The sequence below is a fragment of the Flavobacterium algicola genome (genome assembly GCF_022399565.1).
GTDB lineage: Bacteria > Bacteroidota > Bacteroidia > Flavobacteriales > Flavobacteriaceae > Flavobacterium > Flavobacterium algicola.
In genome coordinates this window covers 634,387-692,057 of sequence record NZ_JAJTUT010000001.1, presented here as the reverse complement: position 1 = coordinate 692,057, position 57,671 = coordinate 634,387, and the positions used below count along the sequence as shown (strand labels likewise).

48 protein-coding genes and 3 tRNA genes (2 of these 51 only partly in view) are annotated in these 57,671 nt (G+C 34.1%); 32 read left to right on the top strand and 19 right to left on the bottom strand.

What is annotated here, in order from left to right:
* A protein-coding gene (gene rsmG / locus LXH21_RS02970; RefSeq protein WP_239862635.1) for a 16S rRNA (guanine(527)-N(7))-methyltransferase RsmG crosses the window boundary here: on the top strand, nucleotides 1–521 show its 3' portion. Its footprint begins 109 nt before the window's first position; only the last 521 of its 630 coding nucleotides appear in the window; its start codon lies off the left edge, out of view; its stop codon occupies nucleotides 519–521.
* A 135-nt stretch (nucleotides 522–656) separates the two neighbouring features.
* Here the strand turns inward: rsmG and pruA are convergent, their stop codons facing one another.
* The 13 genes from pruA to LXH21_RS02905 all read right to left on the bottom strand — a co-directional run bounded on the left by pruA (nucleotide 657) and on the right by LXH21_RS02905 (nucleotide 18,955).
* On the bottom strand, nucleotides 657–2,285 hold the full coding sequence (pruA, locus tag LXH21_RS02965) for an L-glutamate gamma-semialdehyde dehydrogenase (RefSeq protein WP_239862633.1): 1,629 nt from the start codon (nucleotides 2,283–2,285) through the stop codon (nucleotides 657–659).
* A gap of 161 nt (nucleotides 2,286–2,446) precedes the next feature.
* Nucleotides 2,447–2,833, bottom strand: coding sequence for a Co2+/Mg2+ efflux protein ApaG (gene apaG, locus LXH21_RS02960; RefSeq protein WP_239862631.1), 387 nt, complete (start codon nucleotides 2,831–2,833; stop codon nucleotides 2,447–2,449).
* An 81-nt stretch (nucleotides 2,834–2,914) separates the two neighbouring features.
* A complete protein-coding gene (locus tag LXH21_RS02955; protein ID WP_239862630.1) occupies nucleotides 2,915–4,165 on the bottom strand; it encodes a type IX secretion system plug protein in 1,251 nt (416 codons plus the stop codon).
* Between the two features lie 177 nt (nucleotides 4,166–4,342).
* Nucleotides 4,343–7,249: a DEAD/DEAH box helicase gene (locus LXH21_RS02950; RefSeq protein ID WP_239862629.1), complete on the bottom strand. Its 2,907-nt coding sequence runs from the start codon at nucleotides 7,247–7,249 to the stop codon at nucleotides 4,343–4,345.
* Nucleotides 7,250–7,255: 6 nt separating this feature from the next.
* Entirely contained in the window at nucleotides 7,256–8,020 is a 765-nt protein-coding gene (locus LXH21_RS02945) for a class I SAM-dependent methyltransferase (RefSeq protein WP_239862627.1), read from the bottom strand.
* A gap of 49 nt (nucleotides 8,021–8,069) precedes the next feature.
* Entirely contained in the window at nucleotides 8,070–8,489 is a 420-nt protein-coding gene (locus tag LXH21_RS02940) for a GxxExxY protein (RefSeq protein ID WP_239862625.1), read from the bottom strand.
* A gap of 129 nt (nucleotides 8,490–8,618) precedes the next feature.
* Nucleotides 8,619–9,437, bottom strand: a complete 819-nt coding sequence (gene map / locus LXH21_RS02935) for a type I methionyl aminopeptidase (protein WP_239862622.1) — start codon at nucleotides 9,435–9,437, stop codon at nucleotides 8,619–8,621.
* Nucleotides 9,438–9,479: 42 nt separating this feature from the next.
* A complete protein-coding gene (locus LXH21_RS02930; protein WP_239862621.1) occupies nucleotides 9,480–10,889 on the bottom strand; it encodes a TolC family protein in 1,410 nt (469 codons plus the stop codon).
* Nucleotides 10,889–12,244, bottom strand: coding sequence for an HlyD family secretion protein (locus tag LXH21_RS02925; RefSeq protein ID WP_239862620.1), 1,356 nt, complete (start codon nucleotides 12,242–12,244; stop codon nucleotides 10,889–10,891). The genes LXH21_RS02930 and LXH21_RS02925 overlap by 1 nt, the downstream gene beginning before the upstream one ends.
* A 4-nt stretch (nucleotides 12,245–12,248) precedes the next feature.
* On the bottom strand, nucleotides 12,249–13,907 hold the full coding sequence (locus LXH21_RS02920) for a peptidase domain-containing ABC transporter (protein WP_239862618.1): 1,659 nt from the start codon (nucleotides 13,905–13,907) through the stop codon (nucleotides 12,249–12,251).
* A 6-nt stretch (nucleotides 13,908–13,913) separates the two neighbouring features.
* Nucleotides 13,914–14,588: a TetR/AcrR family transcriptional regulator gene (locus tag LXH21_RS02915; protein ID WP_239862616.1), complete on the bottom strand. Its 675-nt coding sequence runs from the start codon at nucleotides 14,586–14,588 to the stop codon at nucleotides 13,914–13,916.
* Nucleotides 14,589–14,746: 158 nt separating this feature from the next.
* Nucleotides 14,747–16,264 carry a 2,3-bisphosphoglycerate-independent phosphoglycerate mutase gene (gene gpmI, locus LXH21_RS02910; RefSeq protein WP_239862614.1) on the bottom strand — a complete coding sequence of 506 codons (1,518 nt, stop codon included), beginning with the start codon at nucleotides 16,262–16,264 and terminating at the stop codon, nucleotides 14,747–14,749.
* A 279-nt stretch (nucleotides 16,265–16,543) separates the two neighbouring features.
* Nucleotides 16,544–18,955 carry a DUF5916 domain-containing protein gene (locus LXH21_RS02905; protein WP_239862612.1) on the bottom strand — a complete coding sequence of 804 codons (2,412 nt, stop codon included), beginning with the start codon at nucleotides 18,953–18,955 and terminating at the stop codon, nucleotides 16,544–16,546.
* 188 nt (nucleotides 18,956–19,143) lie between these two features.
* Between LXH21_RS02905 and LXH21_RS02900 the strand changes: the two genes are divergently transcribed.
* The 3 genes from LXH21_RS02900 to LXH21_RS02890 all read left to right on the top strand — a co-directional run bounded on the left by LXH21_RS02900 (nucleotide 19,144) and on the right by LXH21_RS02890 (nucleotide 20,278).
* Complete coding sequence (locus LXH21_RS02900) at nucleotides 19,144–19,887, top strand: murein L,D-transpeptidase catalytic domain family protein (protein ID WP_239862610.1); 744 nt, start codon at nucleotides 19,144–19,146, stop codon at nucleotides 19,885–19,887.
* Between the two features lie 204 nt (nucleotides 19,888–20,091).
* A tRNA-Gly gene (locus LXH21_RS02895) sits at nucleotides 20,092–20,164 on the top strand.
* Nucleotides 20,165–20,205: 41 nt separating this feature from the next.
* Nucleotides 20,206–20,278: transfer RNA gene (locus LXH21_RS02890), tRNA-Gly, on the top strand.
* A 34-nt stretch (nucleotides 20,279–20,312) separates the two neighbouring features.
* On the opposite strand, the gene pepE is transcribed toward LXH21_RS02890, so the two are convergent.
* On the bottom strand, nucleotides 20,313–21,020 hold the full coding sequence (pepE, locus tag LXH21_RS02885; protein ID WP_239862609.1) for a dipeptidase PepE: 708 nt from the start codon (nucleotides 21,018–21,020) through the stop codon (nucleotides 20,313–20,315).
* A gap of 137 nt (nucleotides 21,021–21,157) precedes the next feature.
* On the opposite strand from pepE, the gene LXH21_RS02880 reads away from it, so the two are divergent.
* The 6 genes from LXH21_RS02880 (at nucleotide 21,158) to LXH21_RS02855 (ending at nucleotide 26,565) form a co-directional block, all read left to right on the top strand.
* Nucleotides 21,158–21,901: a hypothetical protein gene (locus tag LXH21_RS02880; protein ID WP_239862607.1), complete on the top strand. Its 744-nt coding sequence runs from the start codon at nucleotides 21,158–21,160 to the stop codon at nucleotides 21,899–21,901.
* A gap of 94 nt (nucleotides 21,902–21,995) precedes the next feature.
* Nucleotides 21,996–22,754: a hypothetical protein gene (locus LXH21_RS02875; protein ID WP_239862606.1), complete on the top strand. Its 759-nt coding sequence runs from the start codon at nucleotides 21,996–21,998 to the stop codon at nucleotides 22,752–22,754.
* Nucleotides 22,751–23,254 carry a DUF6702 family protein gene (locus LXH21_RS02870; RefSeq protein ID WP_317208776.1) on the top strand — a complete coding sequence of 168 codons (504 nt, stop codon included), beginning with the start codon at nucleotides 22,751–22,753 and terminating at the stop codon, nucleotides 23,252–23,254. Before LXH21_RS02875 ends, LXH21_RS02870 begins: the two co-directional genes overlap by 4 nt.
* A gap of 64 nt (nucleotides 23,255–23,318) precedes the next feature.
* Nucleotides 23,319–25,559, top strand: a complete 2,241-nt coding sequence (locus tag LXH21_RS02865) for a M1 family metallopeptidase (protein WP_239862602.1) — start codon at nucleotides 23,319–23,321, stop codon at nucleotides 25,557–25,559.
* A gap of 113 nt (nucleotides 25,560–25,672) precedes the next feature.
* A complete protein-coding gene (locus LXH21_RS02860; protein WP_239862600.1) occupies nucleotides 25,673–25,999 on the top strand; it encodes a Sec-independent protein translocase subunit TatA/TatB in 327 nt (108 codons plus the stop codon).
* The gene (locus tag LXH21_RS02855) at nucleotides 25,999–26,565 is read left to right on the top strand and encodes a phosphatase PAP2 family protein (protein ID WP_239862598.1); all 567 of its coding nucleotides are present in this window, start codon (nucleotides 25,999–26,001) and stop codon (nucleotides 26,563–26,565) included. Before LXH21_RS02860 ends, LXH21_RS02855 begins: the two co-directional genes overlap by 1 nt.
* A 164-nt stretch (nucleotides 26,566–26,729) precedes the next feature.
* On the opposite strand, the gene LXH21_RS02850 is transcribed toward LXH21_RS02855, so the two are convergent.
* On the bottom strand, nucleotides 26,730–27,371 hold the full coding sequence (locus tag LXH21_RS02850) for an O-methyltransferase (RefSeq protein ID WP_239862597.1): 642 nt from the start codon (nucleotides 27,369–27,371) through the stop codon (nucleotides 26,730–26,732).
* 296 nt (nucleotides 27,372–27,667) lie between these two features.
* Between LXH21_RS02850 and rlmN the strand changes: the two genes are divergently transcribed.
* The 3 genes from rlmN to dnaG all read left to right on the top strand — a co-directional run bounded on the left by rlmN (nucleotide 27,668) and on the right by dnaG (nucleotide 31,871).
* On the top strand, nucleotides 27,668–28,711 hold the full coding sequence (gene rlmN, locus LXH21_RS02845; RefSeq protein WP_239862595.1) for a 23S rRNA (adenine(2503)-C(2))-methyltransferase RlmN: 1,044 nt from the start codon (nucleotides 27,668–27,670) through the stop codon (nucleotides 28,709–28,711).
* A gap of 134 nt (nucleotides 28,712–28,845) precedes the next feature.
* Nucleotides 28,846–29,823 carry a polyprenyl synthetase family protein gene (locus tag LXH21_RS02840; RefSeq protein ID WP_239862593.1) on the top strand — a complete coding sequence of 326 codons (978 nt, stop codon included), beginning with the start codon at nucleotides 28,846–28,848 and terminating at the stop codon, nucleotides 29,821–29,823.
* An 80-nt stretch (nucleotides 29,824–29,903) separates the two neighbouring features.
* On the top strand, nucleotides 29,904–31,871 hold the full coding sequence (gene dnaG, locus LXH21_RS02835) for a DNA primase (RefSeq protein WP_239862591.1): 1,968 nt from the start codon (nucleotides 29,904–29,906) through the stop codon (nucleotides 31,869–31,871).
* Here the strand turns inward: dnaG and LXH21_RS02830 are convergent, their stop codons facing one another.
* Both LXH21_RS02830 and nadE read right to left on the bottom strand, forming a co-directional pair.
* Complete coding sequence (locus LXH21_RS02830; RefSeq protein WP_239862589.1) at nucleotides 31,872–32,501, bottom strand: response regulator transcription factor; 630 nt, start codon at nucleotides 32,499–32,501, stop codon at nucleotides 31,872–31,874.
* Nucleotides 32,502–32,627: 126 nt separating this feature from the next.
* Entirely contained in the window at nucleotides 32,628–33,428 is an 801-nt protein-coding gene (gene nadE / locus LXH21_RS02825) for an NAD(+) synthase (protein ID WP_239862587.1), read from the bottom strand.
* A gap of 99 nt (nucleotides 33,429–33,527) precedes the next feature.
* Here nadE and gldB point away from each other — a divergent pair, with 99 nt between their 5' ends.
* On the top strand, nucleotides 33,528–34,484 hold the full coding sequence (gldB, locus tag LXH21_RS02820; protein WP_239862585.1) for a gliding motility lipoprotein GldB: 957 nt from the start codon (nucleotides 33,528–33,530) through the stop codon (nucleotides 34,482–34,484).
* The gene (gldC, locus tag LXH21_RS02815; protein ID WP_239862583.1) at nucleotides 34,484–34,828 is read left to right on the top strand and encodes a gliding motility protein GldC; all 345 of its coding nucleotides are present in this window, start codon (nucleotides 34,484–34,486) and stop codon (nucleotides 34,826–34,828) included. Before gldB ends, gldC begins: the two co-directional genes overlap by 1 nt.
* Before the next feature lie 75 nt (nucleotides 34,829–34,903).
* Here the strand turns inward: gldC and yihA are convergent, their stop codons facing one another.
* The gene (yihA, locus tag LXH21_RS02810; RefSeq protein WP_239862581.1) at nucleotides 34,904–35,512 is read right to left on the bottom strand and encodes a ribosome biogenesis GTP-binding protein YihA/YsxC; all 609 of its coding nucleotides are present in this window, start codon (nucleotides 35,510–35,512) and stop codon (nucleotides 34,904–34,906) included.
* Between the two features lie 46 nt (nucleotides 35,513–35,558).
* Nucleotides 35,559–36,323 (bottom strand): alpha/beta fold hydrolase, encoded by a 765-nt coding sequence (locus LXH21_RS02805; protein ID WP_239862579.1) that lies wholly within the window; start codon nucleotides 36,321–36,323, stop codon nucleotides 35,559–35,561.
* Between the two features lie 376 nt (nucleotides 36,324–36,699).
* On the opposite strand from LXH21_RS02805, the gene mraZ reads away from it, so the two are divergent.
* From mraZ to LXH21_RS02720, 17 genes are all read left to right on the top strand, one after another.
* A complete protein-coding gene (mraZ, locus tag LXH21_RS02800) occupies nucleotides 36,700–37,173 on the top strand; it encodes a division/cell wall cluster transcriptional repressor MraZ (RefSeq protein WP_239863648.1) in 474 nt (157 codons plus the stop codon).
* Nucleotides 37,148–38,056, top strand: coding sequence for a 16S rRNA (cytosine(1402)-N(4))-methyltransferase RsmH (gene rsmH, locus LXH21_RS02795; protein ID WP_239862578.1), 909 nt, complete (start codon nucleotides 37,148–37,150; stop codon nucleotides 38,054–38,056). Before mraZ ends, rsmH begins: the two co-directional genes overlap by 26 nt.
* A gap of 8 nt (nucleotides 38,057–38,064) precedes the next feature.
* Nucleotides 38,065–38,409: an FtsL-like putative cell division protein gene (locus LXH21_RS02790; protein WP_239862576.1), complete on the top strand. Its 345-nt coding sequence runs from the start codon at nucleotides 38,065–38,067 to the stop codon at nucleotides 38,407–38,409.
* Nucleotides 38,403–40,406: a penicillin-binding protein gene (locus LXH21_RS02785; RefSeq protein ID WP_239862574.1), complete on the top strand. Its 2,004-nt coding sequence runs from the start codon at nucleotides 38,403–38,405 to the stop codon at nucleotides 40,404–40,406. Before LXH21_RS02790 ends, LXH21_RS02785 begins: the two co-directional genes overlap by 7 nt.
* Nucleotides 40,407–40,448: 42 nt before the next feature.
* Nucleotides 40,449–41,915: a UDP-N-acetylmuramoyl-L-alanyl-D-glutamate--2,6-diaminopimelate ligase gene (locus tag LXH21_RS02780; RefSeq protein ID WP_239862572.1), complete on the top strand. Its 1,467-nt coding sequence runs from the start codon at nucleotides 40,449–40,451 to the stop codon at nucleotides 41,913–41,915.
* Between the two features lie 33 nt (nucleotides 41,916–41,948).
* The gene (gene mraY / locus LXH21_RS02775) at nucleotides 41,949–43,181 is read left to right on the top strand and encodes a phospho-N-acetylmuramoyl-pentapeptide-transferase (protein ID WP_239862570.1); all 1,233 of its coding nucleotides are present in this window, start codon (nucleotides 41,949–41,951) and stop codon (nucleotides 43,179–43,181) included.
* A gap of 1 nt (nucleotide 43,182) precedes the next feature.
* Nucleotides 43,183–44,514 carry a UDP-N-acetylmuramoyl-L-alanine--D-glutamate ligase gene (gene murD / locus LXH21_RS02770; protein WP_239862568.1) on the top strand — a complete coding sequence of 444 codons (1,332 nt, stop codon included), beginning with the start codon at nucleotides 43,183–43,185 and terminating at the stop codon, nucleotides 44,512–44,514.
* A 42-nt stretch (nucleotides 44,515–44,556) separates the two neighbouring features.
* Nucleotides 44,557–45,849, top strand: coding sequence for an FtsW/RodA/SpoVE family cell cycle protein (locus LXH21_RS02765; protein ID WP_239862566.1), 1,293 nt, complete (start codon nucleotides 44,557–44,559; stop codon nucleotides 45,847–45,849).
* Between the two features lie 19 nt (nucleotides 45,850–45,868).
* Nucleotides 45,869–46,957 carry an undecaprenyldiphospho-muramoylpentapeptide beta-N-acetylglucosaminyltransferase gene (murG, locus tag LXH21_RS02760; protein ID WP_239862565.1) on the top strand — a complete coding sequence of 363 codons (1,089 nt, stop codon included), beginning with the start codon at nucleotides 45,869–45,871 and terminating at the stop codon, nucleotides 46,955–46,957.
* Between the two features lie 83 nt (nucleotides 46,958–47,040).
* A complete protein-coding gene (gene murC, locus LXH21_RS02755; RefSeq protein ID WP_239862563.1) occupies nucleotides 47,041–48,393 on the top strand; it encodes a UDP-N-acetylmuramate--L-alanine ligase in 1,353 nt (450 codons plus the stop codon).
* The gene (locus LXH21_RS02750; protein WP_239862561.1) at nucleotides 48,377–49,102 is read left to right on the top strand and encodes a cell division protein FtsQ/DivIB; all 726 of its coding nucleotides are present in this window, start codon (nucleotides 48,377–48,379) and stop codon (nucleotides 49,100–49,102) included. The genes murC and LXH21_RS02750 overlap by 17 nt, the downstream gene beginning before the upstream one ends.
* Before the next feature lie 7 nt (nucleotides 49,103–49,109).
* Entirely contained in the window at nucleotides 49,110–50,507 is a 1,398-nt protein-coding gene (gene ftsA / locus LXH21_RS02745; protein WP_239862560.1) for a cell division protein FtsA, read from the top strand.
* Nucleotides 50,508–50,566: 59 nt separating this feature from the next.
* The gene (gene ftsZ / locus LXH21_RS02740) at nucleotides 50,567–52,516 is read left to right on the top strand and encodes a cell division protein FtsZ (RefSeq protein ID WP_239862558.1); all 1,950 of its coding nucleotides are present in this window, start codon (nucleotides 50,567–50,569) and stop codon (nucleotides 52,514–52,516) included.
* Nucleotides 52,517–52,836: 320 nt separating this feature from the next.
* Entirely contained in the window at nucleotides 52,837–53,286 is a 450-nt protein-coding gene (locus LXH21_RS02735; RefSeq protein WP_239862556.1) for a GatB/YqeY domain-containing protein, read from the top strand.
* A gap of 35 nt (nucleotides 53,287–53,321) precedes the next feature.
* Nucleotides 53,322–53,395 (top strand) — tRNA-Arg (locus LXH21_RS02730).
* 361 nt (nucleotides 53,396–53,756) lie between these two features.
* The gene (locus LXH21_RS02725; RefSeq protein ID WP_239862554.1) at nucleotides 53,757–54,977 is read left to right on the top strand and encodes a sensor histidine kinase; all 1,221 of its coding nucleotides are present in this window, start codon (nucleotides 53,757–53,759) and stop codon (nucleotides 54,975–54,977) included.
* A gap of 19 nt (nucleotides 54,978–54,996) precedes the next feature.
* Nucleotides 54,997–57,671: the 5' portion of a response regulator gene (locus LXH21_RS02720; RefSeq protein WP_239862553.1), read on the top strand. 901 nt of this gene lie beyond the right edge of the window; only the first 2,675 of its 3,576 coding nucleotides appear in the window; the start codon lies at nucleotides 54,997–54,999; the stop codon falls past the right edge of the window.

Genomic DNA, 57,671 nt, shown 5'->3' with positions numbered 1-57,671 from the left:
CGAGAAAAGATATTGATTCACTTTATACTAAACATGTATTGCATTCACTAGGAATTGCAAAAGTTATGAAGTTTGAACCAGGCACTTATGTGCTTGATGTAGGGACTGGAGGTGGTTTTCCTGGAATTCCATTGGCTATTATGTTTCCTGAAACTCGATTCTACTTGATTGATATTATTGCAAAGAAAATAAAAGTAGTTCAAGGCGTTTCTGAAGCATTGGGGCTAAAAAATGTTAAGGCAGAACAAATGCGAGCAGAGAACGTCAAAGGTGATTTTGATTTTATTGTGAGTCGTGCTGTGACCAATATGCCTGATTTTGTTTCTTGGGTAAAGACTAAAATTAAAAAACAACATAAACACGAGTTAAAAAACGGAATTCTATATTTAAAAGGAGGAGATTTGACCGAAGAGTTGGCCGCGTTTCCTAAAGCTACGGAGTATAGCCTAGCAGCTATTTTTGAAGAGGAGTTTTTTGAAACCAAAAAAGTGGTACACTTACCTTTGAAATTTGTGGTGTAATAAGTCATAAAGTTTGAAAGCCAAAAAGTATAAAAACTTCAAAACAAAAAAGCCGAATCTAAAAATTTTAGATTCGGCTTTTTTATGGTTTTAAAATTTTTAAAGTCTTTCATACCTTCAAACTTTAAAATATTCTTATTCTCCCAAAAACGGGTATCTGTAATCAATTGGAGTAACAAAAGTTTCTTTGATAGTTCTAGGAGAAACCCAGCGCAATAAGTTCAAAGGGGATCCTGCTTTGTCATTTGTTCCTGAAGCTCTTGCCCCACCAAAGGGTTGTTGACCAACAACAGCACCTGTTGGTTTGTCATTGATGTAAAAGTTACCAGCAGCGTTTTGTAGTTTTATGGTTGCTACTTCAACAGCATAACGGTCTTGACTGAAGACAGCTCCCGTTAAAGCATATTCTGATGTAGAATCAACCAATTCAAGTGTTTCTTCCCATTTATCATCTTCATATACGTAGATAGTCATAACTGGCCCAAACAATTCCGTTTCCATTGTAGAGTAGTGTGGGTTTGTAGTGACAATTACCGTAGGCTCAACAAAGTATCCTACTGATTTGTCATAATTTCCTCCAACAATAATTTCAGCGTCAGTGTCTTTTTTTGCCTGGTCAATAAAACTAGCCAATTTATCAAATGAATCTTCATGAATTACTGCAGTAATAAAGTTGCTGAAATCCTCTGGAGAACCCATTTTCATTGATTTTACATCAGTGATAATTTGCTCTTTAATGGCAGGCCATAAACTTTTTGGAACATAAGCTCTAGAGGCTGCAGAACATTTTTGGCCTTGAAATTCGAATGCACCACGTACAATTCCTGTAGATACTTGTTTAGGGTTAGCGCTTGAATGTGCTATGATAAAATCTTTTCCACCAGTTTCTCCTACGATTCTTGGGTAGGTTTTATAGTGGTGAATGTTTGTTCCTATTTTCGCCCAAATGTCTTTAAATACGTGAGTAGAACCTGTAAAGTGCAAACCTGAAAAATCACGACTTGCAAGAACAGTATCAGTGACCATTAGAGCATCTCCAAAGACAACATTGATGACTCCATCAGGTACTCCTGCTTCTTTAAATACTTCGATAATAATTTGTGCCGAAAATACTTGGCTGTCACTTGGTTTCCATACTACAACGTTACCCATCATAGCAGCACTCGCCGGAAGATTGGCAGCAATTGCTGTAAAATTAAATGGAGTTATCGCATATACAAATCCTTCAAGAGGTCTGTATTCTAATCGATTCCACATATCTGATGTAGAGGTAGGTTGATCAGCATAGATTTGCGTCATAAATTCCACGTTAAAACGCAAAAAGTCAATTAACTCACAAGCAGCATCAATTTCTGCTTGGTGTACATTTTTAGATTGTGCAATCATCGTGGCTGCATTAATTCTCGCTCTGTATGGTCCTGCGATCAATTCCGCTGCTTTTAGGAAAATAGCAGCACGTTGTTCCCATGCCATATTTGCCCAAGCATTTCTAGATTCTAATGCGTTTGTAATTGCTTTTTCAACATGTGCTTTCTCTGCAAGGTGGTAAGTTCCTACTATATGTTTGTGGTCATGTGGAGCCGACATGTTTTTAGTGTTTCCTGTTCTAATTTCTTCGCTTCCAATGTATAAAGGAACGTCAATTTTAGAATTCCACATTTTTGTGTAAGCTGCTTGTACAGCTGCCTTTTCTGGTGAATTGGGAGCATAGCTTTTTACGGGCTCGTTGACTGCTTTTGGTGTCTTAAAAAATCCTTTTAGCATAATAATTTTATTTTATCTATTGTTAATTTCAGCTATTTTAAAAAATGTACGAATCTTGATTTTCGATAACAAAAAGACAGATCGTTACTAACAAAAATACGGAGATAAAACTAATATGAAGTGGATTTGGCTAAAGAATAACAGCCAATACTAGGGTTTTTCTAATTTAATGCAAAAGGAGCGCAGAGTTTAAAAGTAGGTATGTAGACTTTAAAGTTTTTGGCATTACTAAAGTTTATCATATTGAAATAACCTTGCATAGCACCATAAGGTGATGATAACAAACAACCCGAGCTGTAGCTGTGTTGTTCTCCTGGTTTTAAAACAGGTTTTTTTCCAATAATTCCTTCGCCGTCCACGGTTTCTAGATCGTTAAGTGAATCAAAAATTTCCCAATGACGTGAAGTAAGTTGCACTGAATCTTTACTATGGTTCTCAATAGTAATTTGGTAACTAAATGCAAAATGGATCTTATAGTTTTTGAAGTAAGTGCCTTCAAAACTAGTCAGAACCGAAATTTTTATACCTCTTGTAATTTGCGTTACCATAATAAACTATTAAATAGTTAGGTTGTAATTAACAAAAGTACGAAAAAAGGATTTAGTTTGGCCTCTCAAAAATGTTATTTTTTAATTAACGATATTGGTAGATGATGCTGTTCCTCTCCCAATTACTCTTTCATATCGCGCTGTGTTATCACGATAATAAGCCAATATAGTATATTCGTTTTCAGTCTGGTAGAAGTTTCCATCTATGCTATTCTCGTAATCAATAACATGATTGCTATCTGCTACTACGTATTTATAGTTGGTAAATCCTTGTTTGATTAGGATAGCTTTTTCATACACCCCTTTCTTAGTGTTAAAATCCATTTTTGATTCTTCGCCAAGTACATAATTATTGAACATCCCTGTTATATAAACATCTTTTTTTAGGTAGAAAGAAGGTGCAGAAAGAGTGAAGTATATCCAAGAATAGTCTGCCTCAATTGTGCTGTCTTCTGCATTGGCATTCAATACTACAAAATTACCATTTACATCTTGATATAAAGTGTAGGGAGTGTTTGCTCTAGCATTATTAGGATACAAATGACTACTGTAAATATCTGTACTGCTATCCACTTTTGCAATATAATTAGCAGGGAAACGAATGCTTTTGTTTTCGAAATATAAAAATTCATTTCCAGCCCAAAACTGCGTTTCGCTATCGTATTTGTATATTAAACTATTGCCCATTGTGTATTGAGGAGCAATATTTTTTATAGCCTTATTAAAATCATTATTTTGATAGAGGGCTACTTTTACATTTTTTAAAGGATTTTGAAATGTAATAACATTGGAAGTTATTGAGAAATCTAAATTGTGTTTGAAATTTAAATTATCAATCGTTCTCGCTCTTTTTACTTGCACAGGGATCGTCGCTAAGTCTTCATAAAGAACAAACTTTCTACTGAAAACCATCTCTCTACTTTCATTTAATATTTTTAAAATATAGTTTCCACTTATTTTCAGTTGTGTAGTATATTGATTTGGTATCGAAAGTGTAAAATGAGAATAAATCTGAAGAGTATTAAAAGAGGTTGTAATGTCTTGAATTCGCTGGCTGTCGATTCCCGCTAGGTATTCATTTTTCGGAATTTCAGATGGAATCCAATTGTAGTCGCAATGTACTATTTCGTAAAAGTAGTCCGCATTATTACCATATAAGTCATCAAATTGCAGTTGGAAGCCAGAGCCTAATTCTAAAACGGGTACTATATTCGCATTATTTTGAACAAATGAAACTGTTTTAATGTTAAAAGGTGGCGCTATTTCCTTCTCCTCTTGCGAAAACAAAAAATGAAAGGCGGATAGTAATGCTATTGTAAAAATTTTTTTCATTTGTTGGTAGAAATTAATGGCCTAAATATAGTAATTAAAAATCTTTTAAGATAACGATTGACTGTTGTCAAAATTGCTTTTGTTTGAAGAAATGCTTCTTTGACGCTAACTTTCAATTGTTGAAAAACACAAAACTTAACACATTCTGCAAGTAATTTTATTTAGAAAATGAAGCAATTATTCTAAGATATAACTCAAATGCTTTTCAATTTCTGGACTCATGCTATCGTCATTCAAAAGAGAATCAGATAATAATTTTTTGGTTTCTTGAAGCCGTATAATTTTTTCTTCGACAGTGTTTTTGGTAATAAAACGTACAACGTTTACTTTATTAAGTTGACCAATTCGATGTGCGCGACCAATTCCCTGCTTTTCTGCAAAGGGGTTCCACCACGGATCTAGAAATAAAACATAGGAAGCTTTGGTAATATTCAAACCAACACCACCAGCTTTTAATGATATGAAAAATAACAAAATATCGTCCTGCTCTTGAAAACGGTTTACAATGCTCTCTCTGAATTTTTGGTCGGTGGCTCCTGTAAGCTCACAGAATTTGACCTTATTTGCAATACACCATTCTTTATAAAAGCTTAAATTCGAAACAAATGAGCTAAATACAATCGTTTTTTGTTTGGACTGAATTAAAGTTGTCAAGTAATTGGTTACCGCATTGTACTTACCCGAATCCAGATCAGATTTAGCGTCGATCATCTTAGGATGGTTGCTTAACTGTCTTAAACGCATCAGGGTATTTATGATGTTAATCTTATCAACTTTGGTTCCATCTGTTCTTAGGAGTGCGTTGCGTGCTTTAGACTTTTCTTCTTCATACAATTTTTCCTGTTCCTTTTCCATATCACAATAGTAAATCTGCTCAGTTAACTCGGGAAGATCATCTAGAACTTGCTCTTTGGTTCTTCTTAAGATAAAAGGACTGATTAACATTTTTAATTCGGCCAAAGCAATCTGATCTTGATTTTTCTCAATAGGTAGTTTGTAATTTTGTACAAAAAATGAATAATTACCTAGGATGTCAGGGTTAATAAATTCCATTTGCGACCATAAATCATCAAGAGAATTTTCAATAGGAGTACCACTTAACGAAATACGGTTAGCTGCTTTAATTTGATTAATCGCTTTAAATATTTTGGAATTTTTATTTTTTATATATTGACTTTCATCTAATATCAGAAAACGAAATTGATGCTTTTCTAAATTGGCTATGTCGCGCAATGCTATAGCATAACTAGTAAATACCAAATCGTATCGCGATAATTTTTTGGCTATTAATTTTCGATCATTACCTACATATTGTATGCGTCGCAAATGTGGCGTGAATTTGCGGGCTTCGTTGTACCAATTAAAAACCAAAGAAGAGGGGAGAACTACTAATACTTTTACATATTCTTTGCTTTGGGGAATACTGTTACCAAATAAATCCAACTGCTCTGCTTCGCGCTGTTGATTTTCAAGCTGTTCCTGCACGGCAACCAATGCAGATAAAGTTTGAATTGTTTTGCCTAGTCCCATATCATCAGCGAGGCAAGCTCCCATGCCGTTATGATAATGTTCTAGTAGCCATTTTACACCTTCGGTTTGATAAGGGCGCAGCGTAGCTTTTACCAATGGCGAAAGAACAAACTCGTTTTTATTTTTGGTCATACTGTCCAATTGCAATTCTGGGATTGCATTAAGAATAGCATAATTATTCTTTGGCAGTTGAATAATATCATTAATCACTATAGCTAATTTCGCCAAAGGTGAGTAGTGCATCATCCATTCCATCGGGATTAAAAAGCAATTACCATCAGGCAACGTATAAACTTGATTGTTCTGCTTTAAATTAGGAATGATTTCGATAAAATTAAAAGTAAAAGCGCCACACTGAATCGTGATTTTGATGTCAAACCAATCATTTTGAATTTTATTAGAAAATAGGATAGTAGGCTTTTGAGTTACAATTGATTTGCCTTCTAAAGTAAAATGATCCAATTTAAAACCTAATAATTTTAATTCCTCCTGATGTTCCAATGTCCATTCAATTGCGTCATAAGCTGTACTAGCACCATTACTCAGAGAAAGTCTGAAAAAACCATTATCTGTTTTTTCAAATCCTAAATCGATAATTTTTTGTTCGAAAGTGGCTTCGTGATCCCAATTACGTTTGTACTGAATCACCTTGATTTGTTCTGGATTATCCAGATCAATTTCAGAATGATTATCTTTCTTCTTCGTATTGTCGAAAAAATAGCCATTGTAGTTAAATCGTAAATTAAGGTAGTAACAGTTCTTAAAAAAATCGTGTACGGTGTCCAGTTGACAAGCTGTAACTTGATTGTTCTGAATTATATCAAAACCTTCTGCTGTGACATCGACTTTTTTAACAATGTCTTTTATGAATTTTTGAAAATATTCCGTGACCATTCTAGAAGGAATGTCGATTGTTTTTTTTGTCAAAAAAGGTTTGATCTTTTTTGAATCAACTCCATTGAGTTGTACTAAATCATTTTCGACTACTAACCAAGCAGGCTCATCGAGAAGCAACGATATCTTTTTGTCTACTGGGTGAAATAACTCTTGATTGTCTTGTAGTTGTAAATTATACTCAATACCATCCTCTGTTTTAAGAAAATGAATTTTAATATTTAAAGAACCATTTTGGGTATTGACTCTGCTTTTTTGGAAATCTTTGTCTTTATTAAGAGAAAAGCTGATGGGGAAGTTATTGGCAGTTACCAATTTAAGAAACTCAGCTAATTGCAATTTCTGATAATGCTGTATTCCAGCAGCCACTTTTACATCCTTAAATAGTTCTTCAAGACTTTTTTTATTTTTGCCTGAATTAAATTTGGCTGCCAATGCTTCGGATTGTAGGCTATTACAAAGAAACAGTGCTCTTTGTGCGTCTTTAGTTAGAGAGGAGAGTTCTACTCCATAACTATGCAATACCTCTGCACTTGCTTTCTTACTTAAATAGCCAATAGGAAAACCTTCGGAAACGGCATAAGCCGTTGGGACATAAAAATTACTCTTTATATCCCAACTCAAATCAAAACAAAAAGGGTATTTTGATAGTGTCTCCAATATAATTTATTTGAAACAAACCGGAATTACTTCGCCTTTGGCCAAACAATATTTTGCTACCAAATCAGGGGAGATTTTATGGGTATAATCTTCTTCAATAACTGTAAATCCTATGGAGCGAAGTTTTGTGAAATAATCACGTCCATAGATTCGTACGTGATCATATTGTCCAAATATTTTGGCACGCTCTTTCTGATCAGTAATTGTATCGTCTGCAAAAGTTACTTCTCGATTTAAATCTTGAGGAATTTGCAAAATTGCCATTCCGCCGGGTTTTAAAACGCGATACAGTTCTTGCATTGCTTTAGTATCATCAGGAATATGCTCCAATACATGATTACAAAGTATCACATCATACTGATTGTCCTCAAATGGCAGGTCACAAATATCTGCTTTTACATCAGCCAAAGGTGAAAACAAATCGGTAGTGGTATAGTCTAAATTCTTTTGATTGCGAAACAGCTTATAAAATGCTTGTTCTGGCGCAAAGTGTAACACTTTTTGGGGTGCTGTAAAAAAATCTGTTTCTTCATTTAGGTACAGCCATAATAAGCGATGCCTCTCTAATGACAAAGTACTTGGCGAAAGCACATTATTACGTTGTGTTTCGTACCCATACGGCAACATCGATTTAAAACTTTTACCATCAATAGGGTCAGTAAATTTGTTCCCTCGTAATGAAAATGCAATTATAGGTCGCGCCACATAACTTAAACGAATAAGTAGGGGGCGTGGGATAGTATTGAGGACGAGTTTAAAAAGTTTTTTCATAAGTGGTTACACAGAGATTCACTAAGAATTCACAGAGATTCGCAAAGTATTATACTTCCTTGTTTGAATTTATGAATCGTTTTATGTTGTTTTTTAATATTTTAGAATTAAAGTTAATGAGTAATCCTAACGGATAATTTCCCAATTTTAAATAAGTGAGTATTTGAGCATAGTGTACAGAAGTAAATTCTTCAACTGTCTTTAATTCAATTACTAATTTGTTTTCAATTAATAGGTCGATTCTGTATCCTTGTTCTAGTTTTATTTCTTTATACTTAATTGGAAGTGGTATTTCTTTTTCAACTTTAAAGCCTGCTTTTTTTAACTCATAAAGTAAACAAGCTTGATATGCAGATTCTAACAAACCAGGTCCTAAATTACGATGAACTTCAATTGCTAGTCCAATAACCTTGTATGTAAGCGCATTTAATTCCTCGCCCAATTCGAAATTATCGTTTTCCACTTCCATAGCATCCATTTGCCTTTTGAAAAATATAAAAATCTAATTTTTTTTACATTTTCAATTGTGCGTTATAATTATTTTAATTAAAAAAACTTAGCGGATCTCTGAGCTTGCTCTGTGAATCTCTGTGAAATCTTATAAAGTTAACGGCACTTTACGGAATTCATCTTCTTCGTTACTCACGATTCCCAATGCTTGGTACACATAAGCAAAGGTTGATAATAATTCTGGTTTTCCGTCTACTAGCGCTATATCGTGTTCAAAATGAGCACTTGGTTTTCCGTCAGCAGTAAGAATTGTCCAGCCGTCTTTTAGTTGTTTAATGTTTCTGGTTCCTTGATTTATCATAGGCTCTAGAGCAATTACCATTCCTTCTACAAACATCTTTCCACGGCCTCTTTTACCATAATTTGGCATCTCTGGATCTTCGTGCATTTTTTGTCCTAGACCATGTCCTACGAGTTCGCGAACGACTCCGTATCCATGTGACTCTGTGTATTTTTGGATTGCGTTTCCAACGTCTTCCACTCGGTTTCCGGCTTTAAATTCACGAATACCTACGTACAAAGACTCTTTGGTGACTTGTAATAATTTTTTTGTCTCTGGAGCTACTTCACCAATTTCAAAAGTATAGGCATGGTCTCCATGGTAACCATTTTTAAAAGCACCACAATCAATAGAGATAATGTCTCCACTCACCAGTGGTGTGGTATTAGGAATTCCGTGCACTACTTGAGCATTTGGGCTCATACATAGCGAGTTCGGGAAACCGTATAAACCAAGGAAACTCGGTTCAGCTCCGTGGTCACGAATAAATGTTTCAGCAAGTTTATCAAGTTGCAAAGTGGTTACACCTTCTTTTAGTTCAGAGGCAAGCATTCCTAAAGTTTTTGATACAATAAGGGCACTTTCGCGCATCAATTCTATTTCTTCACGTGATTTTACTATAATCATAGTTCTAAATTTTGAGTTGGCAAAAGTACAATTTTAATTGATTTAATCAGGGTTTGCCAAGATTTTATACAATTCGGAATTTGAGATGTAAAATTCATTTTGCAAAGCAATAGCCGATAGTTGAGCAGTAATTAAACTGCTTTCGCGACTATTTATTAAAAATAATGAGCTTTCCCCAAAGGTAAACAAACGCTCTTCCGACTGTAACATTGTTTGGTAATTACCCACCAAATCACTAGCTATAAAGTATTGTGTGTTTAATGAGCTGATGACTTCTTTTTGCGCTTTTATTTTATTCGAAAGTTGCAATCGCTCCAAATTAAGGCTGTTGGTAGTTTCTTGGATTTTATAGTCGGCTAGTTTTAAACCTCCTCTTTCTTTTCTTAAAAATATAGGATAAGCAAAATTAACTCCAATTTTATAGTTTTCGAATTTGTAACTATTAATATATTGCGGTTCTGATAAATAAGAATAGGAAACGTCAATTTTTGGAAGTAGTAAGTTTGCCTTCAATTTTCGATCTACTTCAAGCATATTAATTTTGGTCTCTAGTGCACTAATTTTCGGATGATTATCAACAGTGAAGTCCTGCGTTAATAAATCATTAGTATTTAAAGTTTCCTGAATTGTGTTTTGAATGTTTTGCTCTGGAAAAACCGCATCAGTCAGTTCCATTGGAATTAAATTATCCAACCATAAATAATTAGATAATTCCAGCTTTGCTTTCATCAATTTTAATCTAGAATTTTCTAAACTTAATCGTCTACTCTTTAAACTGATACCAGCTTCTACGCTATCAATTGCTCGTTTGTCTCCTTGCTTTATCAATGATTGAACTGCTTTGTATCGAATAGTGGCATTGGCAGTATACTGGTTGTACATTTTGAACTCTTCATAATTCTTTATCCAATTAAAATAAGCAACAGATGCGTCGTAGAGTACTGCTACAGCTTGCAACTTACGTTCTGCTTGGCCCAGTTGCAATTGCATTTTTGATTTACGAAGATCGGCCATTCGCTGATTGATAAACAAACCTTGACCAAGAGGTACTGAAACCCCCACAGAAGCTAATCCTGCCGAAGGAACAGTGTGTTCGGGATTCAAATAGTAACCTTGGTTTTGTTCAAAGCCAGCCTTAATTTCGATTCCATACCAAGTAGGAATTTTGAAGCTGCTGTTTAGAAGTGAGTAATATTCAGTATCCTTAAATTGTTTTTTATCAAAATCTACTCCTATTTTTGGATCGAATGCTCCTCGAGCTGCCATTAAACTAGCTTGTGCTTTGTTAATTTCTAGATTAGCTGTTTTTACTAATGGATGAAACTTTTTTACATAACCCAAGTACTCATTAAAAGAAAGTTCCATTTTGGGAACTAGTTGCCTTTCATCTTGGAGTGCTTGAGACTGCAGGTTCCAAACAAAAAGTAGTAAAAAAAGAAAGTTGTATTTCATTATTTTTTCTCTTTAGATTTAGATGTACTTTGTTTTGCTTCATAGTAATCTGGAGGAAAGCCATTTAAGGTTCTCCATATTTCAAACCAAACAGGTACCGTATTAAGTAAGGCAATAGTCTGAGCTCCAGAACCCATGCTTAATTGTTTTGGCCAAGGATCTTCATCGGTGTCAGGTGCAATTAATACTCTAAACTTACCATTATCACTGATGAATTTTTCAACAGCAACAATTCTACCACCAAAAGTTCCATAAGACATATCAGGCCAACCTGAAAATACAATTGTAGGCCAACCATCAAACCAGATTCTTATTTTTGCTCCTTTTGATATCAGAGGTAAATCCAATGGGTTTACAAAAGTTTCTACTGCAATATCGTATTCAGATGGCATTACAGTAGCAATAGGTGTACCTTCTTTGATTGTTTCACCAATTCCAGCCTGCAAAGCACGGTTAATATAACCGTTTTGTGCTGCTTTAATATAGTACATGCCATTACGAATACTGTAATTGGCGTACTGGTTCTTTAATTTATTTACTTGTGCTTCGGTATCAAATTGATTGCTTCTTGCTGTAAATTGATCACTTTCTGCCTTTGCTACTTTCTCGTTGTATTCGGCATCAATTCGACCTAATTCTACCCTTGCATTAAGAAGTTCATTTTTGGTCGTCAGTAATTTGTTTTCTTGGGTAATGATTTTAGCTTCTACTTCTTGTTGTTTAAGACGTTTTTCCTCCACATCGGTAAGTGCCTTTAAGCCTTCATTATTCAATTGAACCGCTCTGTTAAACTGCGTGTTGGCAATTTTCAATTGCGTTTTAACCGCAACAAGGTCAATTGAGTCACTCTTAATTTTAAATTGAGCTTGCTTTAACTTATTATTTGCTTGTTCAATTTTCAAACCTCTTTCTGTTTGTATCGATTGAATTTGGTTGGCCAAAGCGCCATACTTAGAACTATAGGAGTCTAAAGCGTGATTTTTTGCATCCAACTGATTTTTAGTGTTTTCTACTAAATTAGGATCCATGTAATCTTCCTTGATTTCAGATATGAAGAGGATAGTATCACCCTTTTTTACAAAATCGCCCTCTTGTACGTACCATTTTTCTATACGGCCAGAAATTACACTTTGTATGGATTGTGGTCGTTGATTAGGTTTTAATGTAGTTACGGCTCCTTTTCCTGAAATGTTCTGTGTCCAAGGGAAAAACAAGGTTATAAAAGCAATGATAGAAACAAGAGTAATGATTCTATTTAAAATTTTATAATGGGGCCTTTTTTCTAATCCTTTTACCGTTTTGTAGCGCTCTAAATGCGCCATGGTATGTTTATTATTGTCGGATATGTTTAGCATACTATTATTTTTTTTGGTCTAAAAGAATTTGTCCATTCTGCATCGTGATCTGTCTGTTGCACTTGGTTTTCCAATATTCGTTTTTTGAAGAAACAATGATGGTCCAACTGTGCTCTTCTGCAGTTATAAAATCAATGATTTCGTTGGCTACTTTTTCATCCATTGTATCGGTAGGGTCTTCGTAGAATAAAATTTTTGGTTTACTGATAATACTGCGGGCCAATAATATTTTTTGTGCATTTGATGAAGATAATTGTTTCCCCTCTGGGAAGATGGGTGTTTCCAATCCTTGTGGTAATGATTTTATAAAATGTTCTAATTTCATTCCTTTGATAGCCCACTTTAAGTTTTCATTATTAACCAATTCATTTTTAAAAGTAATATTTTCAGTCACTGTTCCATCAAAAGGGGTTTCACCATAAATGATGCTTTCAATTTGAGAGCGATATTGATTTAGGTTTACTTTTTTGAAACTGTCGTCATTGATGTAAATAGCACCTTCTGTAGGTTGCATTAATCCAGATAAAATACGCATTAAAGTCGTCTTTCCTGATCCATTTTCACCACTTATGAAAATGCGTTCTCCTTGATCAATTTTAAGCGAAATATTATTTAAAATAATGCTTTTCGAATCAGGGAATTTGAAGCTTACTTTTTCAATGTCTAAGGCAATCGAGGTGTAGCAATTGTCATAGTCGATAGGAAATTGCTCTTCTAGAGACATATCTGTTATTTGCCCAATTTTTTCAACTGATGTCAATACATCATAGAAAGTTTCCAATCCCAAGACTATCTTTTCCACGGATGTAATTACTAATAAAATGATGATCTCTGCAGCAACAAATTGGCCAATATTCATTTCTTGTGACAGTACCAAATAACCACCTATAGAAAGTAAACTGGCCGTTATAATAATTTTAAAAAGTATAAGTTGGCTAAATTGTGTTTTGATTACAGAGAAGTGATTTTCTCTGTTATTTAAATATTCAGTAACTAAAAAGTCATTTTTCCCCAATGCAAAGTCATGGTGCATTTGATTTCTAAAACTAAAATTGTTACGAGCTATTTCTTGCAGCCATCCGGCAACTTTGTATTTGTATTTGGATTCTTTCATACTCGTATCTAGCCCTGAATTATAGGAGAATCTAAAGATAAAATAGAGTAAGAGCATTAATAGCATTCCGAAAATAATGAAATAGTTATGGTATAAGGATAATAATATGATACCAAATATAATCTGTAGAATAGCGGCAGAAAAGCCAATTAATAATTTAGCAGTCCCTTTTTGAATGGTCAAAGTATCAAAAAACCGATTGGCAAGTTCTGGTGGATAGTGATTGTAGTATTCTTCGAATTTTATTTTAGGCAATCTAACGGCAAATTCAAAGGAGGATCGAATGAATATTTTTTGCTGTAAATTCTCCATGATGCGCAGCTGCATCAAGGATAAAATTCCAACCAAAGCAACTCCAAAAACAACCATAATGATTAACACAATCCATGATGCACTGGCTCTACCTGACTGTATAAAATTGGTTATAGCTTGTATTCCAAGAGGTAAAGATAAGCTGATTACTCCCGAAAGTATTCCGTAAAAAAATAATTGGTATACATCTTTTTTGTCTAATTCGAGTAAGTTATAAAAACGTTTTAATGGTTTCATGTGTTGTTATTTTCTTAACGTTATATGGATTAGGTTGAGGTAAAAATCGGTTGGTGAAATTTTCTCATTGCAATCAGTAATGGTCTTTAAATGATCTTTTAAAAAACACTGGTGTAGCGCTCCTTCAATAATTGAGGAGGCTAGACTTTTTGGATATTGATAATTAGGGTCAATTTCGATAATCAATTGCACTATACGGTTGATAACGCTTTTGTAAATCAAGAAGAAACCTTCTCTGTTCTCATCATCAATTTCTTTGGTATGCAATGTTTTGGTAAATTCTGCTATGATGATTTTGTTTAAAATAGCTTCATTAATATGTGGAATCGACTTGTCTTCTTCAGATTTTTGCGTAACCACCGTAATAGCTCGCTTTAAGCGTTCCATAGGATCGTCAATATTCATCATTTTAAATACCATTTGATACTCTATCCAACTCCAATACCACGAACATAAATATACTAATAATTTATGTTTGTTTTCGAAATAACGGTAGATAGAACTCTCATTTGACCCTATTTTTTCACCTAGCTTTTTAAAGGTAAAAGTGTCAAATCCGATTTCGTCTATCAAGAAAATACTCTCCTGCAAAATTTTCTTTCCTAAAACAGATGTTTCAGGATCCTTAACGTAGATTTTCTCATTTACCTTAATTTTTATATTTGATAATAGTGTCTGCATAATGAATGTTATTTATGCAAATATAATAGTATTACTATCAATTAGCAACTTTATAGTATTAAGAAAAAGTTATAATATTTAAAATTATTATGTACACGCCTATTGGTATGCAAAAAAAAAGCTACCCGATTGAGGTAGCTTTTAGATAAAATCTTATATTATAACAAAGAGTGCTGTGTCATTACTGCCGGTTTTTCAACTCCCATTAATTCAAGAATCGTTGGTGCAATATCACCAAGTACTCCATCATGCACCATTTTTATTTCTTTATCAATCAAGATAAAAGGTACTGGGTTTGTAGTGTGAGCCGTATTCGGACTTCCGTCAGGATTAATCATTGTCTCACAATTTCCGTGATCAGCAATTACTAGAACGGTATAATCATTTTCAATTGCCGCATCGATTACGCGTGTAACACACTTGTCAACCGCTTCACAAGCTTCTATTGCTGCTGCCATAATTCCTGTGTGTCCTACCATATCGCCATTAGCAAAATTCAAACATACAAAATCAACATCCCCTTTCTGTATTTCAGGAATCAGCGCATCAGTCAATTCGTTGGCACTCATTTCTGGTTGCAAGTCGTAGGTTGCGACTTTAGGTGAGTTTTTTAATATTCTGCTTTCTCCAACAAATGGTTCTTCACGACCACCAGAAAAGAAAAACGTTACGTGAGGGTACTTCTCTGTTTCTGCAATTCTAATTTGTTTTTTACCAGCTTTCTCCAATACTTCACCAAGAGTTTCAGTAATGTTGTCTTTATTATAAACCACTTTTACATTAGTATAAGTTTCGTCATAATTAGTCAGTGTAACATAATATAAATTTAGCTTGTGCATGTTCTGCTCGTGAAAATCTTGCTGCGAAAGTGCTTCTGTTAATTCGCGACCTCTATCAGTTCTAAAATTAAAAAAGATAACAACATCATCTTCCTCAATGGTTGCGATAGGTTTGTCATCTGCATCTACCATTACTACAGGTGCGACAAATTCATCAGTTATGTCATTCTGGTAGCTCACTTCCATCGCTTTTACTGGATTAGCAGCCTTCGCGCCAAATCCGTTCACGACTAAGTCATAAGCTAATTTTACTCGTTCCCAACGTTTGTCACGATCCATAGCATAATAACGCCCAATGATCGAAGCAATTTTAACGGAGGTACCAGCGATGTAATTCTCTAAGTCTTGAATATATCGTACTCCAGATTTAGGATCTACGTCACGACCATCCGTAAAAGCATGTATAAATACTTTTTCTAACCCGTAATCTTGCGTTGCATCAATTAATCCACGTAAGTGTGAGGTATGTGAGTGAACACCACCGTCAGATACTAATCCTAGGAAGTGAACTTTTTTATTGTTTTCTTTTGCATACTGAAAAGCATCTTTTAATACTTGTTCTTTTGCTAATGTTTTATTGGCTACGGCTAAATTAATTTTAGCTAAATCTTGATATACAATCCTACCAGCTCCAAGATTCATGTGTCCTACTTCGCTATTTCCCATTTGTCCTTCTGGAAGACCAACATGTAGTCCGTCAGTTCTAAGTTGTGCACTTGGATAGTTTTTGTACAGGTTGTTAATGTAAGGCACATTAGCATTGTCAATGGCAGAAACTTTAGGATCCGGTGATTTACCCCATCCGTCCAGTATCATTAAAATTACTTTTTTGTTCATTTTGTCAAGTTTTATACAAATATAAAACTTTTAGAAACTTAGTAGGGGATGTTTGTCTATTATTTATAGGTTTTGGTTCTTAAAGAAATTATCAGAAAGATGCAATTGTGGATAGTAGAGATGGAAACTTAAATAAGGTAAACTTCTTTAGTTTTACTTGAACCAAGTAATTAAGTCGGACGACCAATTTTAAATAGAAATAAATTTAATCGTGTAATTACAATTTATTTTTATTCGAAATAGAATTTGCTGAAGTAACGTTAAAAAAGCCAGCACATCTTATTTTACTATTGAATTGTAATCTATGAAATAGCGTATTCTCACAGAAAGGATGTTGGTCAAGTTACCATCAAAAACATTTAAGAAATTTTGGTTCAGTTTCTTATCTACTGCGATTTCATTTATGCTTGTTTGGGAATAATTTCTGTATAAAATAGAGATTTCGCTACCTGGAGCAAACCAATAAGAGTAAGCTAAGTCAAAATTCCAGGAATTAAAATTTCTATTCTTGTTTTCGGTAAAGGTACTGTTGTCGATTAACTTTCCGTCATTTTGTAGAGTCAAAAACTGATTTATATCTGAGTAGGACCAGTAATAACGAGCAGTAAGATTAAGTGACATTCTATTTGTAATGGCATATTTTCCGATAAAATCATTTTGTGATATTTGACGCATCCTATTTCCGAATATGATATTATCACTGTCAAAATCAGCAAATCCTCTATCGTTCTCCTTTAGAAAATATTCAGAAACAAAAGAAAGAGATAATTTTGTATTAAAGATGTATTTTGAACTAAAGTAAAGTCCGTAAGTATTTCTGTTTTTTTCTGAATAAGCTATAATAGATGGTTCAACGATTATCGATAGTGGTCGATTCGGATTTGATACAAAACTAAAAACTGCATTAATATGTTCGGGGATAGATACAAATCGATTTGCAACTCTAGGTTCGTAAAAATCAAATGTTTCGACCGGAGTCAAGTTTACAGCGACTTCAAAAATATCATTTTTTAAAGTTGATACTTTAAATTGTGTACTAGATACCGCTGTCTGCAATTTATTAGTTGTGTTTTCCACATCTGTACTAAAATATTGAATAGCTCGAAGAGTATTAAATACTTTGGTAGGGTTGACGATACGATAACTTCCCTCTAAATAAGCATTTCGATAATTACTATAAAACAACTGCGCTAAATCATTTGTATCGTAATTCTCGGACAAGTATTTTACTGACATGTCATAACGAAATTGCCCAGATGTTTTTGACAAACCGATAGAGGCTTTGTAACCATCATAATCTTCAATATCTTTTACAGTACTATATTTATAGTCACCATATAAATTGTAAGCGTTTGATGTAGTATTTAAATCGAATATTAATCCCGCAACATTGGCATCTCTGTAGCTTCCGTCACGAATTGTATTCGTATTGATCAAAGAAACAGATGAATTCTGTCTGAAGCGTTGGTCTAATGTTATGATGTTGTAGTTGGTTAATGGTTGTACAGTCTCCTTTCGTGACGTATTTGTGTCGGTATTATTAATTGTTGCCTCTGTTTTTTGAGTGACAGCATTAAGAAATCCTATACCTAAACCTTTTTTGGTCCTTCCGGATATTTTTACCGCATTAATTAGATTGACACTAGTGGGGTAATTTGTAATTTCTTCAGTAGTCCCAATTTGATCTGCTAATGTATAATAATCTACAATCGGACTTCCACCAATTCTTCGAGAATAGAATAAATTACCATTATTAAAGAGGTTGGTACCTTCGGTGAAAAAAGGTCTGTTCTCAGTAAGTGTTTGCTCAAATGGCTCTAAATTAAGAATAGCATTATCAAATTTTGTTTGACCAAAGTCAGGCACTAGGATAGCATCAAGAGTAAAGGCGTCATTTATGCCATATTTTATATCTAATCCTGCTTTTAGAGTTCGGTCAGAAGCATAATGATCGTGCTGGTAATAGGCAGAAACATAGGGTATGAAAAACAGTCGGGTAGGAGGTGTTATGTCTGAGATGCCCTCAAGTAGTCCAGATTGTGTAATTGGGTTTTCAATTTTGGTATCAATGTAGTTCCAAGTGTATTTTTGAACATTTCGTTTGATTTCGCGCATGAAGTTAAGTCCCCATGTTTGATTTTTACTTTTAGGAAAGCGTAGGGCAGCATACGGAATTTTCATTTCTACAGTCCATCCAAAGTCCGTTATTTTCACTTTACTATCCCAAATAGCATCCCAAGTAAAGTCTTCTTCTTCCTTGGTGGCAATACAATCCATTTGTACTCCTGCTGCACTCACATAGAAGCGATAATCTTGCTGGCCATCATTAAAACCATTTATGTAAATCGAAAAATGATCAGATGCACCAAATACATCACGAGTAGTTATCTCTTTTAAAATTTTACTGGGTTGATCATCATACATGGTAGCTGTGATGTATAATGCTACATTATCATGTTGAACTTGTACTTCGGTCCTTTTGTTAAAAGGAATCGCTTTACCATTATCTGGTTCATACATTATAAAGTCTTTTGCAATATAACTATTAAAGTTGCGTTGTATAGTATCGTTACTATTGTCTGTGAGTATTTTAGAATCTCTTTTTTGAGATAAAAGTTTCTTTTTTTGACTGTAGACCTCAGCATTTGTTATAAAACAAATAAAAAGAAATAATAACGAATATTTAGTCATAAAGTGTAAATTGTGTTGCGGCAAAAATAACATAATTTTAACAACATGCAACTAAGCTTAAGATGTTTTTGTAGTATTTATTCTGCGAATGTTATAGTCTAGGCCAATAATGTTAATTAAGTTTGTATAATTGGAAAGTAATTCTATATTTGTAGCCCCAAATCTATTGTTTAATTTAATCTATATCAATGCGTTATAAATTTTTAACTAGTCTACTTTTTGTTATTTGTTTGTCACTTTTTATGAACCTATCTGGTTCTGATGCGAGAGAGATTAATGATAGCAATTCGAAAAAAATTGCCTCTTTACATAACGGAGAAATTCCTGAAGCTCCTCAAACAAATGAAGAGAAAATGTATGAAACTTTAAATTCAAATGAATTTGAAGTTCCAAATTTTAAAATCTACTCCCAAGCCCTAAAAGGTTTTTATCTATTAAAGGAGAAAGGTTTGATTCAGAAAAATATTTTGACACTTATTGATTTTAGTCTATCTTCTAACAAGGAGCGTCTTTGGGTAATTGATCTTGATACCAATACTATAATGTTCAATTCGCTTGTAGCTCACGGTAGAAATTCTGGAGATGAATTTGCTGGTGATTTCTCTAATACACCAGAATCTTTTAAAAGTAGCTTAGGCTTTTATGCTACGGCAGAAATTTATAATGGTAAGCACGGCATGTCTTTACGTTTAGATGGGCTAGAGAAAGGATTAAATGATAACGCAAGAGAACGAGCTGTTGTAATTCACGGTGCTGACTATGTTTCGAATTCTTTCATAAAAAATAATAAAAGATTAGGTAGAAGTTTGGGTTGTCCAGCTATTCCAGTAGAGATGACCAATAAAATAATTCAAACAATCAAAGATAAGTCATGTTTGTTTATTTACCATTCTTCTAATAGTGATGAAATAATGTCACATTTAGTATCTTAAAGTACGAGCTCAAATCCAGATTCAAGTTTCTTTGCGTCAATTTGTACTTAGATTTTTATTTTTAAACTCAATATTTTAAAAAAAGTTTGGAGCTAACGATTTAGTTTTAAAAACGTTATAATTTTCGATCACTTTTTTAGTAAAAAAACTCAAAAAAACTTGTTTTCAATTCAACTTATTACCTATCTTTGCGCCAGTAATAATGCGAAAGTAGCTCAGTTGGTAGAGCTCCAGCCTTCCAAGCTGGTTGTCGCGAGTTCGAGCCTCGTCTTTCGCTCTAAGAGCAAATGTGTTAATTGCTTGTAAAATATTTTTAATGCGAAAGTAGCTCAGTTGGTAGAGCTCCAGCCTTCCAAGCTGGTTGTCGCGAGTTCGAGCCTCGTCTTTCGCTCTTCAAAAAACCGAAACAGTTTTGTTTCGGTTTTTTATTTTAAATCAGTTAAGTCGGAGTTTTTTTCCATCTCAACTGCTGCTTGACCCTTTCTAAAAAGTCGTGCCGACAATGTTCCTCTAAGTTTTATTTTGCTATTTCGAACCTCAATCCAACTACCTTCTCGCAGTCCTATTACCGGAATTGCATTAAAGGCATGAAATTCATTGATTCTTGTTTCTCTCGTTTCTCCCATGTGCTTGGAAGTTGTGTCGGTATCAAGATAATGCGGATTGATGTTGAAAGGTACTAATCCTAATGTTTGAAAGCTTGGAGGGTAAACAATTGGCATATCGTTGGTAGTTTGCATGCTGAGCCCACAGATATTACTACCCGCACTAGTGCCAAGGTAAGGTGTTCCGTTTTTTACTACTTCCGTGATCGTACTCATGATTTTGTGTGCATATAATTGAGATACGAGTACAAATGTGTTTCCTCCTCCAGTGAAAATAGCTTCTGCTTCTTTTATTGCCATGATCGGATCTTCTAGTTCATGAATTCCTTGCACTTTAATATTGATTTTTTTAAATGTGGTTGCAACCAGTTCAGTGTATTCATCATGTGATATGCCACCTGGTCTTGCAAACGGAATGAATAAAAGGGTTTTGCAGTCCTTAAAATGAATACTCAGTTCTGGCAATAAGTATTCTAAATGCTTTTCACCATGAATTGTAGAAGTACTGGCGATTATTATATTTTTCATTTTTACTTTTTAGGATAAAGATATGAAATCAGTTTAGGGTGTCTATTGGTTTGGCGGGTATTATTAACATATATTTACCACGTACTTGGGATTTGTTTTAAAGTCTTATAGATACTTTTACCCGATACTGTTAAATTATGAGGTTATTATATTATTTTATTTTCTTTATTTCTACACTAGCTTATTCCCAAAAAAATGCAACCTCATTGGTTAGTGGTAGTGTGAGTAGTTCCTTGTCTGAGTTAGAAAGCGTATACGTGATAAACCTTAAAACAGAGAAGATGGTGCAAACTGATAGAAGAGGAGGTTTTACAATTCCCGCAGTAGAAGGTGATAGTATAATATTTTCTATGTTTCAATTTAATAGATTATCAATAGCTGTAACAAAGGCACATATTGCTGGTCAACGGTTGAATGTCAATATGGTTCCTCTAATGAATTATCTTGATGAGGTGGTGATTGGTCGATACAGCCATTTAAATGCGGTAAATTTAGGAATAATTCCTGCTGGGCAACGTTCTTATACTGCAGCAGAAAGAAAACTTCTAGCGGCGGGTGATTTTAGCGGTTCGGGTGGTGTATCTGTAGGCTTAGATCCTCTGCTGAATATATTTTCGGGACGTACGTCAATGCTCAAAAAAGAGCTTGCTGTAGAAAAGAAGGAAAGTTTTATGCAGCAGTTAGAATATATGTTTGATGAGTCGCACTTTATAAATAAATTACAAATTCCGCCTCTCTATGTAAAAGGCTTTATGTATTATGCAGTCGAAAACCCTAAATTCACAAAAGTTTTAGAGACGAAAAATAAAGTTAGTATAGAGTTTTTATTAGGCCAACTGGCTGAAATGTATAAGAAAGGCATTTCGGGTGAAACTAATTGAAAATGATAATTAATTTTCATTCTTAAACTCGTAACTTTATACGGATAGTAATTGATTTTAAGATCAAGCTAAATAAGATATAAATTTACAGTAGATGAAAAATAAATTAGGAATAGTATCGATCGCTTTTTTTTGTTGCCAAGCACTTTTTGCGCAAATAGAAACTAGTAAGATGGTAAAAGGGCAAGTTCGCAATCAGTTGATACCTGTAGAAGATGTCATTGTATTTAATACCAAACACAGTTCGGGAGCAACTGTTAATGCTTATGGTTCCTTTGAGATCATGGCAAGTGTCAACGATACTTTGGTTTTCTCCAGTTTGGTTTTTAAGTCGAAAAAACTAATTTTGACCGAAAAAGATTTTATAACGCCTAAAATAATAGTTCCCTTAGAAGTGTTTACAAATGAGTTGGCCGAAGTCATTATTTTAGCTCAGAAAGAAATCCATCCTGTTTCAGGAAGTACTCAGAGAATAGTAGATGCAAGGTTTTTTGATGATGCATTATCGTCTCCAAAAAATTCGGTAATGCCCTCTGATCAATCTATCGATAAAGGAATGGACTTCGTAAGGATTTATAAAGGTATTTTAAAAACGATGCGTAAAGATAATCCAGGTAAGCAAGACTTCTATAAAGACACAGCTTTCTCAGATTATGTAATTACTCATGTTGATTATAATTTTTTATCTAATACCTTGGAATTACAAGATGACCAAATCAAACTATTTTTGGTTTATTGTGAAAATGATTCCAAATCAAGAAGTTTAATGAATCCAGAATCAGAATTTCACTTGATTGACTTTCTTACATTAAAGAGTAAAGAATTTAAAAAAATTAGTGCAGCAGGGAAATGAGAAAAAATACTTTTTATATAGTACTAGTTTTCAGTTTTATAGTTCTTACCAGTTTTAATATTCATAAATTCTATATGGGCATTTTTCAAATACATTATGCGCCAGAAAAGAAAATGCTTCAGATAACCACGAGGGTATTTGTTGATGATTTAAATAAGGCCCTAGAGAAAAAATACCATAAAACAACTCATTTAGGTACAACTCAAGAAAGTGCTGAAGATGTTGTTTTGATGCGGAAATACTTAGCCGAGAAATTTTATTTAAAGGTTAATGGTTCAGTTATGCCAATGAACTATTTAAGTAAGGAAATAGAAAGTGATGTTCTAATTTGTTATCTCACTATTAGAGATATTAGTAAAGTAAAATCATTAGAAACTCATAATGCTATTTTGACCGATTTCGACGAAGAGCAACAAAACATTGCACATTTCACAGGTTTTGGAGCCAAACAGAGCTTTCTCTTTACAGAATCCGTAACGAATCATGTGTTAAAGTTTTAGATGGAGGCATCAGGTTTGTGAAAAAATCTTATTTTCACGCACTTAAACAACTTGATTGCTAAACATGAAGAAAATTACATTCTTATTACTTTTTCCAGTGCTACTCTTTGCACAAGGAAATGAAAAAAATGCACTTCCAAAACAAGAAGGAAGATATGATACGAATAAGTTTAGTCAAATGTATGATTTATTAGCTACGCCTAATATGTTTCGTACGGCGTCTGGGGCTCCTGGTCCCGCTTACTATCAACAACAAGCCGACTATAAAATGGAGGTGGAGCTTGATGATAAAAACGCCAAATTAATGGGGTCTGAAATTATAACGTACACTAATAATTCACCTGATACTTTGGAGTACCTGTGGGTACAGTTAGATCAGAATCACGATGCAAAAGATTCCGAAACGCCACTAGCAGAAAGTAGTGCTATGGAACAAACTTTTCCAGCAAAAAACTTTTCAAACAAATTTTTTCAAAAAGATTTAGAACGTGGTTTTAATATTGAGTATGTAAAAGATGCCAAAGGAGCACCAATGTCCTATACCATTAATCATACAATGATGCGTATCAACTTGGCAACACCAATGAAACCAGGTGCAAGTCTCTCTTTCTCGATTAAATGGTGGTATAATATTAATAATTACCAATTAGAAGGTGGTCGATCTGGCTATGAATTATTCGAAAAAGAGAACAACAGACTTTATGTTATAGCGCAGTTTTACCCGAGAATGGCAGTATATAATGATGTCGAAGGATGGCAAAATATGCAATTTTGGGGAAATGGAGAGTTTGCTTTGCCATTTGGTAATTTTGATGTTAGTATTACTGTTCCTGCAGATCACGTTATGGAAGCTACGGGTGAGCTTACTAATAGAAAAGATGTTTTTACAGATGAACAAGTTAAAAGATATGAGCAAGCTCAAAAATCATTTGACAAACCTGTTGTTATTGTAACTCAAGCGGAGGCTGAAGCAGCAGAAAAAGGTTTCTCAAATAAAAAGAAAACTTGGAAATTTAGCGCAAAAAATGTTAGAGATTTTGGTATCGCTACCTCTAGAAAATTTATATATGATGCTATGGCGGTACAATTGCAAGACAAAGTTGTAATGGCAGCTTCAGTATATCCAAAAGAGGCAAATCCTTTGTGGGGTGAAACTTCGACCATGACCGTAGCACATACACTTAAAAGTTATTCTGCTCATACGTTTGATTATCCTTATCCCAAAGCAGTATCTGTATCCGCAGCTGATCAGGGAATGGAATATCCTATGATTTGCTGGAATTTTGGACGTCCTGACGAAAATGGAGTAACTAGCGAACAAGTTAAGAACGGTATGATTGGGGTGGTGATTCATGAAGTGGGTCATAATTTTTTTCCTATGATTGTAAATTCAGATGAGCGTCAATGGACTTGGATGGATGAAGGTTTGAATTCGTTTATGGAATTTATGGCAGAAGATGAGTTGGGAACGAATTTCCCATCTCGCAGAGGTCCAGCAAAGAATATTGTTCCTTATATGAGTGGTGACCAAAAATATTTAGAACCAATTATGTCCAACTCAGAAACAATAAACCAATTTGGTAATAATGCATATGGTAAACCAGCAACAGGACTTAATATTCTTAGAGAAACCATTATGGGGAGAGAATTGTTTGACTATGCTTTTAAAGTATATGCAAATCGATGGAAATTCAAACATCCAACGCCAGAGGATTTCTTTAGAACAATGGAGGATGCTTCTGCAGTAGACTTAGATTGGTTCTTCAGAGGTTGGTTTTATTCAACAGATTTTGTGGACATCGGTATTAGCAATGTGAAACAATATTATGTAACCGAAACTCCAACTGAAGCCTTGAAAGATTCGAAAGTGCGAAAAGGACGTTTTGGTCTAGAGCCTGGGCCATTTGTTTATTTGGTCGAAAGTAATAATGCGGAATTGTCGGCAAAAGATAAAAAGGCACTTAAAATTGACGAGGTAAAGTTATTGTCAGAATATGTAGGTTCACTTTCTACCGAAGAAAGAGGAAGTTTAAAATCACCTAAGTACTTTTATGAAGTGGAGTTTAATAAACCAGGCGGAATGATTATGCCAATTCTTGTTCAACTTACTTATGAGGACGATACGGTAGAAAATTTTAAATACCCAGCTCAGATTTGGAGAAGAGGCAACCAAGTAGCTAAAAAGGTGTATGCTACCGAAAAAGCAATAAAGAAAATACAAATAGATCCAAAATTGGAAACAGCAGATATAGATGTAACAAATAACACTTGGCCAAAACAGCAAGTAAAATCTAAATTTGATTAATCAATTTAACTCCAAAAAAGACTCGTAACTGAGTCTTTTTCTATTTTTATGATTTAATTAAAACGCATGGCTGCAAAATTTAATATCTTTGCATTAATAAAAAAAATAATTATATGTTTGGTATCGGCGGAGGAGAACTGGTTTTTATTATGTTTATTGTATTAATGCTTTTTGGATCTGATAAAGTTCCAGAAATAGCACGTACTTTGGGTAAGACAATTGCTCAAGTTAAAAATGCTACCAATGATATAAAAAGTGAAATTCACAAAGGAATTGAAGACAATGGTTTGGATAAAAAATCATTAGGTGATATGACAGGGAATATTAATAGTAAACTTAGTAAGGCTACAGAAGATCTTTTGGGTGATACGGTTACACATGCCAACAAGCTGAAAGAGGATATTGAAGAAATATCGGGTCCTGTTAAACGTCAAATGTAATGATTGAAAGTATAGTATCATTTGATAGACAATTATTTATATTCCTTAACAGCCTAGGCTCTGAATCATATGATGGTTTGTGGCTATTTATAACCAAACAGTCCAATTGGACACCAATTTTTCTCTTCTTTTTATATCTTATTTACAAGAAATTAGGCACTAAGCAAACGCTCTTTGTATTGCTTTTTGTGGCAATTTTAATAGCGATTACCGATCAAGTCACTAATATGTTTAAATATGGATTTGAAAGATTGCGCCCTGGTAGTAATCCCGAAATAAACACAATGATTAGAGTCGTTAAATCAAGTTCTACTTTTAGTTTTTTCTCTGGGCATGCAGCCAATAGCATGGCTTCTGCAGTATTTATTTACAAATTAATTCAGCCTTATTACAGGCAATCGTACTGGATATTTTTATGGCCTCTGATATTTGCATATAGCCGTATTTACCTTGGTTTACATTATCCAGGTGACATATTGTGCGGATATTTATTTGGTGCCTTTTCCGGTTATGCAGTATTTAAAATGTATAAACTAGCACAAATAAAATATTTTCCTCTTACTTAATTTTGGTAGCAATTCCAGCGCTTCATTGCAATCTTGGGATCAATTAATAATTTTTTCTAAGTAATAAAAGGAGCTTCCGTTGGTCGCTCTTTTATTCCAATAAAAAAGTTTATTATCGACCCCAAGGATTTTCATTTCGATCTGGGCTAAAACTTTATATCAAATTACAGAACTCGACTCACAGTAAGTCCATCGCGTATCGGTAACAAGACCGTTTCAACTCTAGGATCATCTCGAAGTAATTTATTATAGTTGACCAAGATTTGAGTGCTCACATCATTAGGGTGTATTTCTTGAACAACTTTTCCGCTCCACAAAACATTGTCCGAGAGAATAATTCCTCCTTTATTCATTTTCGGCACAATCATTTCAAAATAATTAATGTAGTTTTCCTTGTCGGCGTCGATAAAAACGAGATCAAATTTAACATTCAATCTGGGTATTATATCGGTTGCTTCACCTAAGTGCTGCGTGATTTGTGTTCCCCAAGGTGATTTGTCAAAGTGCTTGCGCTGAAAGTCTACCAACTCTTCTTTAATATCAATTGTATGTAAGGTACCATTATCTTGCATCCCTTCGCAAAGGCATAAAGCAGAATAACCGGTGTATGTTCCGATTTCTAGGATATTTAAAGGTCTAATTAGTTTTGATAGCATACTCAATACACGTCCCTGAAAATGACCACTTAACATTCTTGGAAGTAGTATTTTTTGATACGTTTCTTTGTTTAAAGCAGCTAGTAAAGCAGGCTCTTTTTCAGAATGTTGTTCGATATAATCTTCTAAATCTTGTGAGAGAAAGTGCATCTATTTGAATTTTATTGGCTGTAAAGTTATTAAATTTTAAAATAGTGCTGCATTATCAAGTAGGTTAATAGTTGTTGTTTTGTAATAAGTAATCCATTTGTAAATAGTAATCGCTAAGATGCAGTTTTAAATGTATTGAGTTGACTACTGATAATCGGAATAAATGAGATTATGGTAAGTGATATATTGGGTTTGCCTACTTTCGAAAATGAATAAACTTTAGCAATTTTTAAATTTAAGCTATTATTGTAGGTCATCAAAACAACAAATCGATAAATAGTCAGTAAATTTGCGCCATGGAAATAGAGAAAAAAGACATACGAGCTTTAAGCAAAGAACAATTGAGAGATTTTTTTGTTGCCAACGGAGATAAATCTTTTCGTGGTAATCAAGTCTATGAATGGTTGTGGAGCAAAGGAGCACATAGTTTTGATGATATGACCAATCTTGCCAAAGGGACAAGAGGTATGCTTGAATCTAATTTTGTTATCAATCATATTAAAGTGGATACCATGCAGCGTTCTGAAGATGGTACGGTAAAAAATGCTCTTCGTTTGCATGATGGTCTAGTGGTAGAATCTGTTTTGATACCGACTAAAACTAGAACTACGGCTTGCGTTTCCAGTCAAGTGGGTTGTAGTTTAGATTGTAATTTTTGCGCTACTGCTCGATTGAAACGTATGCGTAATCTTGAACCAGCGGAAATATACGATCAGGTAATTGCGATTGATAGGGAAAGTAAATTGTACTACAATCATCCGTTGTCTAACATTGTTTTTATGGGGATGGGGGAACCCTTGATGAATTATAATAATGTTATGAAAGCTATAGAGATGATCACTTCAGAAGAAGGATTAGGAATGTCTCCAAAAAGAATTATGGTATCAACTTCTGGGATACCAAAAATGATAAAGAAATTAGCTGACGACGATGTAAAGTTTAAATTAGCAGTCTCACTGCATTCTGCTATTGATGAAATTAGAGCTAGGATTATGCCGTTTAGTGCTAACTTTCCTTTAGCTGATTTGAGGGAATCTCTAGAATATTGGTACCGAAAAACCAAATCAAAAGTTTCTTATGAATACGTGGTATGGAAAGGTATTAATGATAATCAAGAATCGGTTGATGCCTTGGTTAAATTTTGTAAATATGTTCCTTGCAAGGTAAATTTAATCGAATACAACCCAATCGATGATGGTGAGTTTCAACAAGCATCAGAAGAGGCTACAAATGCATATATTAAAGGATTACAAAGTATTGGAGTAGTTGTTAAAGTTAGACGCAGTCGAGGTAAAGATATAGACGCTGCTTGCGGACAATTGGCTAATAAAGAAGCATAGAACTTTTAATCCCTTTTGTGAATTTATAAAAGGGATTTTTAGCCTTAAATAATTTAATACTATCCATTTTTTCGAGTTTTCAACGGCGCTTTATAGGTGCTATTTTTATTAAAAGCAGTATATTTGAAACCGAAATGAATGTTACTTCACAAATAAAACAACCCATCTTTGACGAAATGGAACTTTTTGAAAAAAAGTTTCGTGATTCTATGATTTCACAAGTTGCTTTGTTGAACCGAATTACCTATTATATTGTCAATAGGAAGGGGAAACAAATGCGACCTATGTTTGTGTTTTTGTGTGCCAAAATGGTTTCTGATGGTCACGTTAATGAGCGAACTTATCGTGGCGCATGCGTGATAGAGCTGATACATACAGCCACCTTAGTTCATGACGATGTGGTAGATGATAGTAATCGCCGTCGTGGTTTTTTCTCGATTAATGCGCTTTGGAAAAATAAAATAGCCGTCTTAGTTGGAGACTATTTATTATCTAAGGGTTTGTTACTCTCAATAGATAATGGTGATTTTGATTTGCTAAAAATTATATCAGTTGCGGTTCGGGAAATGAGTGAAGGTGAATTGCTTCAAATAGAGAAAGCAAGACGACTTGATATCACAGAGGATGTCTATTATGAAATTATTCGAAAAAAGACAGCCACTCTTATTGCTGCTTGTTGCGCGCTTGGCGCAAAATCGGTAATTGATGATGAAATTCAAGTAGAGAATATTCGAAAATTTGGAGAACTTATCGGGATGGCCTTTCAAATCAAAGATGATTTATTCGATTATTCAGATGAAGCAATTGGTAAACCGACAGGTATTGATATCAAAGAACAAAAAATGACTCTACCCTTAATCTATGTCTTAAACAATTGTACATCAAAAGAAAAGTCATGGTTGATCAATTCGATAAAAAATCATAATAAAGATAAAAAGCGCGTTAAAGAAGTTATTGCATTTGTAAAAGACAATAATGGATTAACGTATGCCGAAAATAAGATGATAGCTTTTCAACAAGAAGCTTTGCAGATATTAGAGAACTACCCAAAGTCTGACTTTAAAGACGCTCTAATATTGATGGTTAATTATGTTATCGAAAGAAAAAAATAAAACTTAATCAATAATGCGTGGCAGCAACTTTTTGTAGTTGCCTGTTATTAATTTTACAACTTCTATAATACCAAAATAAATTGATTTCAAAAGCGACTATAGATACTGTTTTCGAGACTGCTCGTGTAGAGGAGGTTATTGGTGATTTTGTACATTTAAAACGTGCAGGTAGTAATTTCAAAGGTTTAAGTCCTTTTTCAGATGAGCGTTCACCATCTTTTATGGTCTCCCCGGCTAAAGGTATCTGGAAAGATTTTAGTTCTGGTAAGGGAGGTAACTCTATTGCTTTTATTATGGAGCATGAACATTTTACCTATCCAGAAGCAATTCGTTATCTGGCAAAGAAGTATAATATTGAAATAGAAGAAACAGAACAAAGTGAAGAGGAAAAAGCTAACATGGATGCTCGTGAGAGTATGTACCTAGTTTCTGAATTTGCAAAAAGTTATTTCCATTCAACATTGTTGAGGTCAGAAGAAGGTAAAGCTATTGGTTTGTCTTATTTTAAAGAGCGTGGTTTTACAAATGAAACAATCGAAAAATTTGGATTAGGTTATTCTCCTGAAGGCTGGGATGCATTTACCAAGGAAGCATTAGGGAAGGGTTATAAACTAGAATTCCTAGAAAGTACCGGTTTGACCATCCCTCGTGATGATCGTCCGTTTGATCGATTTAAAGGTCGTGTAATGTTTCCAATTCAAAGTATGTCGGGAAGAACTTTGGGATTTGGAGGAAGAATATTGACAAATGACAAGAAGGCGGCGAAGTATCTCAATTCACCAGAAAGTGATTTGTATCATAAAAGTAAAGTTCTTTATGGTATTTTTCAAGCTAAGCAAGCCATTGCAAAACTGAATAATTGTTATTTGGTAGAAGGATATACAGATGTGATACAATTTAATCAATCTGGAATCGAAAATGTCGTTGCTTCATCTGGTACAGCGTTAACTCCTGATCAAATTCGCCTTGTTAATCGATTGACAAAAAATATAACAGTTTTATTTGATGGTGATGCAGCTGGTCTGCGAGCTTCTGTACGTGGAATCGATTTGATTCTTGAGGAAGGGATGAATGTGAAAGTTTGTACTTTTCCTGATGGAGAAGATCCAGACAGTTTTGCTCGAAAAACTTCACATGATGATTTAGTCGCTTATTTGGAAAGTAATTCTAAAGATTTTATTCAATTTAAAGCTTCGCTTTTAATGAATGAAGCTAAGAACGATCCAATAAAAAAGGCAGACTTAATTAGAGATATGGTCACGAGCATATCTAAAATTCCAGATCGTATTCAGCGCGAGATTTACATTCAGGAATGTTCGCGTATTATGGATATATCCGAACAAGTTTTGGTAAGTACGCTAGCACAACTGACTCAAAAAGACAATGTAGAAGAAGAAAAAAAACACAAAAAGGAAAATAAGACTTTTGAAGTTCTCAAGAACGATAGTCCTGAGTCGATTGAAAAAGTGGATATATTATATCGTTTGGAACGTAAAATTATCGAAATCTTGCTTCTTTACGGAAATAAAGAAGAGGAGTTTGAAGATACGTTTATGAAAACTAATGAAGAAGGTGAAATTGAAAATGTAGTTGAAAAGAAACGCTTAAAGGTATTTTATCGCATATATTTAAGTCTTCAAGAAGATGAAGTAGAGTTGGCCAATCCATTGTTTAGAGCAATATTTAATGATTTAATAAATCATTATCTGCAGAACGAAAGCTTTAGTTTAGAGCAATACTTGATGCATTTACCAGCAGAATATGCTCAAGAAGTGACCGACATTCTAATGGAAGATGAGAAATTGGTAATGCACGATTGGGAAGGTCAAAATATTTTTCCGAAATCTAAGAATGATACTATTGCTCAAAATGTAAGTGAAACTATTTTGACTATGAGATGGTATCTTGTGGGGAGCATTATAGATGAATTAAAAAACTCCATATTACCTGATGCAGATAATACGGAGTCAATAGGTATGATTATGGATTACAATACATTAACTACTGCCTTTTCGAAAAAACTTGGTAGAGTAATGTCTCGATTTTAATTATACGATTTCAAGTTTTTTAGCTTTTTCAACTAAATCTACAAGATTGGTTACGTTTAATTTTGTCAATAATCTTAATTTGTAAGTACTAATTGTTTTTTCGTTTAATCCAAGGATTGTAGCGATTTCGTGGTTCTTTTTACCACCACTCAAGTAACGTAAAACTTCAACCTCACGGTTAGAAAGTTTTCTATACAAACGTTCGCTTTTACTTTGCTTAGCTATAAGAGCTAGGTTTTTCTTAACGGTCTCGTTCATTATAATTTTTCCTTGGCTCACTTTTATAATAGATTGACCAAGAGTTTCTAGTTTTTCTTTTTTGTGAACATATCCAGATACACCTGCTTTAATAGCATTTGGAGCATAAATTTGTTCAGATAAACTACTGAAAATAATAACTTTAGTTTTTGGGAAATTCTTAAGTATAGATTTGATTTCAAATATACTTGCTAGTCCTTCTAATTCAAGGTCTAGTATCAAAACATCTATCTCTTTGGTAAGTAGAATGTCTCGTATCATCAAAAAGCTACCTACATTGGCAGTAATTGATATTTCGGCATTGTCTTTAAAGTATGATTTTACTCCAAAGTGAACTACGGGTAAGCTATCAGCTAAACAAACTTTTATCATGGTATTTAATTTTTTGTGGTATTTAATTTATATTAATTTTTATATTTGTTTATAAGCGAGGGTGTTAGTTATATTTATAAAGTTAATGAAAAAAAACTTACAATACAAGTTTTTGAAACAAATAGACTACAGATTGTTGATTTTACAAACTGGAATCGAATTCATCTTATGTTGGTTAATTCTATTTAAACGGCTGTATATTTCAAAAACCTTTTTTTCTCTATCTGAAAAATTTTCAGTTGCTAGTTTATTTTCGACAGCAAGCATTGCCCACTCTAATTCATCATAACTTGCTCCTAATTGTTGTTCATCTGTCTTTTCATCTCCAAATAAGCCATCTGATGGCTGCGCATTAAGTATCGAGTCTGGAACTTTTAAGAAAGAAGCAAGTGCGAACACTTCCGATTTCATTAAATCTGCGATAGGGCTAATATCAACACCACCATCGCCATATTTTGTATAAAAGCCAACTCCAAAGTCTTCCACCTTATTTCCAGTTCCTGCAACTAGTAAGCCATGCACTCCTGCATGATAATACAAAGTGGTCATGCGTAATCTCGCTCTTGTATTTGCTAGTGTAAGTTGTAATTTTGCATCGTCAAATTCAGTAGGTACTTGATTTTTGAAATTTTCAAAAACAGGTGTTAAATCTGTTTCTATATTTGATACGTTGGGGAAACGTTTTTTTAACTGTTCTATATGTTCTCTACCTCTGCTTACATGATCTTTATGTTGATGTATTGGCATCTCTACACACAATACTTGTAACCCTGTTTGCGCACATAAAGTTGAAGTTAATGCAGAGTCAACTCCTCCTGAAATTCCGATAACAAATCCGTTAACATTTGCATTTGAAGCGTAAGTTTTTAACCAGTTGACAATGTGATTGTTTACTTCCTCAACTAGAATGGTATTTTTTTTAGTCATAATTGTTTCAGTTTTAAAAAGCAGGAATACGTATATTTGCAAATAAATGCAATGAAGTACAAATAGTAGTTTATTCGTGACAAATTTAATTAAAATAAAATGAAATTATATTGTATTCCAATTCTTATATGCTTCTTTTTGATTTCTTGTGATAAAAATAACAGTATTGAGAGAGCTATAGATGAAATTTCTGTCAATATAAAAGTGGATCGTTTTGATAAAGCTTTCTTCGAATCTGATCCTGCTGACTTACAAGGGCTAAAAAAGGATTATCCATTGTTTTTTCCAGTTGGTAATGACAATTCTGTTTGGATCGAAAAAATGGAAAATCCTTTATGGAGAGATTTGTATAAGGAGGTGCAGAAGAAGTATCCTGATTTTGATAGTGAAAAGGAAGATTTCGAAAAATTATTCAAGCACTTAAAATATTATTTTCCAGAAACAAAAACGCCAAAAGTAGTTACCGTAATCTCGGAGATGGATTATAATAATAAGGTAATTTACGCCGACAGTATTGTAGTGGTTGCCTTGGAAATGTATCTAGGTAAAGAGCATCGCTTCTATGAGTTTCCAAATTACATAAAACAAAATTTTGAAAGCAATCAAATCATGCCTGATGTTATTTCTAGCTTCTTTAGATATAAGGTCAAACCAAATCAAGAGAAAAGTTTGCTTTCGAAAATGATTTATGATGGCAAAGAGTTGTATTTAAAAGACAAAATGATCCCGGATGTTAGAGATGCTGAAAAAATAGGGTATACTCCTGAAGAGTTGTTGTGGTGCCAAGAAAATGAGCAGTATATGTGGGAGTATTTTATTGAGAAGCAATTGTTGTATAGTGATGATCCCAAGTTAGCTTCAAGGTTTGTAAACAAAGCACCATTCTCTAAATTTTATCTGGAGATAGATAATGAAAGTCCAGGTCGAGTAGGAGCTTGGATAGGATGGCAAATTGTACGATCCTATATGGAAAATAATGATGTTACACTGCAACAACTTCTAGCTATGAACACTAAAGAATTATTTGAAAAATCAAAATATAAACCTAAGAAATAATGTCGAATAAAAATAGATCTGAAATAAATTTTCTAGTAGAGCTAGATGAAAATAAAGTTCCTGAGAAACTAATGTGGTCTGCCAAAGATGGTGGAGTTCAGCTCGAAGAAGCTAAAGCGATTATGCTTTCTATCTGGGACAGTAAAGCAAAAGAAAGTATGCGTATCGATTTATGGACCAAAGATATGCCTGTAGATGAGATGAAAATATTCTTTCATCAAACATTAGTTGCAATGTCAGACACTTTTCATCGTGCTACAGGTGACGAAAAAATGTCGGCGACAATGAAAGATTTCTGCGAGTATTTTGCTGAGAAACTAGAATTGACTAAGCCCGGTGAATAAGTTAAAAAGAAACCCCAAAACATATGCAATGTTTTGGGGTTTCTTTTTATAGCTGTTTTTTAATGTAAGATTAGATTATCGTTTAAACATTTCTTGGTTTACGTCGTCTATGTATTGTAATACTTCGTCTTTACCGGTGCTCTCAGTGGCTGAGGTAATAAAATACTCTGGCATCTCTGCCCAGTTATTTGCAAACATACTTTTTTTGTATGCTGCGATATGAGAATCAATTTTTACTTTGCTAATCTTATCAGCCTTAGTAAATATGATACAGAAAGGTATCTCGCTTTCACCCATGTAAGACATAAATTCGATATCGATTGTTTGTGCTTCATGGCGAATATCAATTAACACAAAAGCGCATACCAATTGCTCTCTGTTTTCAAAATAATCAGTAATGAATTGTTGGAAAACAGATTTTGTCTTCTTAGAAACTTTTGCATAACCATAACCGGGTAAATCGACAAGAAACCAATTTTTATTAATCAAGAAGTGATTGATTAATTGTGTTTTCCCTGGTCTTCCCGAGGTTTTGGCTAATTTTTTTTGATTAGTCAGCATGTTTATTAATGATGACTTCCCTACATTGGATCTACCTATAAATGCGTACTCTGGCAAAAAGTCTTTTGGACATTTTGCAGCATCAGAATTACTAATTATAAATTCGGCAGTATTGATTTTCATACTTTATAGTATTAATGAGCAAAGCTAATATTTGCTATTATTTCGTTTACATATTGGTTTTGATAAGCCAGTCTTCCAAAGCGTTATTAAATTCTTGTGGATGCTCCATCATAGCTGCATGTCCACATTTATCGATCCAATACAAAGTAGAATTGGGTAATAATTTTTTGAATTCATTTGCTACATCTGGAGGCGTAACTTTATCATTTTTCCCCCAAATTATACAAGTTTGCACATGCATTTTTGGTAGGTCTTTTGCCATGTTGTGACGTATTGCGCTTTTTGCAATTGTCAATGTTTTGATTAGTTTGATACGGTCATTTACGGTTGCATAAACTTCGTCAATTAATTCAGGTGTCGCTACTTTTGGATCGTAGAAAACGTCTTCCGCTTTCTTTTTGATGTATTCATAATCACCTCTTTTTGGATAACTATCTCCCATTGCACTTTCATAAAGTCCAGAGCTACCTGTGATAACAAGTCCCGCGACTTTTTCAGGATACATCTTAGTGTGATAAAGGGCAATATGACCACCTAGAGAATTTCCAAGTAAGATCACTCTATCAAATCCTTTAAATGTAATAAAATCTTTAACGTATTTAGCAAAGCTCTTTACATTAGTCTTAAGTATGCTTTGTGTGTATATAGGTAAGTCTGGAATGACAATTTTATATCCTTTTTCAGAAAAGTAGCTTGCAACGGCATCAAAATTACTTAATCCGCCCATAAGGCCGTGTAAGATTACAATTGGTGTACCTTCTCCGGCTTCATAGTAGCTGTATCTACCTTCTTTCTTGTAGTATTTTTCCATTGTGTTTAGTCCGGGTTTCAATTTTCACAAATATAGGATTTAATAAGTAAAAATGAATTTTTGATGCTTTTTTTTGATTAGATTATTTTTTGAAAGATTTTTATTCTATTTAATTATGATAAACCGAAACTTTAGCGCAATTTAAAATAACAAATAAAGGTTGATATTGTTAATTTCTTGATGATAATTTAAAAGTAAATTAGTGACCTGTGAATATTCTTACCTCGTGATTTTTCAAAGGCTAATTGGTTGAGCCTATATAAATTAGGAGCTGGGGTGGTATTGTGGGTAAACTTATCAACAAAGTGGTAATTTGTGGTAAAATGTGGTAAAATTTTTTATATTTTTGCTTAAATCAATTACAGAGAAAACCAATTTGAATACAATTGTAGGAACATATGAGTGCAAAGTTGATGCTAAAGGGAGGGTAATGTTACCTGCGCCTTTGAAAAAGCAGTTAACTACCTCACTTCAAGACGGTTTTGTTTTGAAGCGTTCGGTCTTTCAATCCTGTTTGGAATTGTATCCAATGGAAGAATGGAATTTGATGATGGCAAAAATCAATAAACTTAATCGCTTTGTAAAGAAAAATAATGACTTCATCAGACGTTTTACTGCAGGTGTGAAGATTGTTGAGATTGATTCGTTGGGACGTTTATTAGTTCCCAAAGATTTGGTGGCTTTTGCGAATATTGCTAAAGATGTTGTGTTTTCTTCAGCAGTTAATATTGTGGAGATTTGGGATAAAGATTTGTATGAACAATCGATAAACGGTGACGATATTGATTTTGCAGATTTGGCTGAGGATGTAATGGGTAATTTAAATGACGACGACAATGGAATATCATAATCCAGTTTTACTCCATGAATCTATAGATGGATTGAATATCAAACCAGATGGGGTTTATGTAGATGTGACTTTTGGAGGTGGAGGTCATTCAAGAGAAATTTTGAACAGACTAGGGCCAAACGGAAAACTGTTTGCCTTTGATCAAGACGAGGATGCATTAGCAAATGCATTAGATGATAGTCGTTTTGTTCTGATAAATGAAAATTTCCGTTTTATAAAACGGTTTTTGCGTTTTTATGGGGCAAAGGAAATTGATGGAATTCTTGGAGACTTAGGTGTTTCTTCTCATCAATTTGATGTACCCGAGCGTGGATTTTCGACAAGATTTGATGCTGATCTTGATATGAGAATGAGTCAGAAAAATGATTTAAGTGCGTATAAAGTTGTCAATGAATATGATGACGCCAATCTTAAGAGAGTTTTCTATGATTACGGAGAGTTGAAAAATGCACCTGCGCTTTCAAGAACAATTATAGAAGCAAGAGAGCATCAGCCTATAAAAACCACTGATGAATTAAAAGAAATTTTGGCTAAGTACTTACCAGAAAGGGTTAAAAACAAAATCTTAGCGCAGATTTATCAAGCCATTCGTATCGAAGTGAATCAGGAAATGGATGTTCTAAAGGAATTTTTAGAGCAATCTTTAGAAATATTAAAACCAGAGGGACGATTGAGTATTATATCTTATCACTCTCTAGAAGACAGATTGGTAAAACGATTTATGAAAAACGGAATGTTTGAAGGAGAGCCTGAAAAAGATTTTTTTGGAAATTTTTCTGTTCCTTTTAAAACGATTGGGAAATTAATTATTCCTAATGCAGATGAAATAAAAATAAACAATAGAGCTCGTTCTGCTAAGCTTAGAATTGCTGAGAAAAAATAATAATAAAAATGAAAAACGGAGTATACAGTCTGTTAAAAGCTAAATTTCTTGTCGATAAGGATGCGATGAAAAATTGGCGCTTTATCGTTTTTATAATTGTATTAGCGATTTTTATGATAGCCAATACGCAGCGTTTTGAGCAAAAAGTTTTTGCAATAGCAGCTCTTACAAATGAAGTAAAGGAATTGCGCTCCGAATTTGTAGACAGACGTTCTCAATTAATGAAATTACGAATGGAGTCTACTGTATCCCAAAAGATGGAGGTTAGAGAAATCTTTCCTTCGACAGTTCCTCCAGTAAAGATTAAAGTAAATAAAATAGAAGAAAAAGGTTTCCTGAATAAATTATGGTAGAAGAAGATAAAAACATATCATATCGAATGTACCTAGTAGCTTTTGTTATCTTTTTGATGGCAGTTGCTATAGCGGTGAAGTTGACCAATATTCAGTGGGTTGAAGGGGATTACTACAGGCAACTTGCTAAGGAAAGAACAGTTCGCAATTTTGTCATTCCAGCTAATAAAGGAAATATCTATTCTGCAGATGGTAGTTTATTGGCGACTTCTATTCCAAATTACGAAATACGTTTTGATGCAAAAGCACCAAAATCAGAAACTTTTGAAAAATATATTGGTTCGTTATCAGATTCGTTAGGGTTGATGTTGGGTAAAACAAGTAATTACTACCAAAATGAACTACGACGAGCTAGAGCGAATAATAACAGGTACTATTTAATCTCTAGAGATTTAAGTTATACAGATTACATTAGAATAAAAAGTTTTCCATTATTCAAGTTAGGAGCTTATAAAGGCGGAATTATAGTAGAACAGAAAACTGTTAGAGAACATCCGATTGGGAAAATAGCGGAGCGTACAATTGGGTATGAAAGAAAAACAGGGGAATCAACATATGACGGAAAAGGAATAGAATGGGCATATCGTGATTTTTTGAACGGTAAAGATGGTAATATTCTCAAACAAAAAATTGCAAAAGGGCAATGGAAACCAATTCGTGATTTAAATGAGGTAGATCCTCAAGATGGATACGATGTTATTTCGACAATCGATGTATACATCCAAGATATTGCACATCATGCTTTGTTGAAACAGTTGCAAGAATATGAAGCAGATCACGGTTGCGTAGTTGTAATGGAAACCGAAACTGGTGCTGTAAGAGCTATTGCTAACCTTGGTAGAGCGGCTGATGGAAGTTATTATGAAACCACAAATTATGCTGTAGCAGAGTCCCATGAACCTGGTTCGACCTTTAAACTTGTTGATATGATGGCTTTGTTAGACGATAAAGTGGCGGATACAAGTACTGTCTATGATACTAAAGGGGGCGTGATCAAGTATTCGGGTAAATCGGTTAGAGATTCGCACGAAGGTGGTTACGGTAAGATTTCGTTAGCTAGAGGTTTTGAGCTTTCCTCCAACACAGTAATGGTTCAGGCAGTATACGATGCATACAATGAAAATCCATCACGTTTTGTGAACCATGTGAATTCATATGGTTTGAATAAAAGGCTAAACATGGATTTTAAAGGTGAAGGAAAACCATTTATACCGCAACCTAGTCAAAAGAGTTGGTCAAATATATCGCTGCCATGGATGGCCTTTGGTTACGGAGTGTCAGTTACACCAATGCAGACTTTGGCTTTTTATAATGCTGTCGCTAATAATGGAGTTATGGTAAAGCCGTATTTCGTTTCAGAAATAAAGGAATGGAATAAAACCATTAAAAAAATAGATACTGAAGTTATAAATCCTAGAATTTGTTCGCCAGAAACTATTAAAAAATTAAAGGCGGTTTTACAGAATGTTGTTAAAAAAGGAACAGGTTCAAAATTATATTCGAAAGAGTTTTCGATGGCTGGTAAAACAGGAACGGCTCAAGTTAATTATGGTAAAGCAGGAGGTTCGGGTAAATATTATGCCTCGTCATTTGTTGGTTTTTTTCCGGCAGAGCATGCTAAATATTCTTGCATTGTTGTAGTGCACAAACCAAATACATCTAAGAATAATTACTATGGAGCAGATGTGGCTGGCCCCGTCTTTAAACGTATAGCGCAGAAAATTTTTACAGATGTACCGTCTACAAACGAAATCAAGAACATCAATAAAAAAATTGCTAAACAAGATAAAAGCTTTAATAATTATTATGTCAGTCTTCAAAAACAACAACAAGTTATTCCAAATGTAAAAGGAATGCCTGGAATGGATGCGATAGCCCTGTTAGAAAATTTAGGTTTAAAGGTAAGCGCTACAGGAATTGGGAAGGTTAAGAATCAATCCTTACAAGCGGGACAAGATATTGTGAAGAATACAAAAATCACATTAGAGTTGCTTTAATTGGACTCATAAAGATCAAATACTAGAAATAAAGAGATTAAGATGAATAGATTATTAAAAGACATATTATATAAAGTAGCAATCGAATCGATTACCGGTTCGACTGATATTGCGATAAACAAATTGGAATTCGATTCTAGAAAATTAGAAGCCAATGATCTTTTTGTAGCTATTCGCGGGACGGTTTCCAACGGGCATGATTTTATTTCAAAAGCAATAGCATTAGGTGCTACCGCAATTGTTTGCGATACACTACCAGCAAATATTGAAAACGGAGTTACTTATGTGCAAGTGAAAGATACTAATAAAGCATTAGCTTTTTTAGCAGCAAATTATTTTGGAGACCCATCAAAAGATTTAAAATTAATCGGAATTACAGGAACTAATGGGAAAACAACCATTGCTTCATTATTATTTCAATTATTCCAAAAGGCAGGTTTCAAAGTAGGATTAATTTCGACAGTAAAAATTGTCGTTGATCAAGTAGAATACAAAGCAACACATACAACACCAGACTCCATTACAATCAACCACTACTTAGCAGAAATGAAGGATGCGGGTGTTGAATATTGTTTCATGGAGGTAAGCTCTCACGGAATTCATCAAAAGAGAACAGAAGCTTTGCATTTTGTAGGAGGCATATTTACGAATCTGTCTCATGATCATTTAGACTACCATCCAACATTTGCAGAGTATAGAGATGTAAAAAAATCATTTTTTGATAATTTACCCGCTACAGCATTCTCAATAACCAATATTGATGATAAAAATGGCGCTGTAATGTTGCAGAATACCGTTTCGAAAAAATGTACCTACGCTCTAAAGTCATATGCCAATTACAGAGCGCAGATTTTAGAAAATCAATTGTCAGGATTGTTATTAAAAATCAATGAAAATGAAGTTTGGGTTAAACTAATAGGAACTTTTAATGCTTATAACTTATTGGCGATTTATGCTACAGCAGTCGAGCTGGGAATGGATAGTTTAGAAGCGCTTCGATTATTATCTGATTTAGAAAGTGTTTCAGGGCGTTTTCAATTTATTGTTTCAAAAGACAATATAACAGCGATTGTAGATTATGCGCATACTCCGGATGCACTTGATAATGTTTTAAAAACCATCAATGATATCCGTACTAATAATGAACAATTAATTACAGTAGTTGGCTGTGGCGGTAATCGAGATAAAACCAAACGACCTATAATGGGTGACATTGCCGCTGATAAAAGTGATAAAGCAATTTTTACTTCGGATAATCCTCGAAATGAAGACCCTGATGTAATTATTAATGAAATGGAGCAAGGAGTAGCGCCTCACAATTATAAAAAGTTATTGACGATTACAGATAGAAAACAAGCTATTAAAACTGCTTGTCAACTTGCACAATCAAATGATATTATTTTGATTGCAGGTAAAGGGCATGAGACGTATCAGGAGGTAAATGGTGTTCGCCATGATTTTGATGATATGAAGACAGTAATAGAAATTTTAGAGCAATTAGGTAAATAATTGCATTATAAACACACATTCAACCAATAGACTATGTTATACTATTTTTTTGAGTATTTAAATAAAACCTTGCATGTATCTGGAACGGGAGTTTTTCAATACATCACTTTTAGATCTGCGCTGGCTTTTATTCTATCGCTGCTTTTATCTACGATCTACGGTAAAAGAATAATTCTTTTTCTACAGAATCAACAAGTAGGAGAGACGGTTAGGGAACTAGGACTGGCTGGACAGAATGAAAAGGCAGGAACACCAACGATGGGAGGATTGATTATAATCTTTGCAACATTAGTTCCAGTTGTCTTATTTGCAAAGTTGCATAACATCTATATCGTACTGCTTATTGTAACGACTTTATGGATGGGAACTATCGGTTTTATAGATGATTATATTAAAATTTTCAAGAAAGACAAAGAAGGTTTAAAAGGTGTTTTTAAAGTCTTTGGGCAGGTAGGTTTAGGTTTAATTGTAGGCTATGTTTTGTACTTCAGCCCAGATGTAGTGGTACGTACCGATACTAGCACAAGTGATGTATTCAAAGTTAATACGACAGAAAGTGTTATCTACCAATCACCTGAAGAAGTGAAGTCAACAGTAACTACTATTCCATTCTTTAAAAATAATGAGTTTGACTATGCCGAACTATTAGCGTGGACTGGAGAAGGATATGAAAAGTGGGCTTGGTTGGTTTTTATTCCTGTAGTCATTTTTATTATTACAGCAGTTTCAAACGGAGCCAACTTAACCGATGGTATAGATGGTCTCGCTGCCGGAACCTCGGCGATATCGGTGCTCGCATTAGGTATATTCACCTTTCTTTCGGGTAACATTATTTTTTCGAATTATCTGAATATAATGTATATCCCGAATTCAGGAGAAATGACGGTCTTTATTTCAGCCTTTGTAGGGGCACTAGTTGGATTTTTATGGTACAACTCTTATCCTGCATCTGTGTTTATGGGAGATACAGGAAGTTTGACTATTGGTGGAATCATTGCAGTATTGGCTATTGCAGTTCGAAAGGAAATGTTGATTCCCCTGTTATGCGGAATTTTCTTGGTCGAAAATTTATCTGTGATTTTGCAAGTGAGTTATTTTAAATATACGAAGAAACGATTTGGTGAAGGACGTAGGATATTTTTAATGTCACCTCTTCATCACCATTATCAAAAGAGAGGTTACCATGAAAGTAAAATCGTAACACGATTTTGGATTGTAGCTATTTTGCTTGCCATCTTATCTATTGTTACATTAAAACTAAGATAGTATGAGACTAGTGGTTTTAGGAGGAGGAGAAAGTGGCGTTGGTACTGCCATCTTAGGAAGTAAGAAAGGATACGATGTTTTTGTATCTGATTTTGGAAAAATAAAAGAGAAGTACAAACAGGTTCTTGTTGATCATAAGATTGCTTGGGAAGATGAAAAGCATACTGAAAATTTAATTCTCAATGCTGATGTAGTCATGAAGAGCCCAGGAATTCCGGATAAGGCGCCGATAATAAAAAAATTAATTGCAAAAGCAATACCAGTAATCTCAGAAATTGAGTTTGCAACCTCTTTTACAGATGCAGTTACAATAGGAATAACGGGTAGTAATGGTAAAACAACTACGACAATGCTTACCTATCATCTGCTAAAATCAGCAGGACTAAACGTAGGATTAGGGGGTAATATAGGAAAAAGTTTTGCATGGCAAGTGGCAAATGAAAATTATGATACTTATGTATTAGAACTAAGTAGTTTTCAATTAGACGGAATCATAAATTACAAACCACATATTGCAATAATTACCAATATCAGTCCAGATCATTTAGATCGATATGATTATAAATATGAAAATTATATTGCTTCGAAGTTTCGAATCACTATGAATCAAACAGAAGAAGATTACCTGATTTACGATGCCGATGATGAGGCAATAACAAATTGGTTAAAAAACAACAAAACAAAAGCAAAACTAATTCCTTTTTCACTTACGAAAACATTTGAAGAAGGAGCCTTTATACAAAACAACAACATGGAAGTAAGAATCAATCAAGACGAGTTCAAAATGGAAACAGAAACAATAGCTCTTGAGGGTAAACATAATATGAAAAATGCTATGGCATCTAGTTCAGTAGCAAATATTTTGCAAATACGTAAAGCGACAATTCGTGAGAGTATGTCTAATTTTCAAGGGGTAGAACACCGTTTAGAAAAAGTTTTGAAAATACAAAATGTACAATACATTAATGATTCAAAAGCGACAAATGTAAATGCAGTTTATTTTGCCTTAGACAGTATGACAACTCCAACCGTGTGGATTGTAGGTGGTGTTGATAAAGGAAACGATTACAATGAAATAATGTCTTTGGTTCGCGAAAAAGTGAAGGCAATTATTTGTTTAGGGGTGGATAATAAAAAAATAATTGATGCTTTTGGTAATGTCGTTGATATGATGGTAGAAGTTACCAACATGAATGATGCTGTAAAAATGGCTCAACGATTAACAGAGAAAGGTGATACAGTATTACTTTCACCAGCATGTGCTAGTTTTGATTTATTTGAAAGTTATGAAGATAGAGGGAACCAATTTAAAAGAGCGGTTCAGAATTTATAATTCGAATAGTAAGAAAGCAGTTAAAGAAAATAAAAACAGAAAATGAAACAATATTTAAACAATTTAAAAGGTGATAAGGGGATTTGGTCCTTCGTAGCCTTGTTGGCTTTGTTTTCGTTTATGCCTGTTTTTAGCGCAAGTAGTAATTTGGCTTATTTAGGTCATGGTACAGGAAATACGCTTGGCTACCTTGTAAAGCATCTAGGGCACATCGGTTTTGGATTTGCCATCATTTATATGGTGCACCGTGTTCCTTATCTGTATTTTCGATCTATATCCAAAGTTTTCTTACCAGTTGTTTGGGTAATATTGGCCATAACAATGATAAAAGGAACAGTTATTGGAGGTGCTAATGCCAGTCGGTGGTTGCAAATTCCATTCATTGGGATATCATTTCAACCGTCTGCTTTTGCAGCGTTGGTGCTGTATATTTATGTAGCACGCTATTTGTCTAAAAAACGTGAGGAAGCAATCGATTTTAAAAGTTCTTTAAAAGAACTTTGGTTGCCTGTTTTTGTAACACTAATGTTCATACTTCCTTCAAATTTTTCAACTACAGCTTTGATTTTTTCGATGGTAGTGGTGTTGGTTTTTATTGGTAAATACCCTTTAAAGTATTTGTCTTATGTAATTGGATCAGGTATAATTATATTAGCCTTTTTCGTCCTGCTAGCGAAAGCTTTTCCAGATGCTAAGTTCTTTAGTAGGGTTAGTACATGGGAGAGTAGGATAGAAAGCTTTACGACAGATAAACCAGATGAAGATGATTACCAAATTGAAAAAGCAAAAATTGCTATTGCATCAGGTAAAATTTATGGTCTGGGACCAGGTAAAAGTGTTCAGAAAAACTTTCTACCACAATCTTCTTCCGATTTTATTTATGCAATTATAGTTGAAGAATATGGTCTTGTTGGTGGGTTTGGAGTTTTAATTCTTTACTTGCTGTTACTATTTAGATTCGTAGTTGCGGCTCATAAGGCAAATACGCTTTTTGGAAAATTGGTTGTTATAGGATTAGGTTTTCCAATGATTTTTCAAGCGATGATCAATATGGCGGTGGCAGTAGAACTGCTTCCAGTTACAGGACAAACCTTACCGCTGATAAGTAGTGGAGGAACCTCCATTTGGATGACTAGCATAGCGCTAGGAATTATAATTGGAGTCACTAAAAAAGAGGAAGAGATTGAAGAGGAGAAAAAGGAATCTGCAAAAAGGGAAGAAGCTTTGCAGAAAATGATAGATGCTCATTTGGAGGCTGAAGAAAATCAAGCAGACGAATCTTATTCAATTGAAGACAAAGTTGGCAATCCTATGGATGCTGTAGCAAATAAATAAAATATTAAAATTTCATATCATGAAACCGTATAAATTCATATTAAGTGGTGGTGGGACAGGAGGGCATATTTACCCTGCGCTGGCGATTGCAAATGAATTAAAACTGCGTTTTCCAGATGCGGAATTTCTTTTTGTAGGTGCTCAAGATAAGATGGAGATGCAAAAGGTGCCGCAGGCGGGATATAAAATTGAAGGATTATGGATTGCTGGATTACAAAGAAAATTAACCTTGCAAAATGCCATGTTTCCTTTTAAACTTGTTAATAGTTTATTGAAGTCTAGAAAAATAATCAAATCATTTAAGCCCAACATAGCAATTGGCACTGGGGGGTTTGCAAGTGGTCCTTTACTGCAAATGGCTAATATGGCTGGAGTTCCGACATTAATACAAGAACAAAATTCGTTTCCTGGAATAACTAATAAAATATTAAGTAAAAAGGCTAGCGCAATATGTGTTGCTTATGAAAATTTAGAGCGCTTTTTTCCTAAAGATAAATTGATGCTAACGGGAAATCCTGTGCGTCAGGATTTAATTACTGTAGGTGATAAACGCAATGAAGCTATTGCTTATTTTCAATTAGATAATAGTAAAAAAACAGTTTTGGTGCTAGGTGGAAGTCTTGGTGCAAGAAGAGTAAATCAATTGATAGAGCGTGAATTAGAGGCTATTGTTGGTCAAGATGTACAGATAATATGGCAGTGCGGTAAATTATATTTCGAAGAATATAAAAAGTTCAACTCGCCACAAGTAAAAGTGATGGAGTTTATCGAAAGAATGGATCTTGTTTATGCTGCTGCAGATATTATTATCTCAAGAGCTGGTGCTTCATCTGTATCTGAATTGTGTATAGTTGGGAAGCCGGTGCTATTTATTCCGTCGCCTAACGTTGCAGAAGATCATCAAACTAAAAATGCTAAGGCAATTGTTGATAAAGATGGTGCAATGATGCTAAAAGAATATGAGTTAGAGGAGCTTTTTGCAATTGTTTTTCATAACTTGTTAAATGACGAAGAAAAGCAGGAGCAACTAAGTCAAAATATAAAAAAATTGGCAATGCCAAACGCTACAAAAATGATCGTTGACAAGATTGTAGCACTAATAAAGTAAAGTAATAAACGTTCGAATTACAAAATAGTAAAAGCATTTGAAATTCAAAAAGTCGTAAATGAATTTTAAAATTTAAACTGAATATGAATCTAAGTCAAATACATAACGTTTTTTTTGTGGGAATCGGTGGAATCGGCATGAGCGCTTTGGCCCGATATTTTAAAAATATTGGAAAGAATGTTTCTGGATACGATAAAACACCTACAATGTTGACTGCAGAATTAATTGAAAACGGAATTGATATCCACTTTGAAGATAGGATTGATTTAATTCCGACCAATTTTCATACAGAAGATACGTTAGTGATAATAACACCAGCAGTGCCCAAAGCACAATCGCAATGGAATTATTTTCTAGAGCGAGAATATAATGTTTTAAAGCGTGCAGAAGTACTTGGTTTAATAACTAAAGATACTTTTTGTTTTGCAGTCGCAGGTACACATGGTAAGACGACGACTTCAAGTATTTTGGGACATATTTTATTTGAAAGTGGAGCTGACGTAACTGCTTTTATAGGAGGTATAGTTGAGAATTATAATTCTAATTTGATAGGTACAGGGAAAACAGTGACTGTTGTAGAGGCAGATGAATTTGATCGATCGTTTTTACATCTACATCCCAATATCGCTTGTGTTACTTCAATGGATGCAGACCATTTGGATATTTATGGTACAAGTGATGAAATCGAAAAATCATTTGTTGAATTTGCAGATAAAGTTGCTGATAAAAAAAACCTGATTGTAACCAAAGAATTGCCTCTTGAAGGAATTACTGTAGCAGTAAATGAAGAAGCTATTTACAGCGCGATCAATGTAAGAATCGAGGATAGTAGTTATGTGTTTGATATAGTAACTCCAAAAGAGACTTTAAAAGATTTCCGATTTGGACTGCCTGGGAAGCATAATTTAATGAATGCATTAATGGCTGTTGCGATGGCGGATATTTATGGTACCCCGACCAATGCAATTGCGGCAGCTTTAGCATCTTTTAAAGGAATAAGAAGACGATTTTCTTATCAAATTAAAACTGATGAATTAGTATACATAGATGATTACGCGCATCATCCTACAGAGATTAATGCGGTACATCAAGCTGTTAGAGAATTGTATCCAGGTAAGAAGGTGTTGGCTGTTTTTCAGCCCCACTTGTTTAGTAGGACAAATGATTTTGCAGATGATTTTGCAAAGAGCTTGTCGGCATTTGACGAAACAATTTTGATGGATATTTATCCAGCAAGAGAATTGCCAATAGAAGGTGTTACTACAGCTTGGTTGATGAGTAAAATGGATTTAGAAAATAAAAAATTAGTAGCCAAAGAGGATTTAATAAGTGCTATTCTAAAAAGTGATGCATCGATAGTTGTTACAATTGGTGCAGGAGATATTGGCGAATTAGTTGGAACGATTAAAAAAGCACTCAATGAAAAGATTCATTAATTGGACAAATGTAAGGTTAATTCTTATGTTTATTGTGGTGGTGTTTTTGTTTTCGTTTACGTCAAAACGCAATAGTAATCGAAATTTGCTCAAATGCGCAGTGGTTTTTGTCGGAGAAAACACGCTGTTTATCGATAAAGAAATGGTTAATAAATTGTTGATAGAAAATAAGAATAATGCTTCAAGTATTAAAAAAGAAAATTTAGCTTTGAACAAGTTAGAAAATATCTTGAATTCAAACCAGATGATTGAAAAGTCAGACGTGTTTGTGAGTGTTGATGGTGTTCTAAAAGCAGTGGTGAAACAAAAAGTGCCGATAGCCAGAGTTTATGATGGTAATAGGTCTTTTTATATTGGTTATGAGGGTTCTAGGGTGCCTTTGTCTGATAATTTTACTGCTAGAGTTCCTCTTGTTTCTGGTCGAATTAATGACCAAAACGAGAAAAAATTAGCCGATTTATTTCGTGTAATTTACGACGATGATTTTTTGAAAAAAAACATCATTGCCATCGAAATTATGCCTAATGGTAGCCTAAAAATGCTCAATAGAGATTTTAATTATCAAATAGATTTTGGAAGCGCGATTAATGTAGAGAGAAAATTTAAGAATTATAAGGCATTTTTTCAAAAAGCCGTTTTAGATAGTTCATTATATAATTATAAGAAGATTGACCTTAGGTTTACACAACAAGTAGTTTGCACTAAATAATAGATTAATGGAAAAAGAGAACATTGCAGTAGGTCTTGATATTGGGACGACCAAGATTGTTGCCATGATTGGTAAAAAGAACGAGTATGGTAAACTCGAAATTTTAGGAGTAGGAAAATCTAAAAGTTTGGGTGTGGCTCGTGGTGTTGTAAATAACATTACACAAACGATTCAGTCGATTCAGCAAGCAGTTCAAGAGGCAGAAAATAATTCGGGTTATAAGATAAAAGATGTTGTCGTGGGAATTGCAGGACAGCACATACGTAGTATTCAGCATACAGATTATATCAGTAGAAATAATCCTGAAGAAGTGATTGGCGGTGCCGATATTCAAATGCTGATTGATCAAGTCAATAAATTGGCTATGTTACCAGGAGAAGAAATTATTCACGTTTTGCCTCAGGAATTTAAAATCGATGGGCAATCTGAAATTAAAGAACCTATTGGTATGTACGGTGGTAGACTAGAATCTAGTTTTCACGTTGTTGTAGGTCAAGCATCATCTATACGTAATGTAGGGCGATGTATTCAAAGTTCGGGTATCGAATTGTCAGGATTGACATTAGAACCTTTGGCGTCTTCTGATGCTGTCTTGAGCCAAGAAGAAAAAGAAGCTGGTGTTGCTTTAATTGACATTGGTGGAGGAACTACAGATTTGGCTATTTTTAAAGATGGAATTATACGTCACACGGCTGTAATACCGTTTGGTGGTAATGTAATTTCAGATGATATTAAGGAGGGTTGTTCGATTATAGAAAAACAAGCCGAATTACTAAAAGTAAAATTTGGATCAGCTTGGCCAGGTGAGAATAGAGATAATGAAATTGTTTCGATCCCTGGATTAAGAGGAAGAGAACCAAAAGAAATTTCGTTAAAGAATTTGTCAAAAATTATCCATGCAAGAGTGGTAGAAATTATTGAGCAAGTTTTTAATGAAATAAAAGCATACGGTCACGAAGATCCTCGTAAAAAATTGATTGCCGGAATTGTACTAACTGGTGGAGGAGCACAGCTCAAGCACATCAAACAATTGGTAGAATACATCACTGGTATGGATACAAGAATTGGATATCCAAATGAACATTTAGCAGGTGACTCAGACGAAGAATACTCTAGTCCATTATACGCAACAGCAGTAGGTTTGGTAATGAATAGCATCGAGAATAAAACACAAAGTGCTGTGAGAATCGAAGAATTAATTGCGCCACCAATAAGAGGTAGCTTTAGAAGAGAGCCTGCTCCTGTCGCTGTTGAAGAATATGAGAGAGAAGAAGAAGTTGAAGAAGTTCAAGAACGCGTAGCACCAAAAAGAAGTAAAGACGAATCTACAGGGGACAAAATAAAAAGAACATTTTTTGACCGTTATGTAGATAGAATTAAAGACTTTTTGGATAACGCTGAATAGGGCTTAGCCCAAAATAAAATAAAAGCAAAAATAGTTATTAATATCATAAACCAAATAAAATGATGAGCAACTCAGAATTTGGAAGTATTTCATTTGATTTACCAAAAAATCAATCAAATGTAATCAAAGTTATAGGTGTAGGTGGAGGAGGAAGCAATGCAATCAATCACATGTTCCAACAAGGAATAAAAGGAGTAGATTTTATTGTTTGTAATACCGATTCACAAGCATTACAAAGTAGTTCTGTTCCCAATAAAATTCAATTAGGTGTGAATCTAACTGAAGGACTAGGAGCAGGAGCTAACCCTGATGTAGGTCAGCAATCAGCTATTGAAAGTATTGCAGAGATAGAAAAAATGTTGGATCGCAATACCAAAATGGTTTTTATTACAGCAGGTATGGGTGGAGGTACTGGTACAGGTGCTGCTCCCGTAATTGCTCAATTGGCAAAAGAAAGAGAAATATTGACTGTAGGTATCGTAACGCTTCCATTTACATTTGAAGGGAAGGTACGTCACCAACAAGCATTATTAGGAATAGAAAAATTACGCAAACAAGTTGATTCATTAATTGTTATTAATAATAACAAGTTAAGAGAAGTATATGGTAATCTTGGTTTTAAAGCAGGATTTTCAAAAGCTGACGAAGTATTAGCTACAGCCTCTAGAGGTATTGCTGAAGTAATTACACATCACTATACTCAAAATATCGATTTACGTGATGCTAAAACAGTATTGTCAAATAGTGGAACAGCTATCATGGGATCTGCTGTTTCTGAGGGTGAAAACAGAGCAAAAGAAGCGATTGTTTCTGCTTTGGATTCTCCATTGTTAAATGATAATAAAATTACTGGTGCCAAAAACGTATTGTTGCTCATCGTTTCTGGCTCTAATGAAATCACTCTAGATGAAATTGGTGAGATTAATGACCACATTCAAACAGAAGCTGGTCATAATGCAAATATCATTATGGGAGTTGGTGAGGACGAAAGCCTTGGTGATGCCATTGCAGTAACTATTATCGCTACAGGATTTGACATAGAACAACAAAACGGAATTGTAAATACAGAGCCAAAAAAGATTATCCACACCCTTGAAGACGAACAAAGAAGTGTGCATAATTTGTCTCAAAATACAGTAACAGGTTTTGATTTAAATACAGAAGCTCCTTTAAACAATAGAGAAGAAAATAAAAGAGTTGTATTTGAATTAACAGAAGATGAAGTAAAACCAGAGCCAATAGCTGTTGCTCCAGTTGTAACTCCAGTTGCTGAAAATGATGACTTAGTAGATATGTCAGAATTCATCAAGAATTTAGATGTAACTTTCGAAATCGTCTCACCAATAAAAGACATCGAATTTACTTTTACACAACCTAGAGTTGCGGCACAACCAGTTCAGCCAAAAGCAATCGAAAGACAAGAACAAGCTGTCTTTACTTTTGATTTGCCTATAGAAAAACCTAAGGCGGTTGTTAAAGAAGAGGAAAATATAGTTTTTGATTTAACTCCAGAAACTCGCGAAATCAAAGTAAACCAACCCGTTCAATTTGTTCCTGTTACAGAAATGAATGAAAACGGAATTATCAAATATTCTCTAGAAGAGTATATGGAAGCTGAAAATGAATTGATGTCCTCTAAACCAGTTGCAAAAGTGGTAGAAGAAGAAATTCCAGCGGAGATGAATATTACAATGAAGCAAGTGGATACTTCTAAAAAAGAAGAAGTAAGATTCGAAGAAATTTCCCCAATGGAAATGACAATTGAAGATACTTTGCGAATGAGAGCAGATGAGAGAAGAAAAAAATTAAAGGAATTCAACTATAAGTTTCATAACAATGTCTCTAAAGTAGAAGAATACGAAAAGGAACCTGCTTATAAAAGATTAGGAATTGACATCTCTAATCAGCAAACAAATAATGCTAATTCCCGAATTTCAGTAGGTACAGATAGCAACAATGATTTGCAGTTAAGATCTAATAATTCGTTTTTACACGATAATGTAGATTAACTTACAAACATCGATAAAAGCTAACCCGAAAATTGAATTTAATTTTCGGGTTATTTTTTTTATCTTCGCACCACTACTATTTTATAGCAGAATTTTAAGAGCCTTACCTAGCTGTTCGCTTCAAGATTTTATCGCAAAATGTTTTTTATTAGTCTTTACAGGAGCTTTCTATTGGCACTTTAAAACACTGTCAAAAAAACGTTTTTCTTCAAAATGCTTTTCGCTTCTATCGAAAGTCTCAGGACTGGTTTGTATTGCAATTATAAAGCAAAATAGTATTCATTTTTAAGTATCTAAAATAAAATATAAAAATCATAGTTATGAGTTTATCAGTACAAATCATGGACGATATCAAAACGGCGATGAGAGCCAAAGATACCGTTGCGTTAGAAGCGTTAAGAGCAATCAAATCAGAATTGTTGTTGGCACAAACTGCTACAGGATCCAAAGTAGAAATCTCAGAAGATGAAGAGGTTAAATTGTTGCAGCGTCTTGTTAAAACAAGAAAAGAAAGTGCTAGGATTTTTACGGAACAAGATCGTCTGGATTTAGCTGAACCAGAATTGGCTCAAATAGCTGTAATCGAGAAGTTTTTGCCTGCTCAGTTAAGTGAGGAAGAAGTAGAAGCTGTGATAGCAAAAATCATTGCAGAAACTGGAGCATCAGGAATTGCATCTATGGGGAAAGTAATGGGAATTGCTTCAGCACAATTAGGTGGAACTGCCGAAGGAAAAACAATTTCTTCTATCGTTAAGAAATTATTGGTTTAATAAAACAGGTTATTATTTTTGGTAATAACCTAAAAGGCTGCGTAGTTCAACTGGATAGAATATCAGATTTCGACTCTGAGGGTTGCAGGTTCGAACCCTGTCGCGGCCACATAGGATCCGTAAAAAAGTATAATAAATTATGCTATTTTACGGATTTTACTTTTGTAATTATATAGAGATTAAATTCGAACTTTTATTTTACTTTTCGAAAAAGATAATAAATGTCAATATAGTATCACCAGCTTTTAGTTAAATAGAAAATAAAAAACATCTGGATTTATTGGAACAGTCACTGCGTCAATCTTTATTCTATATGAGTTAAAAAAAGACGCAATTTATATGCGTATGGTTTAAAGATTTTCAAATCTTTTTTCTAATTTTGAGAGTTATCCAGAAATAGTCGGTAATGATAGTAAATCGCACTGTCGTTATCTATTAGTACGAAATAAAAATGCGGAGACTAGAACATTATGATATTAATTGTTGATGATATACGGGCAAATATTTTAGCCTTAAAAAAAATTTTAGAACTCCATAATTTAGAAGTTGACACTGCTGAATCTGGAGACGAAGCTTTAAAGAAAATCCTAAAAAATGATTACTTTTTAATTATAATGGATGTACAAATGCCGGGGATGGATGGTTTTGAAGTAGCCGAAATTCTAGCAGGCAGCAAGCGTACAAAAGATATTCCTGTCATTTTTTTATCAGCAGTTAATAAGCAAAAGAAATTTATTTTTAAAGGATATGAGCGAGGTGGTGTTGATTATATTACAAAACCGGTCGATTCTGATTTGTTAATTTTACGGGTAAAAACATTTCTAAAAATTTACCACCAACAAAACGAACTCAAATCGGTTAGAGACTTACTTTCTAAAGAAGTTGAAATAAGAAAAGAAGCGCAAGATACTCTAGAAATTAAGGTTGCTAATAGGACTAAAGAATTGCTCTTAAGAAATGAAGAGCTTGAAATGCGGAATCACGAACTACAACAATTTTCATGGGTAGTATCACACGATTTACAAGAACCACTGCGTAAAATTTTAATGTTTATTAGAATTATTGAAGAACGATTCTTGACCAAAAGTAATTCCGCCACCGATTATGTAGCACGTACCATACGCTCTGCAGAAAGAATGCAAAATCTAATTACAGATTTACTCGAATACTCCAGACTGTCATCCAAGGTAATTCCCACTCAAACTGACCTAAATACAGTTTTGATGGAAGTGATCACCGATTTGGATTTTCAAATTGAGCAGAAGAGCGCTACAGTTAATGCAGATATGTTACCAGTGTTGACAGTGATTCCAAGTCAATTTCGACAAGTTTTCCAAAACTTAATTGGTAATTCTCTTAAGTTTTCCAGAACAGATGTTCCACCAATAATCGAAATTTCGTCAGAGCAAATTGTAGAAAAAAGTTTTGATAGTGCTGCATCTTCCGCGGGTAACTTTATTAGGATTACAGTAAAGGATAACGGAATTGGTTTTGATGAAGAACATTTGGATCAAATATTTATGATTTTCCAGAGTTTGCATGATCGAAGAGAATATCAAGGAACCGGAATAGGGCTAGCAATTACCAAAAAAATAATAGAAAATCACAACGGACTTATAACGGCTAAAAGTAAAGAAGGAGTAGGTACTAGCTTCATTATCATCTTGCCTACAGAAAATGTTTTAGTCTAAAAATAGTATAGTTATAATTATGAGAAATAATTTTAAGAGAAATCTTTTTATCAGTTCGTCCATCTCCTTACTTATTTTAACGATTAGCTCAACCGCTTCTTTTTTAAGTATTCAAAGTTTATTAAATAGTAATTCACTGGTAGATCATACTCGTGAAGTTATTACATACCTTAATAAGGCAAATTCTAGACTAGTAGAAGCTCAGTCTGGTGCTCGAGGATATGTAATCACAAAAGACGAAGTGTTTATAGAGAATTTCAAAGAAGATGAGAAAGCGGCAGAACGCCTATATGCACAATTAGAGTTGCTTACGGCTGACAATCCGGCCCAGTTACAGAATTTGGCCGAATTAAAACCATTGCGTGCCAACTTTTTTAAATATCTCAAAAAACGTATCAATACTACAAAAAACGGGCTAAGTACAGCTTCTGGTGATTTGACATATGGAAAGACGATCATGTCGAGTATATCGCAAATCAATAATCGTATTGAATTACATGAAAATAAATTACTAAAAGAGCGAAATTTAAACGCAGAAAATTACGGTATGTTTACCGTTATTTTAATCATTGTCGCTTTTGTAATTTCGTTCCTAATTACTATCGTGTTTTTCATGAGGGTGCTAAAGGATTATAACGAACGAAATGAATTGCAGAATCAACTTATCAAAAAAGATGAGGAGACAGAAGGGCGTATCGCTGCGGTTAGCGAAATAGCTACCAATATATCAAAAGGTAACTATGACGTCAAGGTCGATACCGCACAAAAAGATGCCTTAGGAAGTCTGGGAGGTTCGCTTAATTCTATGCGCCTCTCATTGCGCAAATCATTTCTTTTGCTGTCTCAAAAAGAATGGCTTCAAACTGGTATTGCTGAACTGAATAATGTGATGCTGGGCGAAAAACCCATGACTATATTGACAAAAGATGTAATTGAGTTTTTATGCGTTTACACAAAAAGTAGCGCAGGTGCTTTGTATATAATGGATGAAGACGATTTGCAATTATCATCTACTTACAGCTACCTACCTAATAAGGAAAGAGAACGCTTTAAAAAAGGAGAAGGTTTAGTAGGTCAAGCACTTGTTTCTGGTAAAATATTAGAATTAAAATCATTTTCTGAAGACAATATAAAAGTGAGTTATGCGATGGGTGAGATGCAGCCATCACATATAATAGCTATTCCCCTGCAAGATAATCTTATTGAGGGAGTTGTTGAATTGGCAAGTCTCAACGAATTCTCTGAGTTGGATTTTGAATTTTTTAAAAATGTTGCAAGCAATATTGGTATTACGCTTAGAGCTACTCAAAATAGAGTACGCTTAAATGAGCTACTTGAAGAAACGCAAAGTCAATCTGAGGAACTGAGAGTACAACACAGTGAGATGGAATCGGTTAATGCAGAACTAGAAACGCAAACAGAAAAATTACAAGCATCTGAAGAAGAACTGCGAGTGCAACAAGAAGAGTTGCAACAAACTAACGAAGAATTGTCAGAACGTAGCGTACTGCTAGAAGAACGCAATTTGGAGATTCAGAAAAAGTCTGAGGATTTAGAGTTGAGTACGCGTTATAAATCAGAGTTCTTGGCCAACATGTCTCATGAACTTCGTACGCCATTAAATTCGATCTTACTTTTAAGTCGCTTGCTTTCTGAGAATAATGATGCAAATATGAATGAGGAACAAATTGAATTTGCAAAGGTAATTCAAAGTTCTGGAAACGGTTTGTTAGGGTTAATTGATGAGATATTAGACCTTTCAAAAATTGAGGCAGGAAAAATGGATTTGGAATTGGTTGATGTGTCTACCAAAGAAATTACCGATACCATGAGAAATCTGTTTACTCAAGTAGCGATAGAGAAAAAAATTGAATTTAAAATTATAGATGACAAAGCTCCGATTGTAATTAAAACAGACAAGATGAGATTGGAACAGATTTTAAAAAATCTTATTTCCAATGCTATAAAATTTACAACAATTGGGCAAGTTTCAATTGAAATAAAGAAGGACAGTGATAACGATAAAGTTATTTGTTTTATAGTAAAGGATACCGGTATTGGAATCCCATTAGAAAAGCAACCGCTTATTTTTGAGGCTTTTCAGCAAGCAGATGGATCTACAAAACGTAAATATGGAGGAACTGGATTAGGATTGTCGATAAGTCGTGAATTGGCAAAGTTGTTGGGCGGTGAAATAATTTTGAAAAGTGTAGCAGGCGAAGGAAGTGAATTCACTTTTAGTATGCCAATGGTTTACTCATCTCTTGCAAGAGTAGAGTATCCAAAGGAACTGGAATTTGAAGATGAAATTAAATTAATCGAAGAAAAAGTAAATAAAGTAAGTGAGGTCAAATTTATAAGTACTCTTATTCCTGATGAGATTGAAGATGATCGAAATTCGATATTAGAAAACGACAAAGTTATTTTGATTGTCGAAGATGATATTAATTTTGCAAAATCCTTATTGGCTTTTAGTCGAAAGAAAGGGTATAAAGCTGTAGTGGCAGTACGTGGTGATTATGCACTTAGTTTTGCTTTGTTGTATAAGCCAGTTGGTGTTTTACTAGATATTGAACTCCCTATCTTGAACGGTTGGCAGGTTTTGGAGGAATTAAAGAATAACATTCAAACAAAACATATTCCTGTTCATATAATGTCTTCACATAAATTGAAGCAAGAAAGTTTGTTGAAGGG

Coding starts and splice junctions, on each gene's coding strand:
- mraY (WP_239862570.1), top strand. CDS start 41,949: ATGTTATACTATTTTTTTGAGTATTTAAATAAAACCTTGCATGTATCT.
- LXH21_RS02785 (WP_239862574.1), top strand. CDS start 38,403: ATGGTAGAAGAAGATAAAAACATATCATATCGAATGTACCTAGTAGCT.
- murG (WP_239862565.1), top strand. CDS start 45,869: ATGAAACCGTATAAATTCATATTAAGTGGTGGTGGGACAGGAGGGCAT.
- rsmH (WP_239862578.1), top strand. CDS start 37,148: ATGACGACGACAATGGAATATCATAATCCAGTTTTACTCCATGAATCT.
- LXH21_RS02905 (WP_239862612.1), bottom strand. CDS start 18,955: ATGACTAAATATTCGTTATTATTTCTTTTTATTTGTTTTATAACAAAT.
- LXH21_RS02915 (WP_239862616.1), bottom strand. CDS start 14,588: ATGCAGACACTATTATCAAATATAAAAATTAAGGTAAATGAGAAAATC.
- apaG (WP_239862631.1), bottom strand. CDS start 2,833: ATGGTAACGCAAATTACAAGAGGTATAAAAATTTCGGTTCTGACTAGT.
- murD (WP_239862568.1), top strand. CDS start 43,183: ATGAGACTAGTGGTTTTAGGAGGAGGAGAAAGTGGCGTTGGTACTGCC.
- LXH21_RS02855 (WP_239862598.1), top strand. CDS start 25,999: ATGATTGAAAGTATAGTATCATTTGATAGACAATTATTTATATTCCTT.
- pruA (WP_239862633.1), bottom strand. CDS start 2,285: ATGCTAAAAGGATTTTTTAAGACACCAAAAGCAGTCAACGAGCCCGTA.
- LXH21_RS02930 (WP_239862621.1), bottom strand. CDS start 10,889: ATGAAATACAACTTTCTTTTTTTACTACTTTTTGTTTGGAACCTGCAG.
- LXH21_RS02875 (WP_239862606.1), top strand. CDS start 21,996: ATGAAAAATAAATTAGGAATAGTATCGATCGCTTTTTTTTGTTGCCAA.
- LXH21_RS02900 (WP_239862610.1), top strand. CDS start 19,144: ATGCGTTATAAATTTTTAACTAGTCTACTTTTTGTTATTTGTTTGTCA.
- LXH21_RS02940 (WP_239862625.1), bottom strand. CDS start 8,489: ATGGAAGTGGAAAACGATAATTTCGAATTGGGCGAGGAATTAAATGCG.
- map (WP_239862622.1), bottom strand. CDS start 9,437: ATGATTATAGTAAAATCACGTGAAGAAATAGAATTGATGCGCGAAAGT.
- LXH21_RS02805 (WP_239862579.1), bottom strand. CDS start 36,323: ATGGAAAAATACTACAAGAAAGAAGGTAGATACAGCTACTATGAAGCC.
- ftsZ (WP_239862558.1), top strand. CDS start 50,567: ATGATGAGCAACTCAGAATTTGGAAGTATTTCATTTGATTTACCAAAA.
- LXH21_RS02735 (WP_239862556.1), top strand. CDS start 52,837: ATGAGTTTATCAGTACAAATCATGGACGATATCAAAACGGCGATGAGA.
- LXH21_RS02765 (WP_239862566.1), top strand. CDS start 44,557: ATGAAACAATATTTAAACAATTTAAAAGGTGATAAGGGGATTTGGTCC.
- gldB (WP_239862585.1), top strand. CDS start 33,528: ATGAAATTATATTGTATTCCAATTCTTATATGCTTCTTTTTGATTTCT.
- LXH21_RS02945 (WP_239862627.1), bottom strand. CDS start 8,020: ATGAAAAAACTTTTTAAACTCGTCCTCAATACTATCCCACGCCCCCTA.
- LXH21_RS02750 (WP_239862561.1), top strand. CDS start 48,377: ATGAAAAGATTCATTAATTGGACAAATGTAAGGTTAATTCTTATGTTT.
- LXH21_RS02955 (WP_239862630.1), bottom strand. CDS start 4,165: ATGAAAAAAATTTTTACAATAGCATTACTATCCGCCTTTCATTTTTTG.
- LXH21_RS02840 (WP_239862593.1), top strand. CDS start 28,846: ATGAATGTTACTTCACAAATAAAACAACCCATCTTTGACGAAATGGAA.
- LXH21_RS02925 (WP_239862620.1), bottom strand. CDS start 12,244: ATGCTAAACATATCCGACAATAATAAACATACCATGGCGCATTTAGAG.
- LXH21_RS02780 (WP_239862572.1), top strand. CDS start 40,449: ATGAATAGATTATTAAAAGACATATTATATAAAGTAGCAATCGAATCG.
- gldC (WP_239862583.1), top strand. CDS start 34,484: ATGTCGAATAAAAATAGATCTGAAATAAATTTTCTAGTAGAGCTAGAT.
- LXH21_RS02830 (WP_239862589.1), bottom strand. CDS start 32,501: ATGATAAAAGTTTGTTTAGCTGATAGCTTACCCGTAGTTCACTTTGGA.
- rlmN (WP_239862595.1), top strand. CDS start 27,668: ATGGAAATAGAGAAAAAAGACATACGAGCTTTAAGCAAAGAACAATTG.
- pepE (WP_239862609.1), bottom strand. CDS start 21,020: ATGAAAAATATAATAATCGCCAGTACTTCTACAATTCATGGTGAAAAG.
- LXH21_RS02790 (WP_239862576.1), top strand. CDS start 38,065: ATGAAAAACGGAGTATACAGTCTGTTAAAAGCTAAATTTCTTGTCGAT.
- LXH21_RS02920 (WP_239862618.1), bottom strand. CDS start 13,907: ATGAAACCATTAAAACGTTTTTATAACTTACTCGAATTAGACAAAAAA.
- LXH21_RS02725 (WP_239862554.1), top strand. CDS start 53,757: ATGATATTAATTGTTGATGATATACGGGCAAATATTTTAGCCTTAAAA.
- murC (WP_239862563.1), top strand. CDS start 47,041: ATGAATCTAAGTCAAATACATAACGTTTTTTTTGTGGGAATCGGTGGA.
- LXH21_RS02880 (WP_239862607.1), top strand. CDS start 21,158: ATGAGGTTATTATATTATTTTATTTTCTTTATTTCTACACTAGCTTAT.
- ftsA (WP_239862560.1), top strand. CDS start 49,110: ATGGAAAAAGAGAACATTGCAGTAGGTCTTGATATTGGGACGACCAAG.
- nadE (WP_239862587.1), bottom strand. CDS start 33,428: ATGACTAAAAAAAATACCATTCTAGTTGAGGAAGTAAACAATCACATT.
- LXH21_RS02860 (WP_239862600.1), top strand. CDS start 25,673: ATGTTTGGTATCGGCGGAGGAGAACTGGTTTTTATTATGTTTATTGTA.
- yihA (WP_239862581.1), bottom strand. CDS start 35,512: ATGAAAATCAATACTGCCGAATTTATAATTAGTAATTCTGATGCTGCA.
- LXH21_RS02870 (WP_317208776.1), top strand. CDS start 22,751: ATGAGAAAAAATACTTTTTATATAGTACTAGTTTTCAGTTTTATAGTT.
- gpmI (WP_239862614.1), bottom strand. CDS start 16,264: ATGAACAAAAAAGTAATTTTAATGATACTGGACGGATGGGGTAAATCA.
- LXH21_RS02865 (WP_239862602.1), top strand. CDS start 23,319: ATGAAGAAAATTACATTCTTATTACTTTTTCCAGTGCTACTCTTTGCA.
- LXH21_RS02850 (WP_239862597.1), bottom strand. CDS start 27,371: ATGCACTTTCTCTCACAAGATTTAGAAGATTATATCGAACAACATTCT.